This window comes from Nonomuraea endophytica (assembly GCF_014203235.1).
Classification (GTDB): domain Bacteria; phylum Actinomycetota; class Actinomycetes; order Streptosporangiales; family Streptosporangiaceae; genus Nonomuraea; species Nonomuraea endophytica.
This window is the reverse complement of record NZ_JACHIN010000008.1, coordinates 347503-403182: the sequence shown is the minus strand read 5'-3', so window position 1 is coordinate 403182 and position 55680 is coordinate 347503. Positions and strand designations below refer to the sequence as shown.

57 protein-coding genes (2 of these 57 cut by a window edge) are annotated in these 55680 nt (G+C 70.3%); 29 read left to right on the top strand and 28 right to left on the bottom strand.

The features are described 5' to 3' along the window. The 9 genes in view from HNR40_RS29675 to HNR40_RS29635 are tightly spaced (at most 33 nt apart) and all read right to left on the bottom strand, a layout consistent with a single transcriptional unit that may run on beyond the window. Positions 1–441: the beginning of an ATP-grasp domain-containing protein gene (locus HNR40_RS29675; RefSeq protein WP_221340956.1), read on the bottom strand. It extends 747 nt beyond the left edge of the window; 441 of the gene's 1188 nt are visible here — the first part of the coding sequence; it begins with the start codon at positions 439–441; its stop codon lies off the left edge, out of view. After that, positions 438–1151 (bottom strand): esterase family protein, encoded by a 714-nt coding sequence (locus tag HNR40_RS29670; RefSeq protein ID WP_184967057.1) that lies wholly within the window; start codon positions 1149–1151, stop codon positions 438–440. The genes HNR40_RS29675 and HNR40_RS29670 overlap by 4 nt, the downstream gene beginning before the upstream one ends. Next, entirely contained in the window at positions 1148–2083 is a 936-nt protein-coding gene (locus HNR40_RS29665) for an alpha/beta hydrolase (RefSeq protein WP_184967055.1), read from the bottom strand. The genes HNR40_RS29670 and HNR40_RS29665 overlap by 4 nt, the downstream gene beginning before the upstream one ends. Next, positions 2080–3381, bottom strand: a complete 1302-nt coding sequence (locus tag HNR40_RS29660) for a DUF2252 domain-containing protein (RefSeq protein WP_184967053.1) — start codon at positions 3379–3381, stop codon at positions 2080–2082. Before HNR40_RS29660 ends, HNR40_RS29665 begins: the two co-directional genes overlap by 4 nt. A gap of 33 nt (positions 3382–3414) precedes the next feature. Continuing rightward, positions 3415–4422, bottom strand: coding sequence for a hypothetical protein (locus HNR40_RS29655; RefSeq protein ID WP_184967051.1), 1008 nt, complete (start codon positions 4420–4422; stop codon positions 3415–3417). Then, positions 4419–4754 (bottom strand): PadR family transcriptional regulator, encoded by a 336-nt coding sequence (locus HNR40_RS29650; protein WP_221340955.1) that lies wholly within the window; start codon positions 4752–4754, stop codon positions 4419–4421. Before HNR40_RS29650 ends, HNR40_RS29655 begins: the two co-directional genes overlap by 4 nt. Positions 4755–4787: 33 nt before the next feature. Next, a complete protein-coding gene (locus HNR40_RS29645) occupies positions 4788–5567 on the bottom strand; it encodes an SDR family oxidoreductase (protein ID WP_184967049.1) in 780 nt (259 codons plus the stop codon). After that, positions 5564–6670, bottom strand: coding sequence for an acyl-CoA dehydrogenase family protein (locus HNR40_RS29640; protein ID WP_184967047.1), 1107 nt, complete (start codon positions 6668–6670; stop codon positions 5564–5566). The genes HNR40_RS29645 and HNR40_RS29640 overlap by 4 nt, the downstream gene beginning before the upstream one ends. Beyond that, positions 6657–7250 (bottom strand): flavin reductase family protein, encoded by a 594-nt coding sequence (locus HNR40_RS29635; RefSeq protein WP_184967045.1) that lies wholly within the window; start codon positions 7248–7250, stop codon positions 6657–6659. Before HNR40_RS29635 ends, HNR40_RS29640 begins: the two co-directional genes overlap by 14 nt. A 115-nt stretch (positions 7251–7365) precedes the next feature. Between HNR40_RS29635 and HNR40_RS29630 the strand changes: the two genes are divergently transcribed. Both HNR40_RS29630 and HNR40_RS29625 read left to right on the top strand, forming a co-directional pair. After that, positions 7366–8505 carry a thiolase C-terminal domain-containing protein gene (locus HNR40_RS29630; RefSeq protein ID WP_312896556.1) on the top strand — a complete coding sequence of 380 codons (1140 nt, stop codon included), beginning with the start codon at positions 7366–7368 and terminating at the stop codon, positions 8503–8505. Beyond that, on the top strand, positions 8506–8970 hold the full coding sequence (locus tag HNR40_RS29625) for a Zn-ribbon domain-containing OB-fold protein (protein ID WP_184967043.1): 465 nt from the start codon (positions 8506–8508) through the stop codon (positions 8968–8970). On the opposite strand, the gene HNR40_RS29620 is transcribed toward HNR40_RS29625, so the two are convergent. Together HNR40_RS29620 and HNR40_RS29615 are read right to left on the bottom strand one after the other, a co-directional pair. After that, positions 8886–9686: an OmpA family protein gene (locus HNR40_RS29620; RefSeq protein WP_184967042.1), complete on the bottom strand. Its 801-nt coding sequence runs from the start codon at positions 9684–9686 to the stop codon at positions 8886–8888. The genes HNR40_RS29625 and HNR40_RS29620 overlap by 85 nt on opposite strands. A gap of 9 nt (positions 9687–9695) precedes the next feature. Then, complete coding sequence (locus HNR40_RS29615; protein WP_184967040.1) at positions 9696–10457, bottom strand: hypothetical protein; 762 nt, start codon at positions 10455–10457, stop codon at positions 9696–9698. 846 nt (positions 10458–11303) lie between these two features. Here HNR40_RS29615 and HNR40_RS29610 point away from each other — a divergent pair. Beyond that, positions 11304–12053 carry a GntR family transcriptional regulator gene (locus HNR40_RS29610; protein ID WP_184967038.1) on the top strand — a complete coding sequence of 250 codons (750 nt, stop codon included), beginning with the start codon at positions 11304–11306 and terminating at the stop codon, positions 12051–12053. 184 nt (positions 12054–12237) lie between these two features. Further along, a complete protein-coding gene (locus tag HNR40_RS29605; RefSeq protein ID WP_184967036.1) occupies positions 12238–12840 on the top strand; it encodes a GNAT family N-acetyltransferase in 603 nt (200 codons plus the stop codon). A gap of 300 nt (positions 12841–13140) precedes the next feature. Here HNR40_RS29605 and HNR40_RS29600 read toward each other — a convergent pair whose 3' ends face one another. Both HNR40_RS29600 and HNR40_RS29595 read right to left on the bottom strand, forming a co-directional pair. Further along, a complete protein-coding gene (locus HNR40_RS29600; RefSeq protein ID WP_184967034.1) occupies positions 13141–13821 on the bottom strand; it encodes a copper homeostasis protein CutC in 681 nt (226 codons plus the stop codon). Between the two features lie 106 nt (positions 13822–13927). Beyond that, the gene (locus tag HNR40_RS29595; RefSeq protein WP_184967032.1) at positions 13928–15094 is read right to left on the bottom strand and encodes a DUF6986 family protein; all 1167 of its coding nucleotides are present in this window, start codon (positions 15092–15094) and stop codon (positions 13928–13930) included. A gap of 62 nt (positions 15095–15156) precedes the next feature. Between HNR40_RS29595 and HNR40_RS56585 the strand changes: the two genes are divergently transcribed. Beyond that, positions 15157–16158, top strand: a complete 1002-nt coding sequence (locus HNR40_RS56585) for a caspase family protein (protein WP_184967030.1) — start codon at positions 15157–15159, stop codon at positions 16156–16158. Between the two features lie 10 nt (positions 16159–16168). Beyond that, positions 16169–17050 (top strand): CPBP family intramembrane glutamic endopeptidase, encoded by an 882-nt coding sequence (locus HNR40_RS57415; RefSeq protein ID WP_184967028.1) that lies wholly within the window; start codon positions 16169–16171, stop codon positions 17048–17050. Here the strand turns inward: HNR40_RS57415 and HNR40_RS29580 are convergent. The 4 genes from HNR40_RS29580 to HNR40_RS29565 form a co-directional block, all read right to left on the bottom strand. Beyond that, positions 17004–18302: an FAD-dependent oxidoreductase gene (locus tag HNR40_RS29580; RefSeq protein ID WP_312896555.1), complete on the bottom strand. Its 1299-nt coding sequence runs from the start codon at positions 18300–18302 to the stop codon at positions 17004–17006. The genes HNR40_RS57415 and HNR40_RS29580 overlap by 47 nt on opposite strands. 253 nt (positions 18303–18555) lie before the next feature. After that, entirely contained in the window at positions 18556–20130 is a 1575-nt protein-coding gene (locus HNR40_RS29575; RefSeq protein WP_184967026.1) for an AMP-binding protein, read from the bottom strand. 9 nt (positions 20131–20139) lie between these two features. Beyond that, positions 20140–21186, bottom strand: coding sequence for a phenylacetate--CoA ligase family protein (locus tag HNR40_RS29570; RefSeq protein WP_184967024.1), 1047 nt, complete (start codon positions 21184–21186; stop codon positions 20140–20142). A 42-nt stretch (positions 21187–21228) separates the two neighbouring features. After that, positions 21229–22275, bottom strand: coding sequence for an LLM class flavin-dependent oxidoreductase (locus HNR40_RS29565; RefSeq protein ID WP_184967022.1), 1047 nt, complete (start codon positions 22273–22275; stop codon positions 21229–21231). A gap of 174 nt (positions 22276–22449) precedes the next feature. Between HNR40_RS29565 and HNR40_RS29560 the strand changes: the two genes are divergently transcribed. Continuing rightward, positions 22450–22896, top strand: coding sequence for a hypothetical protein (locus tag HNR40_RS29560; RefSeq protein ID WP_246509582.1), 447 nt, complete (start codon positions 22450–22452; stop codon positions 22894–22896). Here HNR40_RS29560 and HNR40_RS29555 read toward each other — a convergent pair. Next, positions 22893–23828 (bottom strand): acyl-CoA dehydrogenase family protein, encoded by a 936-nt coding sequence (locus tag HNR40_RS29555; RefSeq protein ID WP_184967018.1) that lies wholly within the window; start codon positions 23826–23828, stop codon positions 22893–22895. The two genes, HNR40_RS29560 and HNR40_RS29555, sit on opposite strands and share 4 nt — an antisense overlap. 136 nt (positions 23829–23964) lie before the next feature. On the opposite strand from HNR40_RS29555, the gene HNR40_RS29550 reads away from it, so the two are divergent. The 3 genes from HNR40_RS29550 (at position 23965) to HNR40_RS29540 (ending at position 26726) form a co-directional block, all read left to right on the top strand. Beyond that, positions 23965–24609, top strand: coding sequence for a hypothetical protein (locus HNR40_RS29550; RefSeq protein WP_184967016.1), 645 nt, complete (start codon positions 23965–23967; stop codon positions 24607–24609). Positions 24610–24703: 94 nt separating this feature from the next. Continuing rightward, the gene (locus HNR40_RS29545; protein ID WP_184967014.1) at positions 24704–26446 is read left to right on the top strand and encodes a proline--tRNA ligase; all 1743 of its coding nucleotides are present in this window, start codon (positions 24704–24706) and stop codon (positions 26444–26446) included. Positions 26447–26519: 73 nt separating this feature from the next. Next, complete coding sequence (locus HNR40_RS29540; protein ID WP_184967012.1) at positions 26520–26726, top strand: DUF4236 domain-containing protein; 207 nt, start codon at positions 26520–26522, stop codon at positions 26724–26726. 193 nt (positions 26727–26919) lie between these two features. Here the strand turns inward: HNR40_RS29540 and HNR40_RS29535 are convergent, their stop codons facing one another. After that, positions 26920–27420, bottom strand: a complete 501-nt coding sequence (locus HNR40_RS29535) for a ferritin-like domain-containing protein (protein ID WP_184967010.1) — start codon at positions 27418–27420, stop codon at positions 26920–26922. Next, positions 27417–27908, bottom strand: a complete 492-nt coding sequence (locus tag HNR40_RS29530) for a hypothetical protein (RefSeq protein WP_184967008.1) — start codon at positions 27906–27908, stop codon at positions 27417–27419. Before HNR40_RS29530 ends, HNR40_RS29535 begins: the two co-directional genes overlap by 4 nt. Positions 27909–28129: 221 nt before the next feature. Here HNR40_RS29530 and rimP point away from each other — a divergent pair, with 221 nt between their 5' ends. From rimP to truB, 8 genes are all read left to right on the top strand, one after another. Further along, a complete protein-coding gene (rimP, locus tag HNR40_RS29525; RefSeq protein ID WP_184967007.1) occupies positions 28130–28621 on the top strand; it encodes a ribosome maturation factor RimP in 492 nt (163 codons plus the stop codon). Positions 28622–28633: 12 nt separating this feature from the next. After that, positions 28634–29638: a transcription termination factor NusA gene (gene nusA / locus HNR40_RS29520; RefSeq protein WP_184967006.1), complete on the top strand. Its 1005-nt coding sequence runs from the start codon at positions 28634–28636 to the stop codon at positions 29636–29638. Next, positions 29622–29936 (top strand): YlxR family protein, encoded by a 315-nt coding sequence (locus HNR40_RS29515; RefSeq protein ID WP_184967005.1) that lies wholly within the window; start codon positions 29622–29624, stop codon positions 29934–29936. Before nusA ends, HNR40_RS29515 begins: the two co-directional genes overlap by 17 nt. Before the next feature lie 111 nt (positions 29937–30047). Beyond that, positions 30048–33239, top strand: a complete 3192-nt coding sequence (infB, locus tag HNR40_RS29510; RefSeq protein WP_184967004.1) for a translation initiation factor IF-2 — start codon at positions 30048–30050, stop codon at positions 33237–33239. Positions 33240–33359: 120 nt separating this feature from the next. Beyond that, positions 33360–33656: a DUF503 domain-containing protein gene (locus HNR40_RS29505; protein WP_184967003.1), complete on the top strand. Its 297-nt coding sequence runs from the start codon at positions 33360–33362 to the stop codon at positions 33654–33656. A 17-nt stretch (positions 33657–33673) separates the two neighbouring features. Then, entirely contained in the window at positions 33674–34147 is a 474-nt protein-coding gene (gene rbfA, locus HNR40_RS29500) for a 30S ribosome-binding factor RbfA (RefSeq protein WP_184967002.1), read from the top strand. Positions 34148–34155: 8 nt separating this feature from the next. Beyond that, the gene (locus HNR40_RS29495; RefSeq protein WP_312896554.1) at positions 34156–35211 is read left to right on the top strand and encodes a DHH family phosphoesterase; all 1056 of its coding nucleotides are present in this window, start codon (positions 34156–34158) and stop codon (positions 35209–35211) included. Beyond that, complete coding sequence (gene truB, locus HNR40_RS29490; RefSeq protein WP_184967000.1) at positions 35211–36080, top strand: tRNA pseudouridine(55) synthase TruB; 870 nt, start codon at positions 35211–35213, stop codon at positions 36078–36080. The genes HNR40_RS29495 and truB overlap by 1 nt, the downstream gene beginning before the upstream one ends. 173 nt (positions 36081–36253) lie before the next feature. Here truB and HNR40_RS29485 read toward each other — a convergent pair whose 3' ends face one another. Then, positions 36254–37276 (bottom strand): TRM11 family SAM-dependent methyltransferase, encoded by a 1023-nt coding sequence (locus HNR40_RS29485; protein ID WP_184966998.1) that lies wholly within the window; start codon positions 37274–37276, stop codon positions 36254–36256. A gap of 96 nt (positions 37277–37372) precedes the next feature. Between HNR40_RS29485 and HNR40_RS29480 the strand changes: the two genes are divergently transcribed. From HNR40_RS29480 to HNR40_RS29445, 8 genes are all read left to right on the top strand, one after another. Continuing rightward, on the top strand, positions 37373–38299 hold the full coding sequence (locus HNR40_RS29480; protein ID WP_184966996.1) for a bifunctional riboflavin kinase/FAD synthetase: 927 nt from the start codon (positions 37373–37375) through the stop codon (positions 38297–38299). Positions 38300–38495: 196 nt separating this feature from the next. Further along, positions 38496–38765 (top strand): 30S ribosomal protein S15, encoded by a 270-nt coding sequence (gene rpsO, locus HNR40_RS29475; protein WP_184966993.1) that lies wholly within the window; start codon positions 38496–38498, stop codon positions 38763–38765. A gap of 262 nt (positions 38766–39027) precedes the next feature. After that, entirely contained in the window at positions 39028–41361 is a 2334-nt protein-coding gene (locus tag HNR40_RS29470) for a polyribonucleotide nucleotidyltransferase (protein WP_184966991.1), read from the top strand. A 64-nt stretch (positions 41362–41425) separates the two neighbouring features. After that, positions 41426–42736, top strand: a complete 1311-nt coding sequence (locus HNR40_RS29465) for a M16 family metallopeptidase (protein ID WP_184966989.1) — start codon at positions 41426–41428, stop codon at positions 42734–42736. A gap of 396 nt (positions 42737–43132) precedes the next feature. Next, on the top strand, positions 43133–43870 hold the full coding sequence (dapB, locus tag HNR40_RS29460; protein WP_184966987.1) for a 4-hydroxy-tetrahydrodipicolinate reductase: 738 nt from the start codon (positions 43133–43135) through the stop codon (positions 43868–43870). 256 nt (positions 43871–44126) lie between these two features. Then, the gene (locus HNR40_RS29455; RefSeq protein ID WP_184966986.1) at positions 44127–44612 is read left to right on the top strand and encodes a GNAT family N-acetyltransferase; all 486 of its coding nucleotides are present in this window, start codon (positions 44127–44129) and stop codon (positions 44610–44612) included. A gap of 9 nt (positions 44613–44621) precedes the next feature. Continuing rightward, on the top strand, positions 44622–45284 hold the full coding sequence (locus HNR40_RS29450) for a TenA family protein (RefSeq protein ID WP_184966984.1): 663 nt from the start codon (positions 44622–44624) through the stop codon (positions 45282–45284). After that, the gene (locus HNR40_RS29445) at positions 45275–46900 is read left to right on the top strand and encodes a PucR family transcriptional regulator (protein ID WP_184966983.1); all 1626 of its coding nucleotides are present in this window, start codon (positions 45275–45277) and stop codon (positions 46898–46900) included. The genes HNR40_RS29450 and HNR40_RS29445 overlap by 10 nt, the downstream gene beginning before the upstream one ends. On the opposite strand, the gene add is transcribed toward HNR40_RS29445, so the two are convergent. Genes add through HNR40_RS29430 form a run of 3 tightly spaced genes read right to left on the bottom strand, consistent with a single transcriptional unit; the run spans position 46897 to position 50956 of the window. Continuing rightward, positions 46897–47883 carry an adenosine deaminase gene (gene add, locus HNR40_RS29440; RefSeq protein WP_184966982.1) on the bottom strand — a complete coding sequence of 329 codons (987 nt, stop codon included), beginning with the start codon at positions 47881–47883 and terminating at the stop codon, positions 46897–46899. The two genes, HNR40_RS29445 and add, sit on opposite strands and share 4 nt — an antisense overlap. After that, positions 47880–49601, bottom strand: coding sequence for an adenine deaminase (locus HNR40_RS29435; RefSeq protein WP_184966981.1), 1722 nt, complete (start codon positions 49599–49601; stop codon positions 47880–47882). Before HNR40_RS29435 ends, add begins: the two co-directional genes overlap by 4 nt. Next, positions 49598–50956, bottom strand: coding sequence for a purine-cytosine permease family protein (locus HNR40_RS29430; protein WP_184966980.1), 1359 nt, complete (start codon positions 50954–50956; stop codon positions 49598–49600). Before HNR40_RS29430 ends, HNR40_RS29435 begins: the two co-directional genes overlap by 4 nt. 225 nt (positions 50957–51181) lie before the next feature. Between HNR40_RS29430 and HNR40_RS29425 the strand changes: the two genes are divergently transcribed. Both HNR40_RS29425 and HNR40_RS29420 read left to right on the top strand, forming a co-directional pair. After that, positions 51182–52429, top strand: a complete 1248-nt coding sequence (locus tag HNR40_RS29425) for a fibronectin type III domain-containing protein (RefSeq protein WP_184966979.1) — start codon at positions 51182–51184, stop codon at positions 52427–52429. Beyond that, positions 52426–53097, top strand: a complete 672-nt coding sequence (locus HNR40_RS29420; RefSeq protein ID WP_184966978.1) for a fibronectin type III domain-containing protein — start codon at positions 52426–52428, stop codon at positions 53095–53097. Before HNR40_RS29425 ends, HNR40_RS29420 begins: the two co-directional genes overlap by 4 nt. On the opposite strand, the gene HNR40_RS29415 is transcribed toward HNR40_RS29420, so the two are convergent. From HNR40_RS29415 to HNR40_RS29405, 3 genes are read right to left on the bottom strand one after another with little or no spacing between them, the layout of a single operon-like run. Further along, entirely contained in the window at positions 53094–53966 is an 873-nt protein-coding gene (locus HNR40_RS29415; protein ID WP_184966977.1) for a 1,4-dihydroxy-2-naphthoate polyprenyltransferase, read from the bottom strand. The two genes, HNR40_RS29420 and HNR40_RS29415, sit on opposite strands and share 4 nt — an antisense overlap. A 15-nt stretch (positions 53967–53981) precedes the next feature. Beyond that, positions 53982–54590: a GNAT family N-acetyltransferase gene (locus HNR40_RS29410; RefSeq protein WP_184966975.1), complete on the bottom strand. Its 609-nt coding sequence runs from the start codon at positions 54588–54590 to the stop codon at positions 53982–53984. Positions 54591–54634: 44 nt separating this feature from the next. Continuing rightward, a complete protein-coding gene (locus HNR40_RS29405; protein WP_184966973.1) occupies positions 54635–55138 on the bottom strand; it encodes a CGNR zinc finger domain-containing protein in 504 nt (167 codons plus the stop codon). Positions 55139–55187: 49 nt separating this feature from the next. Between HNR40_RS29405 and HNR40_RS29400 the strand changes: the two genes are divergently transcribed. Then, complete coding sequence (locus HNR40_RS29400) at positions 55188–55493, top strand: antibiotic biosynthesis monooxygenase family protein (RefSeq protein ID WP_184966971.1); 306 nt, start codon at positions 55188–55190, stop codon at positions 55491–55493. Here the strand turns inward: HNR40_RS29400 and HNR40_RS29395 are convergent. After that, a protein-coding gene (locus HNR40_RS29395) for a TetR/AcrR family transcriptional regulator C-terminal domain-containing protein (RefSeq protein ID WP_312896553.1) crosses the window boundary here: on the bottom strand, positions 55469–55680 show its 3' portion. 391 nt of this gene lie beyond the right edge of the window; only the last 212 of its 603 coding nucleotides appear in the window; its start codon lies off the right edge, out of view — the gene reads right to left on this strand; the stop codon is at positions 55469–55471. The two genes, HNR40_RS29400 and HNR40_RS29395, sit on opposite strands and share 25 nt — an antisense overlap.

The window sequence follows — 55680 nt, the reverse complement described above, 5'->3', positions numbered from 1 at the left end:
CTTCATGACCAGCGGGTAGCCGATCCGCTCGGCGATCGCGTCGAGGTCGAAGGCCTTGTTGTAGCGCGCCGAGGTGTAGGCGTACCGCGCGTTGTCGAGCGGGTTCTTGTACGGCACCAGCACCGTGTCGGGCACCTTCAGCCCGAGGCGCATCATCGCGCAGTAGGCGGTGTGCTTCTCCATCGACTGGAACGTGAACGGGCTGTTGAGCAGGTAGACGTCGTCCATCATGGCGATCTTCTTGAGCCACTCGCGCGGGTGGTAGTACCAGTAGGCGAGCCGGTCGATGACGACGTCGTAGCGCGGCTCGTCGCGCAGGTCGAACGGCTCGATGGTGACCCGCTCCACCTCGTAGGCGGGCATGGCCCTGCGCATGATCTCCTCGAACGCGACGGGCCAGTCCTCCTCGGTTCCCAGCAACAGTCCGACCAGGTGCTTCACACGAACCTCCCCAGATGGTGGGCGAGCTGCGCCCGCCAGGACGGCCAGTCGTGCGGCACGTCGAAGCCCCAGAGGTCGAGCTCGTGCCGGATGCCGACGCCGGTCAGCGCCGCGGCCAGCCGCTTGGTGCTCTCCAGCGAGCCGGTGGTGTCCTCCCACTGGCCCTGCCCGCACACCAGCAGCACGCTGAGCCGCCCGCGCAGCCAGTCGAGGTGGTCGCCGTGCAGGTGCGGCACGTAGTCGAGCGGGTTGTTGAAGTACGCGGCCTCGCCGCGCTCGCCCCAGCCGTGCCACGCGGAGGGGTCGTAGTTGCCCGACAGCCCGATCGCCAGTGGGAACAGGTCCGCCCGTTTCAACGCGAAGTTCGCGGCGTGGTAGGCGCCGAGGCTGCAGCCGAACGTGATGATGTCGTCGGCGCCCGCGCAGTCCTCGTCGATGGCGTTGACGACCTTGTCCACGATCCACTGCTCGTAGCCGGCGTGCCGCCGGGCGCGCTCCTCCAGCGGGATCGACCGGTTCGACCAGGACTCGCGGTCGTTGTTCGGCACGCAGTACACCTTGACCCGGCCGGCCTCGACCAGGTCGGAGATCGCGCCGAGCATGCCGTTGCTCTCGAAGTCCGAGGGCTGTCCCTGCTCGGAGGGGAAGACGAGCATCGGCCGGCCCCAGTGACCATAGGCGAGGACGCCGTCGATCAGCTCGCGTCTCATGAGCACACGTCCTGCAGCAGTCGCGTCAGGTGGGGATGGAAGGCGTCCCGCCAGGCGGTGTAGTTGTGCACGTCGGGCACTTCCCGCAGGGTCACCGCGTAGCCCTGGGTGCGCAGGGAGGCGGCCATCGCGCGGTTGTTGTGGATGTTCTCCTCGATGCCGCCGCAGGTCATCGCCGTGGGTACGGCCCGCACCGCCGTACCTTTGTGGACCTCTTCGACGAAGCGGGTGACCCGCTCGTAGTAGGGGAAGCGGCGCTCGTGGGCGTCGAAGCGCGGCTGGAAGAAGCTGCCCGACTGCAGGAACAGCGCGTCGAACAGGTCGGGATGGCGCCACTGGGCGTGCAGCATGGCGAGCGCGCCGAGGCTGGTGCCCATCCCGATGCGCACGGTCGCGCTCCGGTACGGCTGCGCCGCCAGGAAGTCGGCGTAGTCCGGGTTGGCCGAGTAGTCGGCGTTGCGGTCGCCGGGATGCAGCAGGATCGCGCGCAGCGGCGGCAGCCAGCCGCCGGCGACCCCGGCGGACAGATAGCGGGTGAGACCGGCCAGGTCGTCGTACTCGGGCCCGTCGTGGACCACGAGCAGGGGTAAGTCGCCGCCGACGCCCTCCGGCGCCCACACGCTGGTGCCGCCGGAGGAGGCGGGGAAGGCGAGCCAGCCGGGCGGGGAGTACTCGGGGAACTCCAGCACGCTTTTGGGCCCGAAGACGCCGCGCACGCGTAAGGGGTTGCTCGGGTCGAGGATGGTCTCCACGCCGCCGGCGCGGTGGCGCAGCTCCAGGAGGTACTCCATCCGGTGCACGGGCGGGCGGGGGATGGCCAGGGTCCAGCCGGCGGCGCCGTACATGAAGTCGACCGAGGGCAGCCCGAGCTCCTGCCACAGGCGGACACCGGCCAGCCGGTGGGCAGGATCGGGAAGGGAGAAGCGGATCATAGTCCGGGGATACGGCCGTTCCTGAAGAGGTCGACAAACGTTTGATGGTCCTTGCGGGCTTGTGCCCCGTATTGGTGTGCAAAATTCACCAACATCGCAACAAATCCTGAAGAATCGTTGTCGACTACGGCCACAATCGACTCTTCCGTCGAAAAGTCGACCAGGTCGTGGCTGCTCTCGTCGTCGGCCACCGAATGCATGCGCGCCACCGCCCGGCCCAGGTCGCGCATGATCGAGCGCAGTTCCTCCGGCTCGTTCACGTCGTCCCAGTCGAGGTCGGCGGAGTAGGGCGAGACCTCGGCGACGAGCTGGCCGACGCCGTCGAGGCTGGTGTAGCCGAGCCAGGGGTCGGCGTACGCCTGCAGCGCGCGCTGCGACTCGGCGGTGCGGTGGCCCTGGTGCAGGAAGTAGGAGGCGACCCGCTCGTCGGTGATGTGCCTGGCCACCGCGGGCACCTGGGCCTGCTTCATGTACAGGATGACGTCGTTCTCCAGCGCCTGCGAACGGCCTTCGAGCAGCAGGTTGTAGGAGGGCAGCCCGGCCGAGCCGATGCCCACGCCCTTGCGCAGCGCGACGTCCTTGATGTGGTGCTCGACCGGGTTCGCGCCGCCGGGCAGCGTGTGCAGGTAGTCCTGGAAGGCCGCGATCACCCGCTCCCGGTCCTGCGGCGAGACCTCCGTGCGGCCCTCCATCAGGGCGAAGCGCCGGTCGTAGTCGTCGATCACCGTCTCCACGTCGAGCATCGCCACGCGGGTGCTCAGCCGGGCCGTCTGGAGAACGCGGTGCAGCACGCCGCTGGTGGTGTCGAGCGTGAGGGAGCCGATCGCGTCGTCCCCGCCGTGCGCGATGCCGCCCAGCTCCGCCAGGTACGCCGTGCCGAACTCGGTCACCAGCGTGGAGATCGCCTCGTCCGAGAGCGCCTTGCCGTACCCGATGAGCGCCACGCTGGCGGCGAAGCGCTTCAGGTCCCAGGTGTACGGGCCGACGTAGGCCTCGTCGAAGTCGTTGACGTTGAAGACGAGCGCGCCGGAGGCGTTCATGTAGGTGCCGAAGTTCTCGGCGTGCAGGTCGCCGTGGATCCAGACCCGGCTGGTGAGCTCGTCGAGGTAGGCGTCGTCGGTGTACTCGTCGGTCATGTCCGCGTAGAACACGCTGGCGCTGCCCCGGTAGAACGCGAACGGCGAAGCCGCCATTTTCCTGAATTTTCGGGAAAAGGCGTGCGGGTCGCGCTTGATGGAATCGCCGAATTCGGTGATCAGGACGTCGAGGATGTGGGCCGCGCGGCCCGTGGTGCCCATACATGGGAAGGTAAGTCCGCGCGGCCCGGTCGCCTAGACCGATCTTTCTTGGAGTCTCCTAAGAATCGGCAGCCTCCACACTCCCACCACCGCCAGCGTGAGCGTCAGCCCGCCCAGCACCCAGCACTGCAGCGCCGCCACCTGCCAGATCTCCTCGACCCCGCCGTGGTAGTGGTAGAGGTCGGGCACTCTGGCCAGCAACGTCACGATCGCGTAGAAGGCCAGCGCCAGCAGCGCCGGCCCGCCCGCCCCCAGCGCCAGCGCGGCCACGGACGCCGCCACGAGGGCGATCACGATGATGCCGGGCACGTCGGTCCAGGCGGAGAAGGTCTCCAGCGTCGTCGTGTCGCCGGCCGTCACGCGGCCCGTCATGTAGCGGTTGGCCGCATACAGGGCCGCCGCCGCGACCGCGGGCGGCAGCAGAGCCACCCACCAGGACCGGCGCGGTGCCGGCGCGTCGCGGTGATAGCCGAGCAGCAGGGCCAGGACCGGCACCGCCGCCAGCAGGACGTAGTCGGCGCTCCACGTCTCCGTCGCGCGCCAGTCGCTCACGACGGGCACCAGGAACGCCCAGCCGAAGACCAGCACGGCCGTCGTCTTGGCCGTGCGCACGGCTCCCCGAGCCAGGGCGACGAACGCGACCAGCCACAGGTTGTGGAGCAGGACCTCGCCGATGCTGAACAGCCGGTCGGCCGACCCGGCCGCGCCGAAGAACTGCTCGTTCTCGCTCATCGCCGGCAGGAGCGGCAGCGAGGGAGCCGACACCATCGCCTGCAGGGCCAGCCCGAACAGCGCGATCATGCGCACGGTCTCGCCCCAGGCGAAGTAGACCGGCGGCCCGGACGCCCCCGCCAGGCGGACCCTGAGCGCCAGCCCCATGACGCTGAGGACCTCGTCCCACCGCGGCTTGGGGTTGGCCTCGTCGGGGACGTCTCCCGCGTACTCCAGGTAGGCCGCGACCATCTCCTCCTCGCGCTCGGCGCGGTAGGAGGCCGGCAGCATCCGCAGCACGTTCCGGTAGTGGAACTCCAGCAGGCTCACGCCGTCCCCCCGAGTGCGGTGTTCCTGGCGCGCAGCCTGGAGGTGGCCAGCGCGGCGGTCCTGGTGACCCGGTCGGCCTCCTGCCGGAGGGCCTCGGCGCCCTTGTCGGTCAGGCGGTAGTAGCGGCGCAGCCGTCCCCGCAGGACCTCCTCACGGTCCAGCTCGACCAGCTCCTCGGCGGCCAGCCGGTCGAGCACGCCGTAGAGCGTGCCGATCTTCAGCTGGACCCGGCCGCCGGACAGGCCCGAGACCTCCTGCACGATGCCGTAGCCGTGCCGGGGCTCGTCCACCAGCGCGGTCAGCGCCAGGAACATGGGCTCCGTGATATTCATGCCCCCACTATATCCTGAGAGGCAGGATATATGTCAGGGGTGCTGGCTGGAGACCGAGACGACCTCGCCGGTCATGTACGTGGAGTAGTCGCTGGCCAGGAAGACGATCACGTTGGCCACCTCCCACGGCTGGGCCGAGCGGCCGAAGGCCTCCTTGGCCGTGAGCTCGGCGAGCAGCTCGTCGCTGGTGACCTTGGCCAGGAACGGATGCATGGCCAGCGACGGCGCGACCGCGTTGATCCGGACGCCGTGCGTGGCGGCTTCGATGGCCGCGCACCTGGTCAACGCCATGACCCCGGCCTTGGCCGCCGCGTAGTGCGCCTGGCCGGCCTGGGCCCGCCAGCCGATCACGGAGGCGTTGTTGACGATCACGCCGCGGCCCTGCGGGATCATGTGCTGGAGCGCGGCCCGGGTGCAGCGCATGGTGCCGTTGAGCGTCACGTCGATCACCGAGTGCCACTCCTCGTCGGTCATCTCGGCCAGGCTCGCCGTACCTCCGAGTCCGGCGTTGTTGACCACCACGTCGAGGCGCCCGTGCGCCTCGACCACCGCGTCGAACAGCGCCATCACCTGCGCCTGCGAGGTCACGTCACACGGTACGGCCAGCGGCTTCACCCCGGTCAGCCCGGTCAGCGCCTCGGCCGCCTCCGACAGACGGCGCTCGTGCCGGTCGGAGATGACGATCGTGGCGCCCTCCTCGGCGCAGCGGCGCGCGGTGGCATAGCCGATCCCGGCCCCGGCCGCGGCGGTCACGAGCGTGACCTTGCCGTCGAGCAGGCCGTGCGCGCTGGGGTAGGGAGGGGGAGTCGTCATCGTGGTAGTCCCAGAGTGCGCTCGGCGATGAGGTTGCGCTGGATTTCGCTGGATCCGGCATAGATCGTGTCGGCGCGGCTGAACAGGTAGAGGCGCTGGAGGTCGTTCAGCTCGCCGCCCTCGGCGACCAGCCCGGCCCGGCCCTGGACCTCCTGGGCCAGTTCGCCCAGCCGCCGGTGCCACTCCGACCAGTAGAGCTTGGTGATCGGCAGCTGGGGGTCGCGCAGCGCGTTGAGCCGCATCACCTCCAGCTCCAGCCAGGACTGCACGAGCCGGTCGCGGATCACCGGGTCGGCGGCCGTGCCGCCGCGCTTCGCGGCCTCGATGACCCGGTCGAGCTCGCGGCGGAAGCCGATCTGCTGTCCGAGCGTGGAGGCGCCGCGTTCGTAGCCGAGTGTCGCCATCGCCACCCGCCAGCCGTCGCCGGGCGCGCCGAGGACGTGGTCGCGGTGGGTGCGGGCGCCGTCGAAGAAGACCTCGTTGAACTCGGAGGTGCCGGTGAGCTGGACGATCGGCCGGACCTCGACGCCCGGCTGGTCCATGGGCACGAGCAGGTAGGACAGCCCGTAATGCTTCTTCTCCGCCCGCTCCGTACGGCACAGCACGAAGCACCAGTCGGCCACGTGCGCCAGGGAGGTCCACACCTTCTGCCCGGTGACGACCCACTCATCACCCGACATTTCCGCTTTCGTCTGGACGTTGGCCAGGTCCGAGCCCGCCTCCGGCTCCGAGTACCCCTGGCACCACAGCTCCTCGCCCGACTGGATCCCCGGCAGGAAACGGGTCTTCTGCTCCTCGGTGCCGAACTCCAGGATCGTCGGCCCGACCAGGCCCTCGCCGATGTGGCCCACGCGGGCGGGGGCGCCGGCTCTGGCGTACTCCTCGTAGAAGGCGATCTGGTCGGCGAGCGGGGCCGCGCGGCCGCCGTACTCCTTGGGCCAGCTCAGGCAGGTCCAGCCCGCCTTGCCCAGGTGCCGCTCCCACGCGTGGCGCTCCTCGTGGCCCTCGTGCTCGCGACCGGGCCCGCCGAGGCCGCGCACGTGCGCGAACGTCGTGGACAGCTGCTGCTCCAGCCAGGCCCGAGCCTCCTCACGAAGGCTCACTGAACCTCCCGTATCCCCCGCGGAAGAAGACCAGGGGCCCGCCGTCGGCGTGCGTGTCCAGCTGTAACACCCTGGCCACCACGATCATGTGGTCTCCGGCGAGGTGCTCGGCCTCGACCACGCAGTCGATCCAGGCCAGGGCGCCCTCGATGACCGGGTTGCCGGAGGGGGAGCCGGTCCACTCCAGCCCGGCGAACTTGTCGCCGCCCCGGTTGGCCAGCTGGGCGCAGACCGGCTGCTGGTGCTCGGCCAGGACGTTCACCGTGATCACCTTGCCGCCGCGGACCTTCGGCCAGCTCGTACTGGTGTGCGCCACGCAGAAGGCGACCAGCGGCGGGTCGAGGGAGACGGAGGTGAAGGAATTGGCGGCCAGGCCGCACGGCTCGCCGCTCTCGGGGTCGAGCGCCGTGATGGCCACGACGCCGGTGGCGAACCTGCCGAGCACGTTCCGGAATCGCCGGCTGTCGTGCTGCCCGTTGTGGCCGTTCGGCATGGCGGCTCCGTTGTGAATCCCGCGCTTGTACGACGAGTGGGCGTCGCACCCGTCCGGCCTGATCAGCCGGGCTGCGTGTGTGCTCATCCGTGGCCTCCTCGTCGTGGATGCTGCGACTAGCTTACCAAGCGCTTGCTTGGATGGGCAGAGGCTTTTCTGATCCCGTTGACACGCGGCGCGCGACGAGCCTAGCTTCGCTAGTGTGGCCAAGCGCTTGCTCAACTTCCCTGACCGCACCGCCGTCGTCGGCGTCGGCTACACCCCCTTCACCAAGGACTCCCAGGTCAGCACCCTCACCCTGGCCTGCCGCGCGATCATGGCCGCGCTGGCGGACGCCGGCCTGGACCCCTCCGACGTCGACGGCCTGGCCACCCACCGCGTCGGCGACTCGGTCGCGCCCTCGCTCGTCGGCCCGGCCCTGGGCATCGACGACCCGTCCTGGTACCTGGACCAGTTCGGCGGCGGCAGCGTCTCGCACGCCGTCGCGGGACAGGCCGCGCTCGCCGTGGCCGCCGGCCTGGCCGACACCGTCGTCTTCTACCGGGCCATCAACGCCCGCTCCGAGTTCCGCATGGGGCAGGCGGCCAACCCCAGTCCGGAGGTCCAGTACCAGGCCCCCTACGGCCTGACCGCCCCCGTCCAGCACTTCGCCCTCGCCGCCCGCGCCCACATGCTGAAGTACGGCACTACCGAGGAACACCTCGGGCGGATCGCCGTCCGCCAGCGCGCGCACGCCGCCAAGAACCCGCGCGCCCTCATGCGCACGCCCATCACCCTCGACGACTACCTGGCCAGCCGCTGGATCGCCGAGCCGTTCCGGCTGCTGGACTGCTGCCTGGAGACCGACGGGGCGTGCGCGCTGGTCATCACCACCGCGGAGCGGGCGCGGTCGCTGCACCGTACCCCCGTGCTGATCTCGGCCGCCGCCTGGGGCGGCGGCCAGTCGTTCCTGTCCGGCGCCGACCCCACCGTCAGTGCCGCCGCGACCCTCGCCCCCCGCCTGTACGGCATGGCCGGCCTCACCCCGGCCGACGTCGACGTCGCCCAGCTCTACGACTGCTTCACCTATTCGGTGCTGGTCCAGCTGGAGGACTACGGCTTCTGCGCCAAGGGCGAGGGCGGCCCCTTCGCGGCCTCCGGCGAGGGCCCGCCGGTGAACACGCACGGCGGCTTCCTGTCGGAGGGCTACGTCCACGGGATCAACCACATCGCCGAGGCCGTCTCCCAGCTGCGCGGCGACGCCGGAGACCGGCAGGTGCCCGGGGCCCGGGTGGCGCTGTCGACCTCCCAGCCCGGTTACATCCTCCCCGCCACCTCCGCCCTGATCCTGAGGAGCCCCTGAATGCCCGCACCAACCAGGCCCACGCCCGACCGGGACTCGCGGGAGTGGTGGGAGCGGGTGGCCTTGGGGGAGTTCGCCGTCCAGGAGTGCGAAGGCTGCGGGCTGCGGCGCTTCCCCTCCAGGGCCTTCTGCGTCCGGTGCAGGGGCGAGGGCCGTCGCTGGGTGGCGATCCGTCCGGTCGGGACGGTGGAGAGCTGGGTGGTCAGCCACCGGCCCTTCGGCCAGGGCGAGATCGTGGTCACGATCCGCCTGGACGAGGTGCCGGACGCCGTGGTGCACGGCTCGTGGGAAGGGACGGGCGAACCCGAGGGCGGATCACGGGCGAGGGCGGTGTTCACGGCCGTGGACGACACCCTCACGCTGGTCGGCTGGCGTGAGGATCACGGCGCGACGGGAACGCTGGAGGACGGGCCGTTGGCCACCCGGAGCGTGAGTGACGTGCGGTCGTCCGGCGGAGCCGGGTAATACACGTAGGCGCGGCTCTTCTCCCCGGTCTGCAGCGCCGGAACGTGGTTCTCGACGAACTCGGTGGCCATCTTCAGCGGATGGTAGCGCGCCTTGGTGGCCGGGTCCTCCAGCGTGAACGCGCCGAAGTCGGCCGCCGCCGAGAACTCGTGCTCCCACCCGGCGAACGGCGCGGGAGCCGGCACGAACACCACGTTGGTCTTCACCGCCGACACGTCGAAGGACGCCACCAGGTAGGCCCCGTCGCGGTAGAGCGGCAGCACCTCGACCTTGAGCTGATCGTCCTTGTTGGTGAACGTCCAGGTGAAGTCGGCCACCGGCGCACCCGGGTCCGGCCGGAACTGCGCGTTCGGCCGGGTCGAGCCGCGCACCTCGTCGGCGGACGGCCCGGTGGTGGTGGTCACGTCCGGGCCCTGCTGCCTGATCGTGTAGGAGATCTCCACCCGCCGGTTGCGCGCCCGGCCCTCGGGGTTGTCGCCGCCGCCGGGCTTGTCGTTCTTGGCGATCGGCGTGCTCTCGCCCTTGCCCTCGGTCACGTAACGGTAGTCGGCGCCGAGCTTGGCGGCCAGATACTCCTTGACCGCCTCGGCCCGCCTGACCGACAACGTCAGGTTGTAGGCGTCCTCGCCCTTGGTGTCGGTGTGGCCGACGATCGCGACCGGCGGCTTGGCCGGGTCGGCGCGCCTGCGGGTCTCCTCGGCGACCTCGTCCAGCACGGCCGCGGCCTATGCGCTGAGCGTGGCCTCGTCGAAGGCGAACAGCACGTCGGTGCGCAGCCCGATGGTCTCCTTGGCCCCCTCCTGCAGCGTGGTCTTCTTGGGCGTCTCGATGAGCTCGTTGACGTCGGAGACAGCGGACCAGACGTCACCCTCGGGCAGCACCACCGGCCACTGAAACACCTCACCAGAGGCGCCACGCTGCTTGGCGACGGGCTCCCGCGCGACATCGGCGACGGGAATCCCGGTCATCGGCCCCAAAGGCAGGTCAGGGACAACGGAAACGGCCTTGACCTCGGCGGGCAACAACGGAAAGTACACCTCAACCGGATACCGCACCCCGGGCACGAAGTCCTCGGGAAACCCGCTGCCCTTCATCGTGTGCCGGGTCCCGAACGCCTCGTCGCCGCTCTTGGCCCGCAGCGTGAAGTACACCTTCCTGCCCACCGGATCGAACAGCCGGAACCGCGCGAAGTCGCTGGGCACACTCCCATACCCGAAGTCACCCTTGGTGTTCCGGGCGGCGGTGGTCATGATCTCCATGCGCAGCACGGTGAGCTTGGGCGTCCGCTCCACACCCTTGATGTCGACCTTGAACGGCTCCGCCGAGTAGAACCCGACCATCCCCTCGGTCACATACCCGGTCGACGAAGAGGCGCTGGGAGCGGGCGGCGAAGGATCGGCCCGCCGAACGGGCTCACCGGTGGCCCCGCACCCGCAGACCAGCAGGGCCACGGCCAGTAATCCGGACGCTCGAAGAGGGACACCCATGCCGCCAGACCTTTGTAGACCGTCCTGACAACCCACTTACAGTCCAACCGAAACCGCCGGTCAGGGTCGGCCTCGTGGCATCGGTATATCAGGTCCCGGTCAACGATGCGGGCGTAACGGCGGCCCGCCCCGCACGCTGGACGACCGTGCCCCTGGACGGGGCCCGGCCACGGTCGGCGGGTGGGGGTGGGACGGCTTGCCGTAAAAGATCATGAGAGAGAAAAGACGGAAAGCATCCAGACAGGAGAACGCACCCTGGCGGGCGTGGGGGACCCGCCAGGGTGCGTTTCCTTTCTCCGACGCGGGCGGCGCCAGGACTCCGGCGAGGGATGGAGTCCTAGGCCGATTGTTCGCGTGCGGAGTCGGTGGGGGAGTGTTCAGCGAGTGAACACTCCGTGGGAGAGGGCTGTGGCCGCCGACGGCGGTCGGCGATCCGTTGTGCTGCGCCGACCGGGTCGTCGATGGGGTGTCTGACTTCGACGCCCTCCTCATGCCAGACAAAGAAATCGTCTCTGCACCACACGGTCAACTCGGTTAGCACGGACAGCACGGACATACCGTTCCCGTTGCTCTGGTAGGTGTGGGTGAACCCCTGGCGATGCAACGCGTAACGCAGTAAACGTGTTGCCTCACGGGGATCGTGCCAGGGCGGGTAGCTTCGCAAGCTCGCTTGCTTCGCAAACGGCGCACCCGCGCGGACCGGCAACACCGGCCCTCACCCCCTCACCGGCCTTTCGATGGATTTGTACCAACGAATGGATGATGCGGCTGTCAAGGCCGTTCGGTCAAGGGGTTGTGGCCTGCTAGAACCAGATCGTCTAAATTGTTGGAACAAAAGGGGTGAAAGTGGCAAGACCGTCGCTGTATCAGCAGGTGGCTTCGGAGCTTCGGAGAGCCATCTACTCCGGCGACTACGGCCCCGGGGCGCAGCTGCCGACCGAAGAGGAACTCCGCTCGCGCCACGGCGTCAGCCGTAACACGGTCAGGCTCGCAGTCGCGGAACTGGTCAACGAAGGCCTCGTCACGCGCGCACCCCGGCGCGGCACGATCGTCAGAGAACGACGCGCCCTGCTGATGCATCCCCAACGCGAACTGGAGCCGCAACCCACGGGAGTTCCCCGGGAGGCCTTCGCGTACGCCGTCAGCCAGGAAGGCCGCCAGCCCTCCCAGCTCATCGAAGTGTTGACGGTCAAACCGGCTGAGGACATCGCCAGCAGGCTGGAACTCGACGACGGAAAGCTGGCAGTGGTACGGCGGCGCCTGCGTTTCGTCGACGGTCAGCCCTACAACACCAACGATTCCTATTTCCCGCATGACCTGGTCGCCGAGTCCGAGATCGCCAGGCCGGGCGACATCGGACGCGGCGCGAACCGGGTACTCGAGGAACTCGGGCACGCGCAGATCCGCGTGGTCGACGACATCTGGGCCAGGATGCCCAATCAGGCAGAGGTCGAACGGCTCCAGCTGGAGCTGGGGACGCCGGTCGTCGTGTATGTCCGAGTCGGCTACGACCGGGAGGACACGCCGGTCCGTGTCGCGGTGTCGGTGCTTCCCGCCGACAAGCACTTGATCAGATACGAGCTCGGCAGCCGCTGATCGAGCTCGGTTGGGGGTGATCCCAACGGCCGCGTCCTGCGAGATCTGACCTCGCTGGGCGGGGGAGTGGTGCATGCTCCCCTAAATCGTAATTTATCCAGACATATCCGTTTAGCTGCCGCGCGCCGTGAAGTGCACACGAGATGTGTTCTCCCGGCCACCCAGCGCAACGAAGGGTAGACCCATGCACTCGAACACCCTCCTTCACCCGCTCACCCTGCGCCGAGCCGTACCCGCTGACCTGGGAGGAGTTCTCACCCTGCTCGCCGACACCGCCGACTGGCTCCACTCGCGAGGGATCGGCCAGTGGCCCCGAGGCGGCTTCGGCCCCGAGCGCATCGCCCCGCTCATCGACTCCCACGTCCTCTACCTCGTCGACGACGAACTGCGCTACCTCGACTTCGACGAGGCCGCGCCGCCCGTCGCCACCATCGCCCTCGACAGCAAGGCCGACCCCGAGTTCTGGACCCCGGCCGACCGCCCGCGCGCCGCCCTCTACGTCCACAAACTGGCGGTGGCCCGCCCCTGGTCGGGCAGCGGACTCGGCGACGCCCTCCTGGACTGGGCCGGCGCCACCACGCACGCCGTCGGCCTGCCCTGGCTCCGCCTGGACTGCGCCAAGTCCAACCCCGGCCTGCAGGAGTACTACCGCAAGCGCGGCTTCCGCCACCTGCGCACCGTCGACCTCCCGCACCGCGCGTCCGGCGCCTTGTTCCAACGCCTGACCCGCCCCGCACTGTCCACCGCCTTCCGCGATCTCACAGTGCCGCATCTCCTCAGCGCCTGATCTTTCGCGCGCCTTCAGGGGCGTCTTGATGCGGGCGTCTTTGATGGTGCTTCTCGCGCCTCCCCGTTACGGCGAAGCCGCGCCCACCCCCCTCGCCGTAACGGGCGGGCCTCTGTCCTGGCCGCTCGTGAAGGCTCACGCACTTCCCGCCGCTACGAGCGCCCCCTGGGCCACCCGACGGCGCCCAAGGCAAACCCCGGGGTCCAAGGCACACTTTCAGGGGCCACAGGTGGGTCTATTCCAGGGGCCGCAGGTGGCGTCTGGTCACGGTTGGCGGGGGTGTGCTGCCGCCCGGCGGGATTAGTCGCGGTCCACCAGGGAGCGCCAGCGGGCCACCAAGGAGGGGTCCACTGGTTCTGTCCAGGAGGTGCGGACGGCGCTGCCCACGTGGAAGGCGCGGATGCCGTAGTCGAGCAGGGCGCGCACGTGCGGCGGCTTCAGGCCGCCCCCCGCGAGGATGAGTCCCGCGTCGCCCGCCTCGCAACGGGCCTTCAGCACCGGCAGCCCGTCGCCCACTCCTGACGGCGAGCCGGAGGTGAGCACGGTGGCCAGGTTCGGCAGCAGCCGGACGGCGCGCCAGCTCGCTGAGGTGTCGGCGGCGTAGTCGACCGCGCGGTGGAAGGTCCACGGCAGCGGCGACACCGCGTGGATCATGGCTTCGGTGGCGGTCAGGTCGACGGCGCCGTCGGCGTCGAGGAACCCGAACACGAACCCGGCGGCCCCGGCCTGGGACAGGGCCTTGGCGTCGTTCCTGAGCCGGTCGAGCGCTTCGGGGTCGGCCGTGAACCCGGCCTCGCCGCGCAGCATCACCATCTGGGGGAGCGCGCACTCGGCGGCGATGGCGGCGACCGTCTCCGGCGCTGGGGTGAGTCCGTCGGCGGCCATGTCGGCGACGACCTCAAGGCGGTCGGCACCACCACGTTCGGCGGCCACGGCGTCGCGCACGTTGAGCGCGATCACCTCAAGGAGGGATCCGGTCATGGAGCTGAGGCTATATGGTGCGCTACCCGTCCACTGCACCCGATTCCCTGACAATCCAGACAGCTTGCGGACAACCCTCCAGTCAAGGTTGCCCTACACCGCCGACTCAGGCGGGGTTTCCGGTGAAGTCCCCCAGTGCGGACCGGGCCCGCGAAAGTGCCGTCACAAGAGTTTTGACGGTGGCCGGCTCGTCCATGACGCCTTCCACCTGCCGCTGCTGCTCCCAGGCGGCGACCCGGGCCGTGTAGCTGTCGTAGGTGGCGAGGTGGAAGGCGTAGACGGTGGCGAACCTGCTCACCAGGTGCGACGGGTGCATGTCCCAGCCCTGGTAGAAGCCGTGGGCCAGCGAGTGGCGTACCAGCTGGGCGTGCCTGCGCCACAGCGCGCGCACGTCGGCCGTCGCGGACGACGCGGGTGCGGCGGCCAGTGAGCCGTCCGAGAGTTCGATCCCAGTGCCCGCGAACGCCGTCTGCATCACGTGCCTGGCGTGGTCGCAGGCCGGGTGGTCCAGCCGCTGCTCGTGCGGCGGCAGCCCGATCGCGGCGGTGTAGTCGAAGACGCCGAAGTGCGCCGCGGCCAGCCGTCCCCCGGCCAGGTCCGCGCGCAGGAACGGCAGCGTCTGCGGCGCCTCCACCTGGATCTCGAAGCGCAGCGGGCCGAGCCCGAGCCCCTTCTCCAGGTCCTCCAGGAAGGCGGAGAACTGGCCGAGGTAGTTCTCCATCAGGACCTTGGGGAACGTCAGCGCGAACCCCGGCGGAAGGGCGCCGATCCGGCCCACGACCTCGGTGAGGAAGCCGTCCAGCGTGCGGACCGAGCGTTCCGGGTCGGCGTCGGCGAACGACTTGACCCGCAGGCCCCACCTGCGCGGCAGCCGTCCCTCCTCGTGCATCGCCACCACCGCGGCGGCGGCCTGCTCGGCGTGGCCGTCCTCGTCGTCGGGACGCACGCCGTAGCCGTCCTCGAAGTCGATGCGCAGGTCCTCGACCGGCTCGGCCTCCAGTTTCGCCAGCAGCCGCCGGTGCACGCCGGGAGCCAGGTCCGCGCTCACCCCGAACACCTCGGCCAGCTCGTCGGGACCGGGCAGATGGGCCTCGAGCAGCTCCAGCGCCTGCCCGCCCCACGTCGCCACCGTGTCGGCCGAGAAACGGTCGGCCGGAACATAGACCGTGTGCACCGGCTGCCAGCCGGCCGGGGTCATCGGGTAGCGGCTCTGCTGCAGCCGATACTCCTCCGCGAACCCGGTGATCGGCCGATGCCCAACGGTGACACGCATGTTCTCCTCCGGAAACGCGGCGCTGGCAAGCTCGCCGAGCATCTCACAGCTTGGGAGGTCCCATGCCGGCAGCCCGCGAGGCGCTGATGATCGTGACCGCCACCCAGTCCGACCCCGGGATGGCCCAATTACGGTCGCCCGCGAGGGATGCGGACGCACTCGGCGAGGCCCTGCTCGCGAGCTTCGCGCTGCGGAAACTGGCCGACGGCACCCAGGGCGAGGTGCTGGCCGAGATCACCGCCTTCCTGGGCGACCGGCAGCCGGACGACGTGCTGCTGCTCTATGTCGCCTGCCACGCCGTCGCCACCCGTGACGGCCTGTTGCTGGCCACCTCCGCGACCGGCCGCGACGACCCGGCGGCGACCTCGGTGCCGGTCGCGGCCGTCGAGCGGGCGCTGGCCGGGACCGCCGCCGGGCACGTCGTGCTCATCCTCGACTGCTGTTTCATCGGCGCCGAGCGCCTCCCGATCGAGCTGTCCGCCCTCTCCGCGTCCGTCCAGGTCTTCCTCAGCGCCACCGACCGCGTCGAGTACGTCCTCGACCAGGGCATGATCCGCGGCAGGGGCACCCACTCCAAGCTGACCCCGGCCCTGGCCGAGACCCTGCGCGGCGGCCACCCGGTCACCGCGGCCGACCTCGCCGGCCTCCCCGCCGCCGTCACCGAGATCCGCGAGCCCGACCTGGTCATCGCCCCAGCGGACAGCACCCCCGGGCCCGCCGCCGGGAGCGCCCGAACGAGCGCCCGAGGTCCCGGCGCCGGGTCCGCTCGTGGGTCCGGGGCCGGGGCCGCCCGAGGGCCCGCTCCCGTGGTCGAGCGGCCGAAGCGCACCGTGGGCGACTGGGCCGTCCGCATCGTCTACTGGGGTCTCGTGATCGCCGGCCTGTCGCTCCTGGCCATGCTCGCCTCGGGCTGGTTCGCCTGGCGCATCTGGCAGCCGGGTGTGCCCGCCGACGCCCTGGACGTCCTCGCCCTGGTCTTCGTCATCGGGCTCGTCATCGTCGGCGCCGGAGCACTGGTGGCCGCTGTCGCATACGTCGCCCGCCGGCGGCGTTCCAGGAAGTAAGGTCCTGACCGTGACGGACAATCCGCTCTTCGCCCTGGCCACCTCGGGCAAGCGGCGCACCCATCCGATCCTCGCCCTGGTCGTCGCCGTGGCCGCCATCCTGCTCGGCGGGATCATCGGGGCGATCATCCTGGCGTTCACCGGCCTGCCCGCCGACCCGGCGCTGCGCACGCTGGTGAACCTGGTGACCGGGTTCGCGCCGGTCGCGCTGCTGATCTGGCTGTGGATCGGCCTGTTCGAGCAACGCGGCTTCCGCACGCTCGGGTTCACCCGCGAGCACGCCGCCCGGCGCTCGGCCCTCGGCCTGCTGACCGGCGTCCTGTCCTTCGGCCTGGTCACCGCGATCCTCGTCGTGCCGGGCTTCACGCTCACCGAGAACGTGCCGCAGGGCCTGGCGGCGATCGGCCCGGCGATCCTGGTGTTCGCCGGCTGGGTCGTGCAGGGCTCCACCGAGGAGATCGTCACCCGCGGCTTCCTGCTGCCGGTGGTCGGCGCGCGCTACGGGGCCGTGGTCGGCGTCGGCCTGTCCTCGATGCTGTTCGCCGCCCTCCACCTGCTCAACCCCGGCATCAACGCGCTCAGCCTGGTCAACCTGGTGCTCGTCGGCGTGCTCCTCGGCCTGTACGCACTGTGGGAGGGCGCGCTCTGGGGCGTGTGCCTGTGGCACGCGGCGTGGAACTGGGCCCAGGGCAACGTCTTCGGCTTCGAGGTCAGCGGCACCGACACCGGCATGATGGCGATCGTCGACCTGATGGAGAACGGCCCCGACGTGGTCACCGGCGGCGTGTTCGGGCCCGAGGGCGGCGTGGCGACGACGCTCGTGCTCGCCCTCGGGATCGCCGTGCTCAGCCTTGGACTGCGTCGCGCATCGCGTCAAGACCGACCAGCTTGACCCGCTCGCCCCGGCCCAGCGTCCTGGCCAGCGCCTCCTCGGCGGCCTCGATGCGCAGCCAGTGCTCGTAGGTGACCGGTTCGACGCCGCGTGAGCGCAGCAGGTCGTCGAGGGCGGCTGGCCGTACCCTGTCGTGGCCGGCGAGGTCGGACAGCAGCGTGCGGACGGTCTCGGCGGCGTCGGACTTGTTGGTGCCGATCACCCCGGTGGGGCCGCGCTTGAGCCAGCCCGCGACGTACTCGCGCTCGCGCACCCGGCCCGCCACGTTCGGGACCGTCATCGAGCCCGTGTCGAACGGCACGCCGGGCAGCGGCACGCTCTGGTAGCCGACCGAGCGCAGCACCATGCCGACCGGCAGCGTCTCGTACACGCCGGTGCCGACGACGCGGCCGTCCTCCAGGCGGGTGCGCTCCAGCTTGAGCCCCTCGACCCGGTCGGTGCCGAGGATCTCCACCGGGCGCAGCCAGAACCGCACGTCCAGGCGGCGCGGGCGGCCGACGGGGGCGCGGGCCGCCCACGACTGCAGCACGTCGATGTTGCCGCGGATCTGGCGCGGGAAGTCGGCGCCCAGCACCACGGCCTCGTCGGGGCGTACGCACACGTCGGCGTTGGCCAGCTCGCCCAGCTCACGCAGCTCCTTGAGGGTGAACTTGGCGTGTTCGGGACCGCGCCTGCCGATCATGTGGATGGCTTTGACCTGGCTCTCGCCCAGGCGTTCGAGGACGTCGTGGGGGACGTCGGTGGCGGCCAGCTCCTCGGCGGTCTTGGCCAGGACGCGCACCACGTCGACGGCCACGTTGCCGACGCCGATCACGGCGATCTCGGGGCTGTCGAGCACGAAGCGGTCGGGGTCGACGTCGGGATGGCCGCAGTACCAGTTGACGAAGTCGGTGGCGGCCACGCTGCCGGGCAGGTCCTCGCCGGGGATGCCCATGCGCCGGTCGACCATGGCGCCGGTGGCGTAGACGACGGCGTCGTAGCTCGCCAGGAGGTCCTCGACGGACAGGTGCTCGCCGAGGGTGACGCCGCCGAGGAAGCGCACCTGGGGGAGTTCGAGCACTTTGCGCAGGTAGTTGGCGATGGACTTGATCGAGGTGTGGTCGGGGGCGACCCCGTAGCGGACCAGCCCGTACGGCGTGGGCAGCCGCTCCAGCACGTCGACGTCGACCGGTTCGGCCGACTGCTTGACCAGCGCTTCCGCCGTGTAGATGCCCGCCGGGCCCGACCCGACTACCGCCACGCGCAACGACACGCCTGCCTCCTCAGGAGCGGGGGACACGTCCTAGTAGGTGCGACCGGCCAACCTCAACGAGGTATCCCCGGTCACTCGTGCGTACGAACCCATCTTTCGCGAACACCCGCAATTCCGGCACGGATCGAGTGATCCCGAGCGCGGCCTCGGTGTCAACGTAGCGGTTGCGACGGATCCGCGCACCGCCCAGAGGCAGGCGGCGCGCTTCCACCCTAAGTCGCGAAAGTCCGGCGAGCGCGACTGAAACCGCAGGTCAGGAAATATCTCCGGCGGCCATCCGGCGGAGGGCGATCTTGTCGGTCTTGCCGTTCGGGTTGGCGGGCAGCTCCTCCACCACGATCACCCGCTTCGGCACCTTGAAGTTGGACATGTTCTCCCGCGCCCACGCCCGCAGCTCCTCGCCGTCCACCCGCACGCCGGAACGCGGCACCACGAACGCCCACCCCACCTCGCCGGAGTCGTCGTCCGGCACCCCGACCACCGCGGCCTGCGCCAGCGATCCCTCCCGCAGCAGCAGCGCCTCGACCTCGGCGGGCGAGACGTTGAAGCCGTTGACGATGAACAGCTCCTTCTTCCTGTCCACGATGCTGAGGTTGCCCGCCTCGTCCAGCACGCCGACGTCGCCGGTGTGCAGCCAACCGCCGGCGTCGATCGCCTCCGCCGTCTTGCCCGGCTCGCCCCAGTAGCCCCGCATCACCCCGTACCCGCGCTGCAGGACCTCGCCCCGCTCCCCGGCCGGCACCTCCTTGCCCTCCAGGTCGACGATCTTCACCTCGATGCCCGGCACCGCCCGTCCGGTGGTCGTCGCGATCACCTCGATCGGGTCGCCGGCCCGGGTCATCGACACGACCGTGCCCTCCATGAGCCCGTAGGCGTTGATCATGCGCTCCAGCCCCACCCGCTCGACCAGCCGGGTGATCAGCGTTGCCGGGACCGACGCCGCCCCGCAGATCGCCACCCTCAGCGACGAGACGTCCCAGTCGCGGCGGTCGAGCTCGTCCAGCAGCCGGGCGAACAACGTGGGCGGACCCGCCAGAATGCTCACCTTCCCCGACTCCACCAGCGCCATCAGGGCATCGGGGGTGAACACCCCGACCGGCATCATCGTCGCCCGGCGCAGGACACAGGCGATCAGCCCGGCGTTGAGCCCGAAGCCATGGTTGAACGGCGCGATCACCGGATAGCGGTCGTCCGGGCCCAGGGTGACGATCTCGGCCCAGTCCCAGTAGCCGCGCAACACCTGGGCGTGGTCGAGCATGACGCCCTTGGGGGTGCCGGTGGTGCCGGAGGTGGACATGATCTCGCACAGGTCGTCCGGCTTCACGGCCAGCGCCCTGGCCTCGACGTCGCGCTCGCCGGTGTCGCCCTCGCCGGTGGCGGCGAGCTCGGAGGCGGTCAGCGTGGCGGCCCGCCGTACCCCGTCGGGGACGATCACGTGGCGCAGGACCGGCAGGGGCGGCAGGAGATCGGCCAGCACCGCGCCGCCCGCGCCAGGACCGGTGACCAGCACCTCCGCGCCCGTCTTGGCGATGATCTCCGCGGCCTCGAACCCCTTGTACCGGGAGGAGAGCGGCACGATCACCGCGCCCGCGTCCCAGACGCCGAACGCGTGCACGACCCACGCGGCGTCGTTGATCCCCCACACCGCCACGCGGTCGCCGGGCCCGACACCCAGCGCCATCAGGCCGCGCGCCACGGCGGCGGCCTGTTCGCGCAGCTCGCGCAGGGTGAGGCGGACCGGCCCGTCCACCACGAGGGTGTCCGGATACGCGGCGGCCTGCGCGCGCAGCATGCGGGGGAGCGTCCCCCAGCCGGGCACACTCTCCATCGCGCCTCCTCAGCCGGCCAGGCTGCGATCACGGCCCAGGTGATGGCCGCGCTGGTCCTCCACGACACCGGGCGTGACGGCCTCCGACACCTCGGGCGCCACCTCCACCCCGATCTGCACCGGCGTCAGCCCGTGGATGGCCTGCTGGATGCGCGACTTCCACATCGGGTTCTTGACCAGGCTCGCCCGGTTGAAGCTGACGGTCAGCACGGCGGCGTCCAGCGTGCCCTGGCGGCTGACCGTCAGCTTCCAGCCCGACACCCCGTCCACCTTGGCCAGCGCCTTCTGGATCCGGAGCAGCGACACCCACACCCCGCGCACCAGCACGTGCTCGCCGACCGTGTGCGCGGGCGCGAGCCCGCCCCGCGACACCTGCCCGGTACGCAGCACCGCGTCACCCAGCGCGGCGTGCCCGCGCGGCGTGATCACCACCTCGGCGAGCTCACCCTCGTCCGGATCGAGGGCGTCCTTGCCCAGCGCCGCCAGCCCGAGGATCCCCTCCGCCAGCGGCACGAAAGGCTCTTCTTCGGCGGTACGGCAGGCCAGCGCGGCCCCGGTGAACGGGCTCGCATAGACCTCGGTCACCTCGGCGTCGAACTCCTTGGCCAGATACGCCATCGTCCGCTTGGCGGCGTTCTCACCCGTCAGCACGATCGTGCGCAGCCCCAGATCCAGCGGGTCCAGCAGGAACTCCAGGTGCAGGCGGGCCAGGAAGTCCATGGCCCCGGTCGGCGTCGCCACCAGCGCGGTGGCCCCGACCGAGGTGAGCGCGTGGTGCAGCCGCATCCGCCCTCTGGGCCCGACCGAGGCGGCGGCCCCGGCCACGTCGGCCGCGGCTCCGGCCCACAGCGCGCCGGCCGGTTCGGCCAGCGCCACCACCACACGGTCCCGGGCACTGACGCCCGCGGCCTTGAGTGCCGCCCCGGTCATCGCGGCGGCGTCCGCGCGCTCCCCGGGCCCGAGCGGGAACACGCTCGCCGCGTCCGGCGAGACCACCAGCAGCCCGGACGCCGACCGCCCGGCGGCGCCCAGGTCGTCACGTGTGAGCCATCGCATCGAAGGCCACCCCCATCCCTTCCACGAGACCTTCGCGGCGCATCAGCGCACCACCTCGGCCATGAACGTGCGCATCGACTCCGTGACCAGCGGATGCGCCAGCCCGCCCACCTGGCACTGCAGGATCAGGTCGGTGGCGCCGGCCTCGGCGATGCGCGCGACCGCCTTGCGTGAGCCCTCCACGTCGTCCACCACGACCATGAGGTGCTCGCGCAGCGTCGCCATGGCCTCCTCCGGCGGCATGCCGGCCGCGAGCTGTCCGAGCACGCGGTGGGTGGCGTGGCGGGCGTCGTAGTAGTCGGGCGGCGTGACCAGGTTGACCTGGCGCCGGATGTACCAGAGCACGGCGTCGGCCGCCTCGTCCCGCGCCTGTCCCACGTACCAGGGGATCATCAGCGCCACCCGCCGGCTGGCGGGGTCGAACCCATTGTCGGCCAGACACTCCCGATACTTCGCGATGTCGGCGGCGACGTCGTCGATGCCCTTGAGCATCGTCATCCCGAGCAGGTTGTAGCCGTGCTTGGCGGCCGCCAGGTAGCCCTCCAGGGACGTGGACGCCACCCACACCCTCGGATACGGCTCCTGAACCGGTCGCGGGTACACGGACACGTCCGGAATCTCGAAGAACTCGTTCGACCGGGTGACCGGTTCGCCGTCCGCCTGCCAGATGGCCAGCGTGGCCTCCAGGGAGTCCTCCCAGATCTGCCGCGACTTCTCGAACGGCTTCTGGAACGCCTGGTACTCCAGCGGCGAGGCGCCGCGGCCGGTCCCGAACTCCACCCGGCCGCCGCTCAGGACGTCGAGGGTGGCCACGCGCTCCGCCGTACGGATGGGCGACTGGAAGGGCAGCAGCACCACGCCCAGCCCCAGGTGGATCCGCTCGGTGCGCTGAGAGATCGCGGCCAGCACCAGATCCGGCGCGGAGGAGTGGGAGAAACCCCTGGTGAAGTGGTGTTCGACGAACCAGGCCGTGTCGAAGCCCAGCTGATCGCCCAGGACCACCTGGTCGATCACATTCCGGAACGCCTGCTGCTCGACCTCGCGGGTACGCCCGCGAACCTCCAGTTCGTAACCGAGGCTGATCCGCATCCATCCTCCAAGTAAACCAAGCGCTCGCTTGGTAGAGACTATCAGGGCGGCTGTCCGGCGGGAAGTGCGGCCGTGCGTCCGGGACTTGCGGGATACGTGGTACGGCGATCAGAGTGGGTGATCGTGAGGCGAAAGCACGCGCTGCGGCGGCAGAAAGATGGCACGCTCCCAGACATGAGGGGTTTCCGCCGGACTCGGTCGAGCGACGACGAGCTTTCCAGCGCGCGCCGCTACGAGGCGTTCGGCCGGGTCATGGCGGTCCTGGCCACCAAGGCGGACTTCATCGAGGCCTGCCGCGACCTGACCTGGTGGCGCGGCGCCGACCACAGCTGGCACATCGAGTGGCGCGACGGCCCCTACGCCGCCGAGGTCGCCGCGCTGCTCGCCGAGCACGTCCGCGACCCCGACTTCGACGGCAGCCTGGTCACGGTGGCCGGTCCCGGCGGCAACGCCTCGGCCATCCTGGACGTCATGGGCGTCCGCTTCGAACTCCACGCCGTCGACCCCATGGGCTCGGCCCGCGTGCACGTGCGCCCCGGCTTCTGGCGCCTGGCCGAGGCCCTCGACACCACCCGCCGCACCAACGCCCGCCAGCCCTGGGAAGAGCTCCTCGGCGGCTAACCGCCGAACACGTGCGCGGCCAGCTCCTCGCGATGCCCCCGCGGGCTGCGGAAGAGCTGGGCGTCGGAGGTGGCGCGCTTGAGAAAGCGGTGGGCGTCATGCTCCCACGTGATCCCGATGCCGCCGTGGACCTGGATGTTCTCCCCGGCCGCCCGTAGATAGGCGTCGCCGCAGTAGGCCCCGGCGACGGCGGCGTTCACGGCCGACTCGTGCGCCGCCAGCGCCGCCGACCTGGCCGACTCCACCAGCAGCGCCACGTCGGCCAGCTTGTGCTTGATCGCCTGGAACGACCCGATCGGCCGCCCGAACTGCCGCCGCTGCTTCGCGTACTCCACCGCCGCCTCCAGGCACCGCTCGGCCCCGCCCGCCTGCTCGGCGGCGAGCGCCGCGACGCCGAGCGCCCGGACCGCCTCCTCGTGCTGGTCGGGGCCAAGGCCGGTGGCGGGCGTCCGCTCGAAGACGAGCCTGGTCAGGGGGCGCGTGAGGTCCATGGTCAGGTACGGCTCCCGCACCGAGGGCCGGGCCTCGACCAGCTGCCCACCGGCGTAGACGAGCACCAGTTCCCCGTCCAGGACATGAGGCGCCTCGCCGGTCAGCAGCCCGTCCTCCAGGGACAACTCCGAGCCGAACACAACAGTCGCGCTCATCGCCCCCTCGGCCAGCACCGGTAGCAGCCGCGCACGGGCCGCCGCGTTCCCGTCGAGCCTGAGCGCCGCCACCGCCAGCACCGCCGTCTGCAGGAACGGCTGCGCCGACAGCGCCCGCCCCACCTCCCACGCCACGGCGGCGACCTCCTCCGGCCCGCCGCCCGCCCCGCCGTACTCCTCGGGCACGGCCAGCCCCGCGACGCCGAGCTCCCGCGCGAAGTCCGCCCACGACGCGGACGGGCGGCGGGACAGGTACGAGTGGACGGTGTCACGCAGCAGATCCATGCCCCACAGACTAACCAAGCACTTGCTTCGCCGTTAACTTCGGTTGACCGAATTTTGCCTTTTCTGTAAGTCCGCATACTGTGAGTAATGGCCGCCTTTAGTGGTTACTGGGGGAAAGGGTGGCCTGGGAATGGAGATGGAGAAGAAGACGAGCGCCGTCGACTATGCCGACTTCGCCGAGTACGACCGGCGACAGCGCGGCATCGAACGCCATGTACTCGCGGCCTTCCTCGGGGGACTGGCCGTCGGACTTCTCGGCATGTTCGCCGTCGACAACGCGCCCGCCCTGCTCTCCGACCTCTACGACCCGTACGTCTACCTCGCGCTGACCATCACGCTCGGCGCCACGAGCACCGGGCTCGGATGGGCGCTGCTGACCACGTTCCTCGCGACCGTCTCGTCGCTGGTGGCCGCCATGGGCGGCAGCGCGCTCCAGGGCCGCTTCAACATCGACGTCGTCGGCGGCGGGCCCGTCGCGCTGAACGTGCTGCTCGTGCTGCTCGTCGGCCTGGGCATGCTCGGCTACCTCACCCGCAGGTCCGACCTCTGGGGCGACCTGGCCGCCGGCGGCATCGGCGCCCTGGTGCTGGCCGACGTCATCGACCGGGCGACGCCCGGGTTCCTCGACACCGGGGCCACGTTCTGGCCGGTCCCCGCCGTCGTCGTCGGCGTGCTGACCGTCGTGGCCGTGCTGTGGCTGCGCCGTACCACCGTGGGACGGCTGCGCGCGCTGGGGGTCGCGGCCGTGCTGGCGGGAGTCTTCGCGTTCTTCGTGACCTGAGTGTGAAGGCGCCGGCGCGGCAAGCCCGCGCGACGCGGCCCCCCGAGTCGATAGCCTGTAGTCCTTCACTTCCGGGTTCGAGCAAGGAGTAGCCGTGTTGCTGCGCATGTCGTCGTTGTTTCTTCGCACCCTGCGGGACGACCCGGCAGACGCGGAAGTCCCGAGCCACAAGCTCCTGGTCCGCGCCGGCTACGTCCGCCGCGTCGCGCCCGGCATCTACTCCTGGCTGCCCCTGGGCATGCACGTGCTCAAGAACGTCGAGTCGATCGTCCGCGACGAGATGAACAAGATGGGCGGGCAGGAGGTCCTCTTCCCCGCGCTGCTGCCCAGGGAGTATTACGAGGCCACCGGCCGCTGGACCGAGTACGGCGACACGCTCTTCCGCCTCAAGGACCGCAAGGGCGCCGACTACCTGCTCGGCCCCACCCACGAGGAGCTCTTCGCCGACATGGTGAAGGGCGAATACTCCTCCTACAAGGACTACCCGGTCACGCTCTACCAGATCCAGACGAAGTACCGCGACGAGGCCCGCCCCCGCGCCGGCATCCTGCGCGGCAGGGAGTTCCTGATGAAGGACTCCTACAGCTTCGACCTCGACGACGACGGCCTCAAGCGCTCCTACGAGCAGCACCGCGAGGCCTACATCAAGACGTTCGACCGGCTCGGCATCCGCTACAAGATCGTCTTCGCCACGTCCGGCGCCATGGGCGGATCGGCCTCCGAGGAGTTCCTGGCCCCCACGCCCACCGGCGAGGACACCTTCGTCGCCTGCCACTCCTGCGGCTACGCCGCCAACGCCGAGGCCGTCACCACCCCCGCGCCCGCCGCGCGCCCGGTGGCCGGGGCCGGCGCCCAGCAGGTGCTCGACACCCCGGACACCCCCACGATCGAGACCCTCGTCGACCACGTCAACACGGTCCACGGCCTGTCGATCACCGCCGCCGACACACTCAAGAACATCGTCGTCAAGATCACCACGCCCGGCTCCGACAAGGTCGAGACGCTCATCGTCGGCATCCCCGGCGACCGCGAGGTCGACTTCAAGCGCCTGGAGGCCGCGCTGGCCCCCGGCGAGCCCGCGATCTTCGAGGCCGAGGACTTCGCCAAGCACCCCGGCCTGGTCCGCGGCTACATCGGCCCGCAGGTCCTGAAGGACCTCGGCATCCGCTACCTGGTCGACCCCCGCGTCGTCACCGGCACCGCCTGGGTCACCGGCGCAAACGAGCCCGGCAAGCACGCCGTCAACGTCGTCGCCGGCCGCGACTTCACCCCCGACGGCACCATCGAGGCCGCCGAGGTACGCGCCGGCGACGCCTGCCCGCGCTGCGGCAGCGAGCTGTCCATCGACCGCGGCATCGAGATCGGCCACATCTTCCAGCTCGGCCGCAAGTACGCCGACGCCGCCGGCCTCGACGCCCTCGGCCCCGACGGCAAGCCCATCCGCATCACCATGGGCTCCTACGGCATCGGCGTCTCCCGCGCCGTGGCCGTCATCGCCGAGCAGGCCCACGACCAGCTCGGCCTGGTGTGGCCGCGCGAGGTGGCCCCGGCCGACGTGCACATCGTCGGCACCGGCAAGGAGAACCAGATCGAGGTCGCCCTGCAGCTCGCCGAGGAACTGACCGCCAAGGGCCTGCGCGTCCTGGTCGACGACCGGGCCGGGGTGTCGCCAGGCGTCAAGTTCAAGGACGCGGAGCTGCTGGGCCTGCCGACGATCCTGGTGGTCGGCCGCGGCCTGTCCACCGGCGTGGTGGAACTGCGCGACCGCGCGTCCGGCACCAAGGAAGAGATCCCGCTCGCCGAGGCGACCGACCGCATCCTCGCCGCCTGCTCCTGACCGCCAACCCCCCAGGAACTCTCCTCACCCGGTCGCTCGTTATCAGGGCGTAACCGATCCCGAGGAGGGTTCCATGGGCTGGCACTACCGGAAGTCCATCAAGGTAGGCCCATTCCGCATCAACCTCTCGCGCCACGGTGTCGGCCACAGCTTCGGCAACCGCCGCTTCCACATCCAGACGACCCCCGACGGGCGCCGGCACCTCTCGGTCCGCCTGCCCGGCGGGCTGCACGTGACCAAGACCCTGGGGCGCGGCCGTACCCGCCACTACCGCTACTGACGGGCTTTCAGCCGGCATTGAGAATCGCCGCCCAGCCTCGGCCCGCGGACACCTTGCCGGTGGTGGAGGACGGGCCCAGCCTGCGTGACCCGCCGGTCGGCTGCCTGGGCGAGGCGTGGTCGCCGCGGCGGGCGGGGGCCGAGGCGGCGGACCTCGGGGTGGCTCTCACCTCGCCCCGGCCTTTGCGGTGGGGTCAGCCTGGGCTGGTGGTTGGGGTTTGGGTGGGGGTGGGTTTGGGTGGGGTGGGCATGCCGGGGAAGGTCGGCACCGAGGGGCGGAAGCCGTAGGCGCGGGTGACCGACTCCTGCATGGCCAGGGCCGCGTACCGGCGCAGGGCGGCGTCCTCGCAGGCGGCCAGTTCCAGGTAGGTGGCGGTGATGCCCTGCTCCACGTGCACCGCCAGGCGGATCGCCTCCGTGGCGTTGTCGGGCGTCACGGGCAGCGCGTAGGAGGGCTCAGGCTCGGCGGGGCGGCCCTGGCGGGCGGTGATGAGGCCGCGTAGCTGGTCGCGGCGGGCCCGGTGGCCGTCGAACGCCGACGTCACCCTGGCTCGCAGCGCGCCTGTCGTCCTGGCTCCGATCAGGCCGTAGGCGTAGATCGCCGCGTGCTCGGCCGCCAGTGCTTTGCGCAGCCGTTCCAGATCGGAAGCAGGCCCCAGGCGCGCGGTGCGGGGCCGTTCGGCGGAGGCGGTCATAGGGACCTCGGCAGCGACAGGACGTGCAGGGCCTCGCAGGCGCCGATGCTGGCGATCAGCTGGGAGAGGGCGGGTGAGGCGTCGGCGAGCTGGCGCGGACGCAGGGCGGCGGCCTTGCGTTCCACGTCGCGCAGCCGCGTCAGGGAGACCTTCGGCGGCGGTGACGGCGGCGTGGTGGGCGGGTTGGTGGGGAGCTTCGTCGCGCTGGGGAAGCGGCGGCGCAGCTCGGCGAGGTGGGCCTGGTGGCGCTCGCGGAAGGGCGTCAGCTTCTCGCCGCCGGCGGTGATCAGCGTGGTGTAGAGGCCGATCGTGCGCTCCTTGTCGGCGATCAGCTCGCGCGCCAGGACGTGCTCGGGGTCCTCCGGCTTTGGGGTCGTGGCCTCCGGGGCGCCGGAGCCGCTGCATCCTGTCAGGGCCGCCAGGGCCGTCGCCCCGGCGAGATTCGCCCCGCCCGCGAGAACGGCACGGCGGGACAGTGGACGGCGCACGGGTGAGACCTCCGGGAAACAGGACGCAGACAGCATCGTACGGGCTCGCGCCCGCGATCGCTGCCACCGGCGGCTCGCCACCCGAGCGTGCCGACTGGCGCTCTTTTCGGGCCCTGGTACGGATAGGGTGTCAACTGTCGTCGCTGGCAGTGCTGCCATGGACGCCGACAGCCGACGGCGAGGTACGCCCGGCTGGAAACATGACAATAGGGGAGGTCGATATGGGCAGCGCATCATCCCGCGACCACCTGATGAAGCTCCTGGAGCCCGTCGTCGGCGCGGAGGGTCTCGATCTGGAGGACGTCACGGTCACCACGGCCGGCAAGCGCCGGTTGCTGCGCGTGGTCGTCGACCGCGACGGCGGCGTGAGCCTGGACGACGTGGCGGAGGTGAGCCAGGCCGTCTCCAACGCCCTCGACGAGGACGATGCGATGGGCGGCTCCGCCTACACGCTCGAGGTGTCCTCTCCAGGCGTCGACCGGCCGCTGACGGAGCCGCGCCACTGGCGCCGCGCGGCCAAGCGGCTGGTGAAGGCGGAGCTGCGCGACGGCTCCGTCGTGGAGGGCCGGGTGCTGACCGCCGACGACGCCGGCGTCGACCTCTCCGTTGACGGCGCCGAGCGCCGGCTCGACTATCAGGACCTCACCCGTGGACGGGTGCAGGTGGAATTCCGCCGTCTGGACGACGAAGACCCAGACGGCGACGAAGGCTAAGGGGGAAGCCTCGTGGACATCGACATGAGCGTCCTGCGCAGCCTGGAGCGGGAGAAGGACATCTCCTTCGACCTGGTGGTCAAGGCGATCGAGGACGCGCTGCTGATCGCCTACTTCCGCACCGACGGCGCGGCCCAGAAGGCACGGGCCGAACTCGACCGGCAGACCGGGCACGTCAGCATCTGGGCGGCGGAGCTCGACGAGGAGGGCGAGGTCGTCAGGGAGTTCGACGACACCCCGAACAACTTCAGCCGCATCGCGGCGACGACCGCCAAGCAGGTGATCCTGCAGCAGCTGCGCGACGCCGAGGACGAGATCAACTTCGGCGAGTTCGCCAGCCGTGAGGGCGAGCTGGTCTCCGGCGTCATCCAGCAGGGCAAGGATCCCCGCGTGGTGCTGGTCGACCTGGGCAAGATCGAGGCCGTGCTCCCGCACAACGAGCAGGTCCCGGGCGAGGACTACGTGCACGGCGAGCGCATCCGCGCCTACGTCGTGCAGGTGAAGAAGGGGCACAAGGGGCCGTCGGTCTCGCTGTCGCGTACTCACCCGGGTCTGGTGAAGAAGCTGTTCGCGCTGGAGGTGCCCGAGATCGCCGACGGCACGGTGGAGATCGCCGCCGTGGCCAGGGAGGCGGGGCACCGTACCAAAATCGCGGTGCGTTCGCGCAAGCCGGGGGTCAACGCCAAGGGCGCCTGCATCGGGCCGATGGGCTCGCGGGTGCGCAACGTGATGACCGAGCTTCACGGCGAGAAGATCGACATCATCGACTGGTCGGAGGACCCCGCGGAGTTCGTGGGGAATGCCCTGTCGCCCGCCCGTGTTTCCAACGTTGAGGTTCTGGATCTCCAGGGGAGGGTCGCGCGCGTCATCGTGCCCGACTACCAGCTCTCGCTGGCCATCGGCAAGGAAGGGCAGAATGCCCGGCTCGCCGCCCGCCTCACGGGATGGCGGATCGACATCCGCTCCGACGCACAGGCAGAGGATGCCGCCGGTTCCGTAGATGCGTCAACACGGTAAGCTGGAATATGGTGGCCAGGCAGCCCCGCAGAGAACATGTGTGGGCTGCAGGGTTCGCACGGCTAAGTCCGAGCTGCTCCGATTGGTGCTGGTTGAGGATCGCATAGTCCCTGACCTGCGAGGACGGCTTCCCGGCCGGGGTGCATCGCTGCATCCCGACCCGAGCTGTCTGGAGCTTGCCGAGCGTCGCCGAGCGTTTCCGCGCGCGTTCCGCGTGCCGGGGCCGCTTGACGTCTCGCGTGTGCGGGCGCACCTGGAAGAGGAGAACCACGAAATGTCATGTAGGACGCCGAGTTGATGGGCGGAGTCAGATTGCTATGAGCGCCTGATGAGCACGCGGCGATGAAGACGTCAAGGTAGCGACGGTCCGGACGGCACAGCCAGCCTCCCGGGCCAGTAAGGGAGTGCAGTGGCGAAGGTCCGGGTATACGAGCTCGCTAAGGAGTTCGGCGTCGAGAGCAAGGTCGTCATGGCCAAGCTCCAGGAGATGGGGGAGTTCGTCCGTTCGGCGTCCTCCACCATCGAGGCGCCGGTGGTCCGCAGGCTCACCGAAGCTCTGGGCGCATCGAAGGGTGGGTCCAGTAAGGGCGGCGGTTCGTCGTCCAACAAGCCGCAGCCGCCAAGGGCTGCTCCTCGGCCGGCTGACAGCCAAGCCGGCAACGGCGCCGAGTCGCCGATTCCATCAGCCCCGCGTCCGGGGCCCAAGCCTGGTCCGGCTCCCAAGCCGGGCCCGCGCCCTGGTCCGGTTCCCATGCCGCACCAGCCGCAGCCCGAAGCTCCGCGCTCCGAGGCTCCGCAGGCGCATTTCGACAGTGGCACCAGCGCGCCGAGCACCCCGAGTGCTCCGAGTGCTCCGAGCGCCCCGAGCGGGCCCTCCGGTTCCGGCTCGCGGCCGGCTCCCGGTCCGCGCCCCGGCCCCGCCGCCCGTCCCGGGCCTGGCGGGCCGAAGCCCGGTCCCGCGTCCCGTCCCGGTGGATCCGGTGGCGAGCGCGGTGGCGAGCGTCCTTCTGGTGGTGACCGTCAGTCCGGCGGCGACCGTCAGTCCGGCCCGCGCCCCGGCGCCCAGTCCGGCGGTCCGCGTCCGGGTCCCGGTGGACCCAAGCCGGGTCCGCGCGGCCCGCGTCCTGGAAACAACCCGTTCTCGTCCAACGCCAGCGGCATGGGCCAGTCCCGTCCGCCGCGTCCCGGTGGCGACCGCCCCGGCCGCGACGGTGGTCAGGGTGGCCCGCGCGACCGTCGTGACGGTCCGCCGCGCGACGGCGCCGGTCCTCGTCCGCCGCAGGGCCGTCCCGGTCCCGCGGGCGCGGCGGGTCCGCGTCCCGGCCCGCCCGGTGCGGCAGGTCCGCGTCCGGGTCCCGGCGCCGGTGGCCCGCGTCCCGGTGGTCCGCGTCCCAACCCGATGATGATGCCGCAGGGTCGTCCCGCCGGTCCCGGTGGTGGCGGCGGTGGCGGTGGCGGTCGTCCCGGTGGCGGCGGTGGCCGTCCCGGCGGCGGCGGTGGCGGCGGTGGCCGTCCTGGTGGCGGTGGCGGTCGTCCCGGTGGCGGCGGTGGTTTCGCCGGTCGTCCCGGTGGTGGCGGCGGCGCCGGTCCGCGCACGGGCACCGGTGGTCCCGGTGGCGGTGGCGGCGGTTTCGCCGGTCGTCCCGGTGGCGGCGGTCGCGGTCGTGGTGGCGGCACCGCCGGCGCCTTCGGCCGGCCCGGTGGTCGTCCCACGCGTGGGCGCAAGTCCAAGCGGCAGAGGCGCCAGGAGTTCGACAACATGTCGGCGCCGGCGATCGGCGGCGTGCAGGTCGCTCGTGGCAACGGTGCGACCATCCGCCTTCCGCGCGGTGCGTCGCTGTCCGACTTCGCCGACCGCATCGGCGCGAACCCCGCCTCGCTCGTGCAGATCATGCTGCACCTGGGCGAGATGGTGACCGCGACGCAGTCGGTCAACGAGGACGCCCTGCAGCTCCTGGGCCAGGAACTGGACTACAACATCCAGGTCGTCAGCCCGGAGGAGGAGGATCGCGAGATCCTCGAGGCCTTCGACATCGAGTTCGGTGAGGACGAGGGCGACGAGGCCGACCTGGCCGCGCGTCCGCCGGTCGTCACCGTCATGGGTCACGTCGACCACGGTAAGACGAAGCTGCTGGACGCCATCCGCAAGACCAACATGGTGGCCCGCGAGGCCGGTGGCATCACCCAGCACATCGGTGCCTACCAGGTCGAGACCACCCACGAGGGCGAAGACCGCAAGGTCACCTTCATCGACACCCCGGGTCACGAGGCGTTCACCGCCATGCGTGCCCGTGGCGCCAAGGCCACCGACATCGCGGTGCTGGTGGTCGCGGCCGACGACGGTGTGAAGCCGCAGACCATCGAGGCGCTCAACCACGCCCAGGCGGCCGACGTGCCGATCGTGGTCGCGGTCAACAAGGTCGACAAGGAGGGCGCCGACCCCAACAAGGTCCGTGCCCAGCTCACCGAGTACGGCCTGGTGGCCGAGGAGTATGGCGGCTCGACGCTCTTCGTGGACATCTCCGCGAAGAACGGCACCGGCATCGAGCAGCTGCTCGAGGCGATCATCCTGACCGCCGACGCCGAGCTCGACCTGCGCGCCAACCCGACGATGGACGCTCAGGGCATCGCGATCGAAGCGCACCTCGACAAGGGGCGCGGTCCGGTGGCGACCGTCCTGGTCCAGCGCGGCACGCTGCGCGTCGGCGACTCGATCGTCTGTGGCGAGGCCTTCGGCCGCGTCCGGGCGTTGCTCGACGACAACATGGAGCCGGTCGAAGAGGCCGACCCGTCGCGTCCGGTCCTGGTCATGGGTCTGACGGCCGTGCCGAGCGCCGGTGACAACTTCATCGTGGTCACCGACGACCGGATGGCTCGCCAGATCGCCCAGCAGCGGGCCGCGCGCAAGCGCAGCGCCGACATGGCCAAGTCCTCGCGCCGCCGTACCCTTGAAGAGCTCTTCAGCGACCTTGAGAAGGGTCGCGTCGACGAGCTCAAGCTCATCATCAAGGGTGACGTGTCCGGTTCGGTGGAGGCCCTGGAAGACGCCCTGCTCAAGATCGACGTTGGCGACGAGGTCAGGCTCCGTGTCCTGCACCGCGCCGTCGGCGCCATCACCGAGTACGACGTCAACCTGGCCGTGGCCGACGACAACGCGGTCATCATCGGCTTCAACGTCCGGCCTGAGCCCCGGGCGCGCGACCTCGCCGAGCGCGAGGGCGTCGACATCCGCTACTACTCGGTCATCTACCAGGCGATCGAGGAGATCGAAGCGGCCCTCAAGGGCATGCTCAAGCCCGAGTTCGAAGAGGTGCAGATGGGCACCGCCGAAGTCCGCGAGGTCTTCAAGGTGCCGAAGATCGGCAACGTCGCCGGTTCGCTGGTCCGTTCGGGCGTCATCGTCCGCAACAGCAAGGCCAGGATCATCCGCGACGGTGTCGTGGTCGCCGACAACCTCACGGTGTCGTCGCTGCGCCGCTTCAAGGACGACGCGACCGAGGTCCGCGAGGGCTTCGAGTGCGGTATCGGTGTCGGCTACAACGACATCAAGCTCGACGACGTCATCGAGACGTTCGAGATGCGGGAGAAGCCGCGCGCGTAACACGCGGCCGGGCGCCCGGCGGACCATCCGCCGGGCGCCTCTCGCGCGCCCGGTGGGCTTTCCCACCGCAGCGGAGCCGGACGCGCGTTGTGAACTCGAGCCAAGCGGTGGTTGCCAACGATGTATGTGGGTGCTCTGACCCTGGACATCCTGCTCGGCGACGTACATTCGCTGAAGCAGAAGCGATCCGTCGTGCGGCCTCTGGTCGCCGAGGTTCTGCGGCGCTACCCCAGTGCCGCCGCGGCCGAGACCGGCCACCTCGACCTGCACCGGCGCGCGGAGATCGGCATCGCCGTCGTCTCCGCCTCCGCGGGCAACTGCAAAGAGGTGCTGGACGCCTGCGAACGGCTGGTGGCCTACCGCCCTGAGATCGAGCTGCTGTCCGCCCGGCAGCGGATCTACAACGACGAAGAGTGAGACAAAGGGGGACCGACATGGTCGACGCCGCACGAGCGCGTAAGCTCGCCGACCGCATTCAGCAGATCGTCGCCGAGATGCTGGAGCGACGCATCAAGGACCCACGCCTCGGCTTCGTGACCGTGACCGACACGCGGATCACCGCCGACCTGCGCGAGGCCACGGTTTTCTACACGGTCTTCGGCTCCGAGGCCGAGCGGGCCGACAGCGCGGCCGCGCTGGAGAGCGCCAAGGGCATCATCCGCTCGGAGGTCGGCAAGCAGACCGGCGTGCGCTTCACGCCGACGCTGACGTTCAAGCACGACCCGCTGCCCGACAGCGCCCGTCAGCTCGACGACCTGATCAACGCCGCCCGTGCCAAGGACCAGGAACTGGCCCGCCAGGCCGAGAACGCCGCCTACGCCGGCGAACCCGACCCCTACAAGAAGCCCGACGCGGAGGAAGAGGAAGAGGAAGAACCCTCTGGCCGCGCAGGGCGCCCGACGACATGACGCCCGACGTGCGTGACAGGACGGACCGCCCGGGGGCCCCGCCCCCGGCTCCTCCTCTCGATGACGGTACGGCGGAGCGTCCCGGTCACCAGGCCGTGGGGGAGACGGCCTGGACCCGGGCGCTCACGCTGATCGAGCAGGCCGACGAGGTGGCTCTGGCCTGCCACGTCTCGCCCGACGGGGACGCGCTCGGCTCGATGCTGGCCGTCGGCGCCGTGCTGCGTTCGCTGGGCAAGAAGGTCGTGGCCTCCTTCGGCGACCGGCGGTTCTCGGTGCCGAGGCTGCTGCGCTTCCTGCCCGGCCAGGACCTGCTGGTGCCGCCCTCGGCCTTTCCCGCCGAGCCCGAGCTGATGATCACGTTCGACTCGTCCACGCTCGACCGGCTCGGGCTGCTGTCGGCCAACGCGGGCAAGGCGCGCGAGGTCGTGGTGATGGATCATCATCCGTCCAACACCGGGTTCGGCACGGTCAGCCTCATCGACCCTGACGTGGCGGCGACCGCCGTACTCGCCGAGCAGCTCATCTACCGGCTCGGCGGCACGCTCGACCGCGACGTGGCGACGTGCCTGTACGCCGGGCTGGTGACCGACACCGGCTCCTTCCGCCACTCCTCGACCACGCCGGCCGCGCACGAGATGGCGGCCAGGCTCGTGGCGACCGGGCTGCGGACCGACGAGATCGCGAGGGAGCTGTGGGACCGCTCGCCGTTCGGCTATCTCAAGGTGCTCGCGGCCGCCCTGGACCGGGTCACGCTGGAGGACGGGCTGGTCTGGACGTCGGTCACCCACCTCGACCGGGCCTCGTACGGCCTGCCATACGAGGAGGTGGAGGCCATCATCGACGTGATCAGACGCACCGACGAGGCCGAGGTCGCGGTCGTGCTCAAGGAGGACGACCTGGGGGCCTGGCAGGTGTCCATGCGCTCGAAGGGCGCGGTGGACGTGGCGGCCCTGTGCACGGCGCTGGGCGGCGGCGGCCACCGCAGCGCGGCCGGCTTCACCTCCCACGACAGCGTCGAGACGACCATGAACAGGATCCGGGCACTACTTCCGAGGAAGGCTTGATGGCCGAGAGCGGCTTGATCATCGTGGACAAGCCGGCCGAGTGGACCTCGCACGACGTCGTCGGCAAACTGCGCCGGATCGCCGGCACCCGGCGGGTCGGCCACGCGGGCACGCTGGACCCGATGGCGACCGGCGTGCTGGTGATCGGCGTGGAGAAGGCGACCCGGCTGCTGGGGCACCTGGCGCTGACCGAGAAGGTGTACGAGGCCACGATCCGGCTGGGCGCCACGACCAACACCGACGACGCCGAGGGCGAGGTGCTGACCACGACCTCGGCCGCCGGTGTGGCGGAGGAGGCCGTGCTGGCCGGGGTCGCGGCTCTGAGCGGGCCGATCATGCAGGTGCCGCCGCAGGTCAGCGCGATCAAGGTGAACGGCGAGCGGGCCTACAAGCGGGTCCGGGCCGGTGAGGACGTGGAGCTGAAGGCGCGGCCGGTGACGGTGCACGCGTTCGAGGTGACCGGGGTGCGGCACTCGGGTGACGTCGTGGACGTCGACGCCACGGTGCGGTGCTCGTCCGGGACCTACATTCGGTCGCTGGCCCGGGATCTGGGTGCCGGTCTCGGGGTGGGCGGGCATCTCACGTATTTGCGGCGTACTCGGGTGGGGCCTTATGACCTGTCCCTCGCGCGGACCGTTGAGCAGCTGGCCGAGTCGTGCGTGGTGTTGCCGATCGGGGAGGCCGTTTCGGCTGCCTTTCCCCGGATGGACGTGACGGCTGAGCAGGCTCGGGTGGTCTCGCACGGGGGGCGGCTGGCCTCCGTGGGGCTGGGGGCGGGGCCCATCGGGGTGTTCGGGCCGGAGGGGGAACTGCTGGCGCTCGTGGAGGAGCAGGGCAAAAGCGCCAAACCCCTCGCCGTGTTCGCCTAGCCCCTCAACCGGCAACCCCACCCAACCGGTCGTCACCCGGTCAACTGCCCACCGGCAGCGCCACCGCGAATCCGCCTGTCCGGCGGCCACAGCGCAGGCTTCACACAGGCAGGCGCCCGGGGGCTCGGGTGTGTCTGGGCCGGAGCGAAGCCCCTTGCGGGGTGCTCGGGCGGTTAGGCGGGCTTTTTGGCGACCAGGATGTCGCGGACGATGGCCTGGTCGACCCAGTGCTCGAAGTCCGGAAATTTCTGGACTTCTAGGCCGCTGGCTTCCAGGATCGCGGCCAGGTCGTCGCGGGTCCCGCCGTAGGTGTTCCAGGAGATGCCCATCGCGCCCCCGGGCTTCAGCAGCTCGGCCCAGACCGGCACCGCCTTGCGGATCAGCTCCAGCGGGCTCCTGGACAACGAACCGCCACCGCTGCGGCTGCCGTGCTGCACGCCGTACGGGGCGTCGGTGGCGATGACGTCGAACGTGCGCGGCTTGAAGAAGTCGCGCCCGCGCAGGGTGTCGGCGCTGACCACGCCCACCCGCTGCGTGTCGCCGCCCTTGTACGCCTCCTTGGTGGCCGCGAACGAGACGTTGAACCGGCGCCCGATCAGCGCGCGTTCGCGCCGCACCGGCACGGTCTCGGCGGTGTGCTTGAGCCGCCGGTCGCGCAGCCACTTCTTCAGGAACCCGGAATAGGCCTCGAAGTCCTTGCCGTCCAGGTCCATGCCGTAGGCGTCGTAGCCGTACATGAGCGCCTGGTTGAGGGTGGTGCCGCGCCCGCACATCGGGTCGAACACCGACAGATGCCCGTCGAGTGCGAAGTCGGAGGCGAGCACGGTCACGTTCAGCAGGAGCTTGGTGAAGTGCTCGTTGGTCTTGCCCGCGTATTTCTGGATGGTGATGAGGTCGCTGCTCAGCCGGTCGAGCGGGGTCACGGTGAGCGGGCGCAGCAGGTCGCCCTCCATGCCGAACAGGGCGTAGGCCGACGACAGGTTCGACAGCAGCGCCACGTCGCTCTCGGACAGGGGCGCGGCGGTCTCGAAGCAGATGTACGGCACGCCGCCGACGACCGTCTCCACTACCCCCGACACCTCGCCCTCCAGTGCCCGGAGCCCGAAGACCTCCAGCTCGGAGCGGGTCAGACGGACGGAGGCCTCACCGTAGACCCGGTTGAAGGCAGGCAGGATCAGCAGTGCGTATCGAGGCATGGTGCGACCGATGTTACCCCTCGATTGCCGGTAGTCCCGGCGGGCATGGCAGGCTTGTCGCTGACCGAAGTCGTCAGGGGAGTCACGGGATTACGAATGGGGCCGGGCGTGCAGCGTTCTGGAGGGTCCGTCGTCACGATCGGCGTGTTCGACGGCGTGCACCGCGGGCACCGGCGGGTGGTTTCGCGGGCCGTCGAGGTCGCCGGGGAGCGCGGCCTGCGTTCGGTCGCCCTGACCTTCGAGCCGCACCCCGCCGAGGTGGTCAGGCCGGGCTCGCATCCGCCCCGGCTGACGAGCGCGCGGCGTCGCGCCGAGCTGCTGAAGGAGCTGGGCGTGGACGCGGTGGAGGTGCTGGAGTTCACGCTGGACGTCTCGCGGCTGACCCCGGCCGACTTCGCCGAGCAGGTGCTTGCCGACCGGCTGCGGGCGGCGAGTGTCGTGGTGGGGGCGAACTTCGCGTTCGGCCACAAGGCGGCGGGTGATGTGGAGACGCTCCGGGCACTCGGCGAGAAGTACGATTTTTCGGTAGAAGTCGTGCCGTTGGTGGAGGGCGTCAGCTCGACCGCGATCAGGGAACTGCTCACCGACGGCGACGCCGCCACCGCCGCCCACGAGCTCGGGCGCCCCCACCGGGTGGAGGGCGTGGTCGTTCGCGGCTACCAGCGCGGACGCCAGCTCGGCTTCCCCACCGCCAACGTGGAGACCCCGCCGCACACCGCCATCCCTGCGGACGGCGTTTACGCGGGCTGGCTGCAGTGCGTGGCGGTGGGGAACCTGCCCGCGTTGTACGAGGGCTGCCGCTGGCCGGCGGCCATCTCGGTGGGCACCAATCCCACGTTCGAGGGCGTGCCGCGTACCGTCGAGGCGTACGCGCTGGACCGTGACGACCTTGAGCTCTACGGCGCGCACGTCGCGGTCGACTTCGCGGCCAGGCTGCGCGGCAACACCAAGTTCGACTCCATCGAGGCGCTGGTCGCCCAGATCCACGCCGACGTCGACGAAGCCCGCAGGCTCACGGCTTGACCTCGGCGGTTGGTCAATCGCCCTGAGATCACGCGGAGTACGCACACCGTCAACTGGTGGTAGCCTGTGTTGTCGGCTCTGTATCGGCGGCGCCTCGCGCTGCCTCGAGAGGCCTTCGCTGCGGCGACTGTAGGCACGCACGGTCGTTCGCATCATTCGAAACATTCACCGCGTGTCCGTAGATTGAAGGAGAGCCGTGTCCCTCGACACCGCTGCCAAGAAGGCAATCATCGCCGAGTACGCGACCATTGAGGGCGACACCGGGTCGCCCGAGGTGCAGATCGCGCTGCTCAGCAAGCGCATCAGCGAGCTCACCGAGCACCTGAAGACGCACAAGCACGACCACCACAGCCGTCGTGGCCTGCTTCTGCTCGTCGGTCGCCGGCGCCGCCTGCTGAAGTACCTGCAGAACACCGACATCCAGCGCTACCGTTCGCTCATCGAGCGGCTCGGCCTGCGTCGATAGAATGGTGAGGGAGCGGCCGAGCGGCCGCTCCCTTCTCATATCGGCCCCGGCGCGTCGCGCCGAGCCGGACAACTGAACATCAGAGACACTGAGAGCCCCCGCGTCCGTCAAGCACCATGCGACCCGCGACGCCTGCGGGCCGGTCCTCGGTAGTGGCTTCCGGTCAAGAACCGGGCGCTTCGATCGAAGACCGGCGCTGCACCTAACGAGGGTGCCGGTGAAAAAGAGGGCGCGGGAGACCGACCGACCAAGGAGGTCCCCCGTGGAGGGTGTCCACACCGCTGAAGCCGTCATAGACAACGGCGCATTCGGCACGCGCACGATCCGGTTCGAGACCGGCCGCCTCGCGCGTCAGGCGGCGGGTTCCGCCGTCGCTTATCTCGACAACGACACGATGGTCCTGTCCGCGACCACCGCGTCGAAGAATCCCAAGGACAATCTCGACTTCTTCCCGCTGACGGTGGACGTCGAGGAGCGCATGTACGCCGCGGGCCGCATCCCCGGCTCGTTCTTCCGGCGTGAGGGCCGTCCCTCCGAGGACGCCATCCTCACCTGCCGCCTGATCGACCGGCCGCTGCGCCCGTCGTTCGTGAAGGGCCTGCGCAACGAGATCCAGGTCGTCGCGACCATCCTGGCGCTCAACCCCGAGCACCTGTACGACGTGGTCGCCATCAACGCCGCCTCCCTGTCCACCCAGCTGGCCGGGCTGCCCTTCTCGGGTCCGATCGGCGGCGTGCGCGTCGCGCTGATCGACGGCCAGTGGGTCGGCTTCCCGACGCACCACGAGCTGGAGCGGGCCACCTTCGACATGGTCGTCGCCGGCCGCGTGCTCGACGACGGCGACGTCGCGATCATGATGGTCGAGGCCGAGTCCACCAAGGACACGCTGAAGCTGGTCGCCGAAGGCGCCGTCGGGCCCAACGAGGAGACCATCGCGCAGGGCCTGGACGCGTCCAAGCCGTTCATCAAGGTCCTCTGCGAGGCACAGAACAAGATCGCCAAGGTTGCCGCCAAGGCGACCGCGGAGTATCCCGTCTTCCTCGACTATCAGGAAGACGCCTACACCGCCGTCGAGGGCGCGATCAAGAGCGAACTGGCCTCCGCGCTCACCATCGCCGGCAAGCAGGAGCGCGAGGTCGAGCTCGACCGGGTCAAGGGCATCATGGTCGAGAAGCTCGCCGAGGCCTTCGAGGGCCGCGAGAAGGAGCTGTCGGCCGCCTACCGCTCGCTCATGAAGAAGCTCATGCGCGAGCGCGTCGTCAAGGACGGCATCCGCATCGACGGCCGCGGCACCAAGGACATCCGGGCGCTGTCGGCCGAGGTCCACGTGATCCCGCGGGTGCACGGCTCGGCGCTGTTCGAGCGCGGCGAGACCCAGATCATGGGCGTCACCACGCTGAACATGCTGCGCATGGAGCAGGTCATCGACACGCTCAACCCCGAGCGGACCAAGCGCTACATGCACAACTACAACTTCCCGCCCTACTCCACCGGTGAGACCGGCCGCGTGGGCTCGCCCAAGCGCCGCGAGATCGGCCACGGCGCGCTCGCCGAGCGGGCGCTCATCCCGGTCCTGCCGGCCCGCGAGGAGTTCCCCTACGCGATCCGCCAGGTCTCCGAGGCGCTGGGCTCCAACGGCTCCACCTCGATGGGTTCGGTCTGCGCCTCCACGATGTCGCTGCTCGACGCCGGTGTGCCGCTGCGCGAGATGGTCGCGGGCATCGCGATGGGCCTCATCGGCGAGGGTGACACCTACGTCACGCTGACCGACATCCTCGGCGCCGAGGACGCCATGGGCGACATGGACTTCAAGGTCGCCGGCACCAAGGACGTCATCACCGCCCTGCAGCTCGACACCAAGCTCGACGGCATCCCGGCCTCCGTGCTGGCCGCCGCGCTCAAGCAGGCCAAGGGCGCCCGCCTGGCCATCCTCGACGTGATGCAGGAGGCGATCGACTCCCCGGCGGAGATGAACGCCACCGCGCCGCGCATCATCACGATCAAGGTCCCCGTAGACAAGATCGGCGAGGTCATCGGCCCGAAGGGCAAGATGATCAACCAGATCCAGGACGACACGGGCGCCGAGATCACCATCGAGGACGACGGCACGATCTACATCGGCGCCACCGACGGGCCCTCGGCCGAGGCCGCCCGTTCGGCGATCAACGCGATCGCCAACCCGCACATGCCCGAGGTGGGCGAGCGTTACCTGGGCACGGTCGTCAAGATCGCCGCCTTCGGCGCGTTCGTCTCGCTCATGCCGGGCAAGGACGGCCTCCTGCACGTCTCGCAGATCCGCAAGCTCCACGGGGGCAAGCGCATCGAGAACGTCGAGGACGTCATGAGCGTCGGGGAGAAGGTCCAGGTCGAGATCGCCGAGATCGACGGCCGGGGCAAGCTGTCCCTGGTTCCGGTCGAGGTCATCGAGAAGGAGGCCGCGGAGAAGGCAGAGGGCGGCGGCGGCTCCGACGACGCGGCTCCCGCCGCCGAGTCGGCCGGCGACTCCGACGAGCGGCCCCGGGAGGACAAGCCCCGCCGTACCCGCACCAGGACCCGCACCGCCCCCCGCAACGGTGAGGACGACCGGAACTCGTGACCGAGCGAAGCCAGGGCACCATTAGCCACAGCACCTTGGTCACGGGGCCGACAAAGGAGGACCCGTGACCACGACCACGCTGCATCCCGGTAAGGACGGTGCCGGGGTTGTCCAGCGCACCGTCCTCCCCGGTGGGCTGCGCGTGGTGACCGAGACCATGCCGACCGTGCGTTCCGTCGCGGTCGGCATGTGGGTCGGCATCGGCTCGCGTGACGAGGCCCCCGAGCACACCGGGGCGACCCACTTCCTTGAGCACCTGCTGTTCAAGGGCACGCCCACGCGTGACGCCATGGAGATCTCGGCGTCCATCGAGGGCATCGGCGGGGAGATCAACGCCTTCACCGCCAAGGAATACACGTGCTATTACGCGCGGGTGCTCGACGAAGACCTGCCGCTCGCGGTCGACGTGCTCTCCGACGTGGTGACCAGCTCGCTGATCACCGCCGACGACGTCGAGTCCGAGCGGGGGGTCATCCTCGAAGAGATCGCCATGCACGACGACGACCCGTCGGACGTGGTGCACGAGCAGTTCTCCGCCGCCCTGTACGGCGACTCGCCGATCGGCCGCCCGATCCTGGGCACGGTCGACTCGATCAACGCCCTGGGCCGGGAGCGCATCCTCGAGTACTACCAGCGCTACTACCGCCCCATGCGCACCGTCGTCTCCGTGGCGGGCAACGTCCGCCACGAGCACGTGGTGGAGCTGGTGGCCCGCGCCTACGAACGGGCCGGAGCCCTGGGCGGCTCGCTGGAGTGCGCACCGCCGCGCACCAGCGGCCCCGGCGCGGCGACCCGCTCCGAGGTACGCGTGATCGACCGTCCGACCGAGCAGGCCAACCTGGTCCTCGGCACGACGGGCATGTCCCGCACCGACGACCGCCGCTTCGCCCTGGGCGTCCTCAACGCCGCGCTGGGCGGCGGCATGTCGTCGCGCCTGTTCCAGGAGATCAGGGAGAAGCGCGGGCTGGCATATTCGGCGTACTCCTACACCTCGGCGTACGCCGACACCGGCCAGTTCGGGATCTACGTGGGCTGCCTGCCCTCGAAGATCGACGACGTGCTCCAGATCTGCCGCGACGAGGTGGCCCGCGTGATCGACGAGGGCCTGACCGCCGAGGAGATCGTCCGAGGCAAGGGCCAGATGCGCGGCGGCCTGGTCCTCGGCCTGGAGGACACCGGCTCCCGCATGTCCAGAATCGGCAAGAACGAACTGGTCTACGACGAGCTCATGTCAGTGGACGAGGTGCTGCAGCGCATCGACGCGGTGACCCCGGAGGAGATCTCCTCGGTGGCCGCCGACGTCCTGAAGCGCCCCCTGACACTGGCGGTCATCGGCCCGTACGGCGACAAGGACTTCGCCCGAGCCATCGCCTGACCACACCCCGAAGCCCCGCACCGCCCGTCTTGGGCAGTGCGGGGCTTCGACATTCCAGCTTGTACGGCATGCCCCCGAACCCAGAACCAAGCAGCCACAGCCCACACCGGTAAGGCGGAAACGACGAGACGGGCCGGGGTGGCGGGACGCGCCGGGATCGCGGGGACGTGCAGAGAGGGCGGCGCACTGCGATCCGAGGGCATGCCGAGGCAGTGGGCGGTGGGGGGGCGGCGCCTTGACAGGTGGCCAGCCCAGGCACGGTGGCTGGTGAAGGGGGCCGTTGCGGTGGGGACCACGTCCGAGGTGAGAAGCGACCCCCACGATCGGCACCCGCCCACGACGGCGGGTGGCGGTGGGGCGGCTTGCCGTAACAGATAGATAGATAGGGTGAGAGGCGTGATCAGAGTAGGGGTGTTGGGCGCGCGCGGGCGGGTGGGCGTCGAGGTGTGCAGGGCCGTTGAGGCGGCTGGGGACATGGAGCTCGTCGCCGCCGTGGATCAGGGCGATGACATCGAGAACCTGACCGGCGCCGAGGTGGTGGTGGACTTCACCCACCCGGACGTCGTCATGGGCAACCTTGAGTGGTGCATCTCCCACGGCGTGCATCCGGTGGTGGGGACGACGGGCTTTGACGAGGACCGGCTGGCCACGGTCAGGGGGTGGCTGGAGCGTTTTCCGGGCACCAACTGCCTGATCGCGCCGAACTTCGGCATCGCGGCGGTGCTGATGATGCACTTCGCCCAGCAGGCCGCGCGCTACTTCGAGTCCGTGGAGATCGTCGAGCTGCACCACCCGAACAAGGCCGACGCGCCGTCGGGCACCGCGCGGCGTACGGCCGAGCTGGTCTCGCAGGCGCGGGCGAAGGCGGGCATGCCCGGTATGCCGGACGCTACCAGCACCTCGCTGGACGGCGCGCGGGGCGCCGACGTGGGTGGTGTGCACGTCCACGCGGTACGCCTGGCCGGGCTGATCGCCCACCAGGAAGTGCTCCTGGGCGGCGACGGCGAGATTCTCACGATCCGCCACGACACGATGAACCGCGCCGCCTTCACCCCGGGCGTCCTGCTGGGCGTCCGCCGCGTGCGCGAACTGCCCGGCCTGACCGTCGGCCTGGAGCCCCTGCTCGATCTCTGAAGCCGGAAGGCTCGACCTCTCAGGCCAGAAGACTTGGTCTCCAAAAGCCAGAAGACCTGGTCTCTGAGGTCAGAAAGGCCGGTCTCTGAGATCGGGGGACTCGGTCGCTGAGCTTGCGAAAAAGAGGCACACGGCGCGCCCGCGGGAAGGCGGGCACGCCGTGTGGAGGGGGTTCCCAGCTCCGCACAAGCCGGGTACACGATCATCACATTAAACGCATGCGACACATCGTCGTGGAACATGAGACCGTGTCGGCATGGTGCGATGGGCCGAATCCGGGGAACTTGCCCGGCTGATCGAGGTGGAGCAGGCGGCCGACGGGCTGTTCCTGCAGGTGGGGATCGAGTTTCCGCCGGGCACGACGATGGTCGAGGAGGTCGCCGACGTCGGGACCGTGCTGGTGGAGGGCGAGCCGGCGGCCGGGTTCGCGATGTTCGGGTGGGTTGACGGGAACGTGCATCTCGACCAGCTTGCGGTGCATCCTGATCAAATGCGGCGGGGGATCGGGGGGCGGCTGGTGCGGGCGGTGCTCGATCACGCGCGGGCGGCGGGCGCGCCGGCGGTGACGTTGACGACGTTCCGCGACGTGCCGTGGAACGCGCCCTGGTATGAGCGGCACGGGTTCACGGTCCTGCCCGAGCGGGAGTGGGCGCCGGAGGTGCGCAAGGTCGTGGAGCATGAGCGGGAGCTGGGGATCGAGGTCGCACCCCGGGTGGTGATGCGCGCCGACCTGGGCCGATAGCCTGGGCGGGTGAGCCGCTTGCGAGATGACGTGTGGCAGGTCGTCGGCGGGGTCTATGACCAGATCCTCGCCCATCCGTTCCTGTCCGGTCTGACGGACGGGTCGCTGCCGCGCGAGGCGTTCCGCCACTACGTCGTGCAGGAGGCGCATTTCCTGCCGGACTACGCACGGGCCCAGGCGGCCTGCGCGGCGCGTTCGCCGGAGCCGTCCTCGGTGCAGAGCTTCGCGCGGGACGCGGCGATGACGGTCGAGGTCGAGCACAGCCTGGTGGTGGAGTTGCTGGCGGCGTTCGGGCTGGACGAGGCCGACGCGCGCAAGCTGCCCGCCGCGCCCACCACCGTCGGCTACGCCTCCTACCTGGTCAGGAGCTGTTCGCTCGGCACGTTCCCCGAGGCGCTCGGCGCGATCGTGCCCTGCTACTGGATCTACGCCAGGGTCGGCGAGGCGCTGCTCCAGCGCTCGTCGCCCGATCCGCTCTACGCCTGGTGGATCGAGACCTACGGCGCCGAGTCCTACCAGGAGACCGTCGCGGGCGCGCTGGACCTGCTCGACGGCCTGGTCCTGAGCGCCGACGACCGCGAACGGCTCCTGGACCGGGCGCTGACGACGGCCCGGTTCGAGTGGATGTACTGGGAGGCCGCCTGGCGCCGGGAGGGCTGGCCATGCGGCTGAGGGAGCTGGTGCGGGCCCGCCATCTCCACCTCAAGGTGCTGACCGGGCATGACCTGCTCGACCGGCAGGTACGCGGCGTGTCCACCACGGACCTCGCCGAACCGGGCAGGTTCGTGAAGCCGGGGGAGCTGGTGCTGACCGAGCTGACCTGGCACACCGGCGCCGAATCATCCCGAAGTTTCGTGAAAGCGCTGGGCGATGTGGCGGCCCTCGTCTCCGGCACCGCGCTCAAGGGCGTTCCGCTCGACCTCGTCGACGCCTGCGCCGAGGCCGGGCTGCCGCTGCTCACGCTCCCCGTCGAGGTGCCGTTCAGCCACGTCACCGAGCACGTCCTGCGCGCGCTGATCGCCGAGCTCGGCTCCCCGCCCCGTCAGAGGTACGGCTCCCGCCGCCGCCTGGCCAGCACGCTGGTCGACGGCGGCAGTCTGACCAAGGTCGTCACCGCGGTCGCCGGGGAGCTCGACGTGCCGTGCTGGGTGATGTCGCCGACCGGCCGGGTCATCGTCGGTTCGCAGCCGCTGGCCGAGGAGGAACGGGCGCGGCTGGCCCACACGTTCCTGACCGCGCGGCACCTGCCGGGGATGGTGGGCGGGCTGTCGGTCTTCCCGATCAGCAAGGGCGCCCCGCACCGGATCGCCAACTGGTTCCTGGCCTATGCCGGGGAGCAGGCGCAGGGCGAGAACGAGGACCTCATCGTGGAGCTGGCCGCGCTGGTGGCGCTGGAGCGCTCCCGGCTGGAGGCGGCGCAGCGGATCGAGCGGCGGGTGTTCGACCAGTTGCTGGAGTTGCTGGAGTCGGGGGACGCGGCCCTGCCCGGTGTGGTCTCCCGCCTGCACACGTTGCACGTGGAGACCGAGCACGGGCTGCTGGTGGTGGCGTTGTCGGCGCCGGGGGACGCGGGCGTGGCCGTACTGGATGAGCTGCTGCGGCCGCTGGCGCCGGGCATTGTGACCGCCGCGCCCGGGACTGCGAGCGGGACGTCCGGCGCCGCGAGCAGTGCGCACGGGGGGCACGGGGTGGCCGGCGCCGCGAGCGGGACGCGCGGGGCGGGCGGTGCCGTGAGCGGGGTGGCCGCCTCGGACGGTGAGGCGATCGCGTTGGTGCCTCTGGCGGGCAACAGTGCGCGGGAGCTGATCCGGCACGTGATGGCCGGGGCGCGCAGGCTGGAGGCGGGGCTGGGCGGTGAGGGGCGGATCGCGCTCGGCGTCAGCAGCGTCACGACCGGGCCCGCCGCGCTGAGCGGGCTGATCGAGGAGGCCCGGCACGCGCGCTCGCTGGCCGCGCTCAGCGGCGAGCGGATCAGCGTGATCACCGGGGACGACGTCAGCTCCCACCGCACGCTGCTGGCGGCGATTCCGGCGGATCTGCGCAGGTCCTTCCGGACCCGGTTGCTGGGCACGCTGGAGGCCTACGACGCGGCGCACCAGACCGATCTGCTGGAGACGTTGCAGGCGTTCCTCGAGGAGTCGGGCAACTGGACCACGACCTCGGAACGCCTGCACGTCCACGTCAACACGTTGCGCTACCGGCTCAAGCGCATCGAGGAGCTGACCGGTCGCTCGCTCAACTCCTGGGACCAGCGGGTGGACTTCATGCTGGCCGTGCGCATGCGTTAGGGCGCGTAGACGTCCACTTCGGCGATGTAGGCGTCCTTGACGTGGCGGGGCAGCCAGGTGATCTCGAAGGCGTTGCGCTGCAGCTGCTTGAGGTCCTCGTCGGGGAAGTTGAGGACTTCGAGGTTCTCGGCCACGTAGCCCATGAAGTAGGCCGGGTCGTCGGAGTTGATCGTGACCCGCACGCCCAGGTCGAGCAGCTTGCGGATGCCCTCGATCTTCATGGAGTCGGTGACGTAGCCGTTGGAGATCGGGCAGGAGGTCATGCCGATGCCCTTGTCCAGGACCTCGGCGACCAGCTTCGGGTCCTCCAGGATGTTGACGCCGTGGTCGATCCGGTTGACGCCGATGTCCTGGATCGCCTGGCGGATGTGCTCGACGGAGTTCTGCTGGTCCACGTCGCAGTGCATGGTGAGCAGGTAGCCCTCCTGGCGGGCGCGCTCGTACACGGCGGCGAACTTGGCCGGCGGGTTGCCCTTCTCGTCGGAGTCCAGGCCGACGCCGACGATCCACTCCTTGTAGGGCAGCGACTCCAGCAGCGTCGCCATCGCGTACTCGGCCTGGAAGTCGCGCAGGAAGCACATGATGAGCTGCGCCCGCACGTCGAGCTGGTTCTCGGCGTCGATGAGCGCCCGCCGCAGGCCCCGGATGACCACGTCGAACGGCACGCCGCGCGAGGTGTGCGCCTGCGGGTCGAAGAAGATCTCCGCGTAGCGCACGTTCTGCGAGGCGGCCTTACGCAGGTAGGCCATGGCCAGGTCGTAGAAGTCGGGCTCGGTGCGCAGCACGCCCATGCCCTCGTAGTAGATCTTGAGGAAGGAGGGCAGGTCGTCGAAGTCGTAGGCCGCGCGCATCTGCTCGACGCCCGCGTACGGCAGCGCGATCCCGTTGCGCCGGGCCAGCTCGAACTTGAGCTCCGGCTCCAGCGTTCCCTCGATGTGCAGATGCAGCTCGCACTTGGGCAGCCCGGCGATGAACGCAGTCACTGAATGACCTCCACGACCTCGAGGTTGACGCAATCCACCAGGCCGAGGTCGGTCACGGCGTAGTCGGGGATCGCGGTGATGGACAGGAAGAACAGGTACATCAGCGGTGACGGCAGGGTGCAGCCCAGTTCGCGGGCCAGGTCGTCGAGACGTTGCTCGGCCACGGCCATCTCGGCGGCGGGCAGGTCGGACACGATGCCGGCGATGGGCAGCGGGAGGCTCTCGCGGACTTCGCCGTCGACCACGATCACCTGGCCGCCGCCCATCTCGGCCACGGTGTTGACGGCCAGGGCCATGTCCGCGCGGGAGGCGCCGACGCAGATGATGTTGTTGTCGTCCGGGGCGGCGCTGGTGGCGATGGCGCCTTCGCGGATGCCCATGCCGCTGACCACGGCAACCGGCATGTTGCCGGTCTTGCCATAGCGTTCCACGACGGTGACGAGGAGGGCGTCCTTGTCCACCGAGGGCTCCACGACGCCGTTGAGCACGGGGAGCGTGATGTCGCGGCGCTTGCGGACGAAGACCTGCTCGGTGAAGCCGATGGCCAGCACGTCCACTGCTGCCTGCTCGCTGCGCAGGGCGAAGTCGTCGGCCGTGACCTCCTTGACCGGAAATTTCGTGACCTGGCCGCGGGCGGGCGGGACGGTCGGGGTGATCAGCCGGCCGTCGCGGGCCACCAGCTCGCCCGCGGCGACGACGTCGCGGACCCGGAAGTCCTCCAGCGAGTCCACGATCAGCACGTCGGCGAAGCGGCCGGGGGCGATGCTGCCCACCTTGTCGTCGATGCGGTACATCTCGGCGCAGTTGACCGTGGCCATCTGGATCGCGGTGACCGGGTCCACCCCGGCCTTCACGGCCATGCGTACCAGCTTGTCCATGTGCCCGCCGGCCAGGACGTCGGCGGCGTGCACGTCGTCGGTGCAGAAGGCCACCCTGCGGGCGCCGACCTTGCTCACGACCTGGATGTTCTCCTGCAGGAAGTGGGCCACGGAGGATTCGCGCACGATGGCGTAGATACCCTGGCGCAGCTTCTCCAGCATCTCCCCGTGGGAGTAGGACTCGTGGTCGAGGCGGATGCCGGCGGCGGCCAGGCCGGCGATCCGGCGGGCATCCGACAGCGGGGCGCAGCCGAAGACCGGCAGCCGGTGCTTCTCGGCCAGCTCAAGCGCCCGCATCACGGCCGGGTCGCCGTGCTCGACCATCTCCTGGACGGTCTCCCACACGCCCACGCACTCGGGCCAGGTGTGGGCCTCGCGGTGCTCGTCGGGGCCGAAGGTGAAGCCGACGTTGCTCTGGGGCACGGTGTACGGGGCTTTCGCGGGGGCACCCCACCAGATCCGCATCCCGGTCTTCTTCGACTCATCCAGAAATTTCCGGACTCCGGGCAGGCCCTCGACCACGAGCACCTGGTCCAGGCCCGACACCACGCTCGTGGTGCCCAGCGGTACGACCAGGTCGGCGAAGCTGGTGACCGACAACTTGGAGCACTCGATGTGCAGGTGCCCGTCGATCAGGCCGGGCACCAGGTATCCGCCCGCGGCGTCGATCACCCGGGTCTGCGGACCGCGCTGAAGAGCGGGCCCGACGGCGGCGATGCGGTCCTGAAATATCCCGATCTCCGCCGGGTAGACCTCGCCCGTCAGGACGTTGACCAGCGTGCCGTTGGCGATGATCGTGTCAGCCGGCCGCCTGCCGTACGCCACATCGAGCAGTGTCATCGAACCCCCTCAAGAACAGGAACGGAAACGGGCCGGCGATCAAGTACGGCATAAGCCGCCCCGGCCACCAGGAACCCGGCGAAGATGCTGAAGTCGGCGCCGCCGGTGGCCTGGGAGATCCAGCCGACGAACGCGGTGGAGTTGATCCAGAGGGCAGCGGCGACCATGCCCGCGACCTGGGCGATGATCGCCGCCCAGCGGACCTGGCCGGGCGCGCTCTTGTCGAACAGGGCGCGGGCGTCGTAGCGGCCCTTCCTGCGCAGCCAGTCGGTGACGTACACGCCGGCCCACGGCGCCAGCCAGATGATCAGCAGGCCGAGGAAGGTGTTGAGCATCGTGTTGAAGTTCTCCGACGTCACCGCCACGTACGTGATGATCACGCACAGGATGAGGTCGGCGACCACTGCCACCCACCGTTTCACCTTGATGCCGGCGGCCTGAAGGTTCAACCCCGAGGAGTACAGGTCCGTGGTGTTGACCGCGAACAGCGAGACGATCGCCAGCAGCAGATACGGCACGACGAACCAGGACGGCAGCGCCCCGGGCAGCCCGGAGATCGGGTCGGCCGCGTCCTTGACCACGGTGGCGACGGCCGCGCCGAGGGTCATCAACAGCACGTACGGCACGAAGCCACCGAGGAAGGCGTACCCGAAGACGGCCTTCTTGGAGGAGTCGGCGGGAAGGTAGCGCGAGTAGTCGCCGCCCAGCGGCCCCCAGGACAGCCCGCCCGCGGACATGATCAGCGCGACGGCGATCGTGAACGTGGTGAAGTCCGCGCCGGCGCCGCCCGCCGCGACGTCGACCTTGGGGCCGACCAGGATCGCCATGAGCCCGAACAGGACGACGAAGACCCAGGTGAAGTACTTCTGCGCCTTCATCACCGCGGCGTGCCCGATGAGCGGGAGCACGAGCTGGATGAGCGCGGCGACCAGGATGACGGCGACCTTCAGCCCGAGGCTCTCGGTGGCCACCCCGGCCTGGCCGAGCAGCGACAGGGCGGCGAAGGTGATGAGGACCATGCCGCCGGCCTCGAAGCCGACCATGTTGAGCCAGCCGAAGAAGCTGAGCAGGCGGGCGCCCTTGGGTCCGTAGGCGGCGCGGGAGACGGCCATGGTGGAGGTGCCGGTGGCCGGGCCCTGGAGGCTGGTCAGGCCGACGAGTGGGAAGGCCAGCAGGTTGCCGACGACGATCGCGGCGACGGCCTGCCAGAAGTTGAGGCCGAAGGCGGCCACGATGGTGGTGCCGTAGACGAGGGTGAAGATGCCCATCGTCGTCCCGGTCCACAGGAAGAGAAGGTCACGCGGGCGGCCATACCTCTCCCCGGCCGGGACCAGCTCGATCCCGCGTTGCTCCATCGTGTCCTCCCAGATCGGTGTCCCCTTCAGTGAACCAAAGGCGGCTGACCTGGGCGTTTATCCGGACGTACGAGCCTGCGTCACCCCGCTTGTCGAGGCATACAAAGAGATCATCCGGGATCACACATCCGATGACCAGCCCATCCATATATGTGGATAAATCCGGATTCGACGGGAAATGTGGAATCACTTGACGGTCATCTGTGAACAATGATCCCATGAATTATGGCCCGATTACTCACTCTGGGGCTTCTGCTCAGCATGCTTCCGGCCCCCACCCCCACCGCCGTCCTGGCCGACTACCAGGCCGAGGACGCCACCATCAGCCAGGGCGCGGTCGAATCCAACCATGCCGGATACACCGGCACCGGCTTCGTCAACCTCGACAACCTCGTCGGCTCCTCCGTGGAGTTCACCGTGAGCGCGGCGGAGGCGGGCCCGGTCCCGCTGACCATCCGCTACGCCAACGGCACCACCGGCGTCCGCCCGATGTCCGTCACGGCAGGCGGCGCCACCCAGGCCAAGGACTTCCCGCCCACCGGCGCCTGGACCACCTGGATGGAGACCACCGTCACGGTCACGCTGGCCGCCGGGCAGAACGCCGTCCGCCTCACCTCCACCGCCGCCGACGGCGGCCCGAACCTGGACCGCCTGGTCACCGGCACCCCCGACGCCCAGCCGCCCACCACCCCCGCGAACCCGAGGGTCACCGCCACCACGAGCAGCGCCATCACGCTCACCTGGGACGCGGCCACCGACAACGTCGGCGTCATCGGCTACCGCGTCTACGAAGGCACGACCCAGGTGGCCGCCCCGACCGGCACCGGCGCCGCCATCACCGGCCTGGCGCCCAACAGCACCCACACCTACACGGTCGCCGCCCGCGACGCCGCGGGAAACGAGTCTCCCAAGAGCGCCCCGGTGACCGGAACCACCCGGCAGGACAGCGGCCCCGGCCCGGTCGAACAGGGACCGTGGACCGCCTACGACCCCACGTTCAACGTCCAGGAACGCGGCTGCGGTGACGTCAGCGACCTGACCTTCCGCCTCACCTGCTCCACCGGCAGCGGCGACCAGCGCGCCGAACGCCGCTACGCCACCTACACCGGCGGCACCCGGCAGTTCCAGGGCTTCTTCAAGATCACCAGCATGGGCGGCACCCGGATCAGCCTGAAGCAGACCTTCAAGACGACCGGCCCGTTCTTCATGATGGCCGTGGAAAGGGGCGGACGCCTGTACGCGGTGCACGGCGGCACCACCATCGCCAGCGGCGCGACGCTCGGCACCACCGTGCGGGTCAACACCGTGCACGTGGTCGGCAGCACCCACCGCACCTACATCAACGGCTCGCTGAAGCACACCACCTCCAGCCCCGGAGGCGACTTCTACGACAAGTTCGGCTCCTACCGCACCAACAGCGGCCAGGGCCCGGTCACCGTCGAGTGGTCGGACATCCGGTTCTGGCGCAAGTGAGAACGCCGCTCGTCCTGGCGGCCTTCGCCCTGGCCGGTTGCGCGGCGCCGGAGCCCGCGCCGCCGGCCCCGGCGCCGCTGACGGCAGTCCTGACCACGCCTCGGGACGTCACCCTCACCTGGCCGCCGGGCGATCAGGGGGTGGCGGGCCGCGTGGTCGAGTTCGCCACGGAGCCGCGGGGGCCGTACACAATCCTCGACTTCCTGCCGCCGGGACGGACCAGGTACACCCACCGGGACCTGATCCCGCGCACCACGTTCTACTACCGCCTGCGCCCCTACTACGGCCCCGCCTCCAACACCGTCGAGGTCACGCTCCTGCCCGGCCCGCTGGAGGAGGACGAGGCCCACGACTGGCTCGACCCGCGCACCCTCCCGCAGACCGTCCGGGGCACCGGTCCGGGGGCTGCGCCGGAGAACCTGCGGGCCACGGTCAAGCACGCCAACGGCATCGCGTTCACCTGGACCGACCGCGCCGGCGACGAGGAGGGCTACCTGCTGGAGGTCAGGGCGAAGGACGCGCCCGGCTTCCGGGTGGCCGCCCTGCTCGAACCGGACGTCAACGCGGTCGGCCTGGTCACGCTGCCCGAGGAGAAGCGGGCCGCCTACCGGGTCAGATCCTTCAGGTACGGCGGGCCGTCCCCCGTGGTGACCCAGACGACCGGCTAGATCAGCGCCAGCCCGATCGAGAACAGCAGCCCGAACGCCATCTGCAGCTTGCCCGTCGCCTGGAGGACGGCGATCAGGTCGGGCCCGACCGCACCCCCCAGAACGGTACGGATGGGGGCGATGGCCAGCGGCGCGGCCAGCAGCGCCAGTGCCACCCACGGCGAGACCGTCACCAGCGCCAGCACGATGACGAACGGCAGTACCAGGCAGGCGGCGTAGAGAACGCGGGTGCGCTCGGCGCCCAGCACGACGGCCAGGGTCTTCTTGCCCGCGGGGCCGTCGGTGACCACGTCGCGCAGGTTGTTGACCACGAGCATCGAGCACGACAGCAGGCCGACCGGCACCGAGGCGGCCAGGGCCAGGCCGGACAGGTATTCCACCTGGACGAACGTGGTGCCGACCACCGGGACCACGCCGAAGAACACGAAGACGGACAACTCGCCGAGCGCGCGGTAGCCGTACGGGCGCTTGCCCCCGGTGTAGAACCACGCGGCGGCGATCGCCGCCGCGCCGACCGGTAGGATCCACCACGCGCGGGTGGCGATGACCAGCGCCAGGCCGGCCACCGCGGCGGCGGCGAAGCAGCCCAGGGCGGCGGTCAGGACCTGGCGCGGCGTGGCGGCCCTGGAGCCGACCAGGCGCATCGGGCCGACCCGCTGGTCGTCGGTGCCGCGTACGCCGTCGCTGTAGTCGTTGGCGTAGTTGACGCCGATCTGCAGCAGGAGGGCGACGGCCAGGGCGACCAGCGCCTGCCACCAGCCGACGGCGCCGAGGCCGAAGGCGACGCCGGTGCCGACCATGACGGGGACGACGGCGTTGGGCAGGGTGCGCGGTCGCGCACCGGCGATCCACTGACCAGGAGTTGCCATGTCTCTCGTCTACCTCTAGCTGATGTCCGTGCTGAGCCTGACCATGCGGATCGGGCGGCCCATGTCGAGCACCCGTTCCGCCATGTCCTCGCCCCAGCCCGCCGACTCCAGGAAGCCCAGGACGGCGTAGTTGTCGGCGAAGGCCCAGGTGACGATCTGGCGGTAGCCGTCCTCGCGCAGGTGGTCGACGGTGGCGTTGAGCAGGCGGCTGCCGTGCCCGCGGCGGACGAAGTCGGGGTCGACCAGCAGCGTCAGCATCTCGGAGACGACGGTCGGGTCGAGGTCGGGGTCTTCGGCGGGGGCGTGGGAGGCCAGGCCGACCACGCGCTCGCCGCCGCGCGGCGTGGCGAGCGCGGCGCTGCCGCCGACGCCCAGCGCGGGGAAGCCCTCGGTGTCGAGGATGGTCTCGACCGCGACGAGCACCCGGTGGCGGGAGGTGGGCGGGGCGACGATCGCCTCGTCCCACTGGCGCAGCCACATCTTCTCGGCCGCCGCTCCGGTCATCTGCTCCAGCGGCCCCTCGGGCAGGAAATCCCGATAGCCGTAGCGCCAGGCGCGGACCTGAACGTTCGCAACCTGGAGCACATCCTCGCGCCGGGCCGCCCGGACGCCTACGTCTGCCATTTTCGGCCCGCTCCTTCGCCTGCCGTCATGCCACAAGGCACGAGTTACACCGTATCGGTGTTTGAGCCTTGGAGACGACGCGAACCATGCTTCCTTGCCCGATATGCACGGGTTTTGGTGCGGTTGCCGCAGACCTTCATGGAGCACCAGGATCGCGAGCGGTTCTTCGAGGAGTCGATGAACGCCCACTGGCAGGTGCCTTCCAGACAGACCTTCAAACGCACCCATCCGGGATCGAGTACGGCTGCCGCGATCCGGGCCAGCGCGCCCGGGACGCCGGGCCGTACCGGTGTCAGCCGGGGCCCGTCCGCGATCATCACCTGCAGCGGCAGCTCCGGCAGCTCGACCGGCTCGCCGGTGTGCAACGCCGCCCGCAGCCCCTCCCGCAGGGCGATCGCCGTGGCCAGGTCGTCGTCCTCTGCCCGGTCGCCTTCCCCGGCCAGGCCCCGCTCGCGCAGCCACAGGGCCAGCTCGGCGGGGGAGGTCAGCTCGTCGGCGTCGTTCTCCACGTCATAGGTGTTCACGAAGTCGCGCACGAGCTCCAGCATGAAACCACTGTAGCGTGTTGAGTGGTGTCATCTTCGGAGAGGAGTCCTGATGATCGTCCGCATATGGCGTGGCTGGACCCGTACGGCCGACGCCTCCGCCTATGAGGATTACCTGCTGCGCACCGGGTTTCCCGGATACACGGCGACGCCGGGCAACCAGGGGGTGCGCTTCACCCGGCGCGACGACGGTGACCGTACCGAGTTCCTGCTGATCTCGTTCTGGGAGTCGTGGGAGGCCATCACGGCCTTCGCCGGGGAGGACCCGTCGCGGGCCGTCTTCTACCCCGACGACGACGCCTTCCTGGTGGACAGGGAGCGTACCGTCGCGCACTACGAGGTGTTCGCCAGCGCCTGAGCGGTGCCCTCGATGAACGCGCGCAGCCCGTGTTCGAAGCCGTCGTCGCCCAGCGGGCCGCCGGTCTCGCGCACGGCGGCCAGCAGGGTCGGACCCGGCCGGACGTCGGACGGGCCGCCGCGCTCGGCCTGTTCGTGCAGGACGACGCCGTTGACGTAGTGGGACAGCGTGGTGATCGTGCGCAGGG

What these genes read in the sequence shown, in the direction of transcription:
- HNR40_RS29670 (WP_184967057.1), bottom strand. Translation starts at nt 1,151, where the DNA reads ATGAGACGCGAGCTGATCGACGGCGTCCTCGCCTATGGTCACTGGGGC.
- HNR40_RS29665 (WP_184967055.1), bottom strand. Translation starts at nt 2,083, where the DNA reads ATGATCCGCTTCTCCCTTCCCGATCCTGCCCACCGGCTGGCCGGTGTC.
- HNR40_RS29660 (WP_184967053.1), bottom strand. Translation starts at nt 3,381, where the DNA reads ATGGGCACCACGGGCCGCGCGGCCCACATCCTCGACGTCCTGATCACC.
- HNR40_RS29650 (WP_221340955.1), bottom strand. Translation starts at nt 4,754, where the DNA reads ATGAATATCACGGAGCCCATGTTCCTGGCGCTGACCGCGCTGGTGGAC.
- HNR40_RS29645 (WP_184967049.1), bottom strand. Translation starts at nt 5,567, where the DNA reads ATGACGACTCCCCCTCCCTACCCCAGCGCGCACGGCCTGCTCGACGGC.
- HNR40_RS29635 (WP_184967045.1), bottom strand. Translation starts at nt 7,250, where the DNA reads ATGAGCACACACGCAGCCCGGCTGATCAGGCCGGACGGGTGCGACGCC.
- HNR40_RS29625 (WP_184967043.1), top strand. Translation starts at nt 8,506, where the DNA reads ATGCCCGCACCAACCAGGCCCACGCCCGACCGGGACTCGCGGGAGTGG.
- HNR40_RS29615 (WP_184967040.1), bottom strand. Translation starts at nt 10,457, where the DNA reads ATGGGTGTCCCTCTTCGAGCGTCCGGATTACTGGCCGTGGCCCTGCTG.
- HNR40_RS29605 (WP_184967036.1), top strand. Translation starts at nt 12,238, where the DNA reads ATGCACTCGAACACCCTCCTTCACCCGCTCACCCTGCGCCGAGCCGTA.
- HNR40_RS29600 (WP_184967034.1), bottom strand. Translation starts at nt 13,821, where the DNA reads ATGACCGGATCCCTCCTTGAGGTGATCGCGCTCAACGTGCGCGACGCC.
- HNR40_RS29595 (WP_184967032.1), bottom strand. Translation starts at nt 15,094, where the DNA reads ATGCGTGTCACCGTTGGGCATCGGCCGATCACCGGGTTCGCGGAGGAG.
- HNR40_RS56585 (WP_184967030.1), top strand. Translation starts at nt 15,157, where the DNA reads ATGCCGGCAGCCCGCGAGGCGCTGATGATCGTGACCGCCACCCAGTCC.
- HNR40_RS29575 (WP_184967026.1), bottom strand. Translation starts at nt 20,130, where the DNA reads ATGGAGAGTGTGCCCGGCTGGGGGACGCTCCCCCGCATGCTGCGCGCG.
- HNR40_RS29570 (WP_184967024.1), bottom strand. Translation starts at nt 21,186, where the DNA reads ATGCGATGGCTCACACGTGACGACCTGGGCGCCGCCGGGCGGTCGGCG.
- HNR40_RS29565 (WP_184967022.1), bottom strand. Translation starts at nt 22,275, where the DNA reads ATGCGGATCAGCCTCGGTTACGAACTGGAGGTTCGCGGGCGTACCCGC.
- HNR40_RS29560 (WP_246509582.1), top strand. Translation starts at nt 22,450, where the DNA reads ATGAGGGGTTTCCGCCGGACTCGGTCGAGCGACGACGAGCTTTCCAGC.
- HNR40_RS29555 (WP_184967018.1), bottom strand. Translation starts at nt 23,828, where the DNA reads ATGGATCTGCTGCGTGACACCGTCCACTCGTACCTGTCCCGCCGCCCG.
- HNR40_RS29550 (WP_184967016.1), top strand. Translation starts at nt 23,965, where the DNA reads ATGGAGAAGAAGACGAGCGCCGTCGACTATGCCGACTTCGCCGAGTAC.
- HNR40_RS29540 (WP_184967012.1), top strand. Translation starts at nt 26,520, where the DNA reads ATGGGCTGGCACTACCGGAAGTCCATCAAGGTAGGCCCATTCCGCATC.
- HNR40_RS29535 (WP_184967010.1), bottom strand. Translation starts at nt 27,420, where the DNA reads ATGACCGCCTCCGCCGAACGGCCCCGCACCGCGCGCCTGGGGCCTGCT.
- rimP (WP_184967007.1), top strand. Translation starts at nt 28,130, where the DNA reads ATGGGCAGCGCATCATCCCGCGACCACCTGATGAAGCTCCTGGAGCCC.
- HNR40_RS29515 (WP_184967005.1), top strand. Translation starts at nt 29,622, where the DNA reads ATGCGTCAACACGGTAAGCTGGAATATGGTGGCCAGGCAGCCCCGCAG.
- HNR40_RS29505 (WP_184967003.1), top strand. Translation starts at nt 33,360, where the DNA reads ATGTATGTGGGTGCTCTGACCCTGGACATCCTGCTCGGCGACGTACAT.
- rbfA (WP_184967002.1), top strand. Translation starts at nt 33,674, where the DNA reads ATGGTCGACGCCGCACGAGCGCGTAAGCTCGCCGACCGCATTCAGCAG.
- truB (WP_184967000.1), top strand. Translation starts at nt 35,211, where the DNA reads ATGGCCGAGAGCGGCTTGATCATCGTGGACAAGCCGGCCGAGTGGACC.
- HNR40_RS29485 (WP_184966998.1), bottom strand. Translation starts at nt 37,276, where the DNA reads ATGCCTCGATACGCACTGCTGATCCTGCCTGCCTTCAACCGGGTCTAC.
- HNR40_RS29480 (WP_184966996.1), top strand. Translation starts at nt 37,373, where the DNA reads ATGGGGCCGGGCGTGCAGCGTTCTGGAGGGTCCGTCGTCACGATCGGC.
- HNR40_RS29455 (WP_184966986.1), top strand. Translation starts at nt 44,127, where the DNA reads ATGGTGCGATGGGCCGAATCCGGGGAACTTGCCCGGCTGATCGAGGTG.
- HNR40_RS29445 (WP_184966983.1), top strand. Translation starts at nt 45,275, where the DNA reads ATGCGGCTGAGGGAGCTGGTGCGGGCCCGCCATCTCCACCTCAAGGTG.
- HNR40_RS29435 (WP_184966981.1), bottom strand. Translation starts at nt 49,601, where the DNA reads ATGACACTGCTCGATGTGGCGTACGGCAGGCGGCCGGCTGACACGATC.
- HNR40_RS29430 (WP_184966980.1), bottom strand. Translation starts at nt 50,956, where the DNA reads ATGGAGCAACGCGGGATCGAGCTGGTCCCGGCCGGGGAGAGGTATGGC.
- HNR40_RS29425 (WP_184966979.1), top strand. Translation starts at nt 51,182, where the DNA reads ATGGCCCGATTACTCACTCTGGGGCTTCTGCTCAGCATGCTTCCGGCC.
- HNR40_RS29415 (WP_184966977.1), bottom strand. Translation starts at nt 53,966, where the DNA reads ATGGCAACTCCTGGTCAGTGGATCGCCGGTGCGCGACCGCGCACCCTG.
- HNR40_RS29410 (WP_184966975.1), bottom strand. Translation starts at nt 54,590, where the DNA reads ATGGCAGACGTAGGCGTCCGGGCGGCCCGGCGCGAGGATGTGCTCCAG.
- HNR40_RS29405 (WP_184966973.1), bottom strand. Translation starts at nt 55,138, where the DNA reads ATGCTGGAGCTCGTGCGCGACTTCGTGAACACCTATGACGTGGAGAAC.
- HNR40_RS29400 (WP_184966971.1), top strand. Translation starts at nt 55,188, where the DNA reads ATGATCGTCCGCATATGGCGTGGCTGGACCCGTACGGCCGACGCCTCC.